At 65.4% G+C, this 56,694-nt stretch carries 54 protein-coding genes (1 of these 54 running past the window's edge); 17 read left to right on the top strand and 37 right to left on the bottom strand.

All coding sequences use genetic code 11. The features are described from left to right. The 3 genes from CEY08_RS10830 to CEY08_RS10820 form a co-directional block, all read left to right on the top strand. Positions 1-930: the 3' portion of an NCS2 family permease gene (locus CEY08_RS10830; protein WP_042793735.1), read on the top strand. 363 nt of this gene lie to the left of the window's left edge; the window shows 930 of its 1,293 coding nt (coding positions 364-1,293); its start codon lies off the left edge, out of view; it ends in the stop codon at positions 928-930. A 210-nt stretch (positions 931-1,140) separates the two neighbouring features. Next, positions 1,141-2,157, top strand: coding sequence for an LLM class flavin-dependent oxidoreductase (locus CEY08_RS10825; RefSeq protein ID WP_076813725.1), 1,017 nt, complete (start codon positions 1,141-1,143; stop codon positions 2,155-2,157). Between the two features lie 170 nt (positions 2,158-2,327). Next, the gene (locus CEY08_RS10820) at positions 2,328-2,702 is read left to right on the top strand and encodes a thioredoxin family protein (RefSeq protein WP_042793737.1); all 375 of its coding nucleotides are present in this window, start codon (positions 2,328-2,330) and stop codon (positions 2,700-2,702) included. Positions 2,703-2,814: 112 nt separating this feature from the next. Here CEY08_RS10820 and CEY08_RS10815 read toward each other — a convergent pair whose 3' ends face one another. From CEY08_RS10815 to CEY08_RS10785, 7 genes are all read right to left on the bottom strand, one after another. Beyond that, the gene (locus tag CEY08_RS10815; protein WP_042797085.1) at positions 2,815-3,402 is read right to left on the bottom strand and encodes an IMPACT family protein; all 588 of its coding nucleotides are present in this window, start codon (positions 3,400-3,402) and stop codon (positions 2,815-2,817) included. A gap of 19 nt (positions 3,403-3,421) precedes the next feature. Continuing rightward, positions 3,422-4,228, bottom strand: coding sequence for a transporter substrate-binding domain-containing protein (locus tag CEY08_RS10810; protein ID WP_076813727.1), 807 nt, complete (start codon positions 4,226-4,228; stop codon positions 3,422-3,424). An 18-nt stretch (positions 4,229-4,246) separates the two neighbouring features. Further along, the gene (locus CEY08_RS10805) at positions 4,247-5,020 is read right to left on the bottom strand and encodes an ABC transporter permease (protein ID WP_042793739.1); all 774 of its coding nucleotides are present in this window, start codon (positions 5,018-5,020) and stop codon (positions 4,247-4,249) included. Beyond that, the gene (locus CEY08_RS10800; protein WP_042793740.1) at positions 5,017-6,015 is read right to left on the bottom strand and encodes an ABC transporter substrate-binding protein; all 999 of its coding nucleotides are present in this window, start codon (positions 6,013-6,015) and stop codon (positions 5,017-5,019) included. Before CEY08_RS10800 ends, CEY08_RS10805 begins: the two co-directional genes overlap by 4 nt. A gap of 69 nt (positions 6,016-6,084) precedes the next feature. Next, complete coding sequence (locus CEY08_RS10795; protein ID WP_042793741.1) at positions 6,085-6,855, bottom strand: ABC transporter ATP-binding protein; 771 nt, start codon at positions 6,853-6,855, stop codon at positions 6,085-6,087. A gap of 104 nt (positions 6,856-6,959) precedes the next feature. After that, entirely contained in the window at positions 6,960-8,189 is a 1,230-nt protein-coding gene (locus tag CEY08_RS10790; protein WP_076813730.1) for an MFS transporter, read from the bottom strand. A 156-nt stretch (positions 8,190-8,345) separates the two neighbouring features. Beyond that, a complete protein-coding gene (locus CEY08_RS10785; RefSeq protein ID WP_042793743.1) occupies positions 8,346-9,950 on the bottom strand; it encodes an ABC-F family ATPase in 1,605 nt (534 codons plus the stop codon). A 211-nt stretch (positions 9,951-10,161) separates the two neighbouring features. Here CEY08_RS10785 and CEY08_RS10780 point away from each other — a divergent pair, with 211 nt between their 5' ends. The 3 genes from CEY08_RS10780 to CEY08_RS10770 are packed head-to-tail and all read left to right on the top strand — an operon-like array spanning position 10,162 to position 13,702. Beyond that, positions 10,162-11,763 (top strand): CHASE2 domain-containing protein, encoded by a 1,602-nt coding sequence (locus tag CEY08_RS10780; protein ID WP_076813733.1) that lies wholly within the window; start codon positions 10,162-10,164, stop codon positions 11,761-11,763. A gap of 6 nt (positions 11,764-11,769) precedes the next feature. Then, positions 11,770-12,126 carry a hypothetical protein gene (locus CEY08_RS10775; RefSeq protein WP_063640122.1) on the top strand — a complete coding sequence of 119 codons (357 nt, stop codon included), beginning with the start codon at positions 11,770-11,772 and terminating at the stop codon, positions 12,124-12,126. A gap of 7 nt (positions 12,127-12,133) precedes the next feature. Then, the gene (locus CEY08_RS10770; RefSeq protein ID WP_088607666.1) at positions 12,134-13,702 is read left to right on the top strand and encodes a M48 family metalloprotease; all 1,569 of its coding nucleotides are present in this window, start codon (positions 12,134-12,136) and stop codon (positions 13,700-13,702) included. A gap of 50 nt (positions 13,703-13,752) precedes the next feature. Here the strand turns inward: CEY08_RS10770 and CEY08_RS10765 are convergent, their stop codons facing one another. From CEY08_RS10765 to CEY08_RS10720, 10 genes are all read right to left on the bottom strand, one after another. Beyond that, on the bottom strand, positions 13,753-14,781 hold the full coding sequence (locus CEY08_RS10765) for an LD-carboxypeptidase (protein ID WP_076813738.1): 1,029 nt from the start codon (positions 14,779-14,781) through the stop codon (positions 13,753-13,755). Further along, a complete protein-coding gene (gene tadA, locus CEY08_RS10760) occupies positions 14,778-15,269 on the bottom strand; it encodes a tRNA adenosine(34) deaminase TadA (RefSeq protein WP_063640119.1) in 492 nt (163 codons plus the stop codon). The genes CEY08_RS10765 and tadA overlap by 4 nt, the downstream gene beginning before the upstream one ends. 10 nt (positions 15,270-15,279) lie before the next feature. Next, complete coding sequence (locus tag CEY08_RS10755; protein ID WP_042793748.1) at positions 15,280-16,128, bottom strand: HAD family hydrolase; 849 nt, start codon at positions 16,126-16,128, stop codon at positions 15,280-15,282. A gap of 126 nt (positions 16,129-16,254) precedes the next feature. Next, entirely contained in the window at positions 16,255-16,737 is a 483-nt protein-coding gene (locus CEY08_RS10750; RefSeq protein ID WP_082884542.1) for a hypothetical protein, read from the bottom strand. 128 nt (positions 16,738-16,865) lie between these two features. After that, the gene (mnhG, locus tag CEY08_RS10745) at positions 16,866-17,207 is read right to left on the bottom strand and encodes a monovalent cation/H(+) antiporter subunit G (RefSeq protein WP_042793750.1); all 342 of its coding nucleotides are present in this window, start codon (positions 17,205-17,207) and stop codon (positions 16,866-16,868) included. Continuing rightward, positions 17,204-17,485 (bottom strand): K+/H+ antiporter subunit F, encoded by a 282-nt coding sequence (locus CEY08_RS10740; RefSeq protein ID WP_042793751.1) that lies wholly within the window; start codon positions 17,483-17,485, stop codon positions 17,204-17,206. The genes mnhG and CEY08_RS10740 overlap by 4 nt, the downstream gene beginning before the upstream one ends. Further along, entirely contained in the window at positions 17,482-17,964 is a 483-nt protein-coding gene (locus CEY08_RS10735; protein ID WP_042793752.1) for a Na+/H+ antiporter subunit E, read from the bottom strand. The genes CEY08_RS10740 and CEY08_RS10735 overlap by 4 nt, the downstream gene beginning before the upstream one ends. Beyond that, positions 17,964-19,595, bottom strand: coding sequence for a monovalent cation/H+ antiporter subunit D (locus CEY08_RS10730; protein WP_076813741.1), 1,632 nt, complete (start codon positions 19,593-19,595; stop codon positions 17,964-17,966). The genes CEY08_RS10735 and CEY08_RS10730 overlap by 1 nt, the downstream gene beginning before the upstream one ends. Next, complete coding sequence (locus tag CEY08_RS10725; RefSeq protein ID WP_013394081.1) at positions 19,592-19,936, bottom strand: Na+/H+ antiporter subunit C; 345 nt, start codon at positions 19,934-19,936, stop codon at positions 19,592-19,594. The genes CEY08_RS10730 and CEY08_RS10725 overlap by 4 nt, the downstream gene beginning before the upstream one ends. Continuing rightward, entirely contained in the window at positions 19,936-22,851 is a 2,916-nt protein-coding gene (locus tag CEY08_RS10720; protein ID WP_076813743.1) for a monovalent cation/H+ antiporter subunit A, read from the bottom strand. Before CEY08_RS10720 ends, CEY08_RS10725 begins: the two co-directional genes overlap by 1 nt. A gap of 553 nt (positions 22,852-23,404) precedes the next feature. Here CEY08_RS10720 and CEY08_RS10715 point away from each other — a divergent pair. Beyond that, the gene (locus tag CEY08_RS10715; RefSeq protein WP_076813745.1) at positions 23,405-24,391 is read left to right on the top strand and encodes a Bug family tripartite tricarboxylate transporter substrate binding protein; all 987 of its coding nucleotides are present in this window, start codon (positions 23,405-23,407) and stop codon (positions 24,389-24,391) included. Positions 24,392-24,854: 463 nt separating this feature from the next. Beyond that, positions 24,855-25,736 carry a hypothetical protein gene (locus CEY08_RS10710; protein WP_076813747.1) on the top strand — a complete coding sequence of 294 codons (882 nt, stop codon included), beginning with the start codon at positions 24,855-24,857 and terminating at the stop codon, positions 25,734-25,736. Positions 25,737-25,755: 19 nt separating this feature from the next. On the opposite strand, the gene CEY08_RS10705 is transcribed toward CEY08_RS10710, so the two are convergent. From CEY08_RS10705 to CEY08_RS10690, 4 genes are all read right to left on the bottom strand, one after another. Next, a complete protein-coding gene (locus CEY08_RS10705) occupies positions 25,756-26,625 on the bottom strand; it encodes a DMT family transporter (RefSeq protein ID WP_076813749.1) in 870 nt (289 codons plus the stop codon). A gap of 370 nt (positions 26,626-26,995) precedes the next feature. After that, positions 26,996-29,620, bottom strand: a complete 2,625-nt coding sequence (locus CEY08_RS10700) for an AAA family ATPase (protein ID WP_076813751.1) — start codon at positions 29,618-29,620, stop codon at positions 26,996-26,998. Next, entirely contained in the window at positions 29,617-30,744 is a 1,128-nt protein-coding gene (locus CEY08_RS10695) for a metallophosphoesterase family protein (RefSeq protein ID WP_063640143.1), read from the bottom strand. Before CEY08_RS10695 ends, CEY08_RS10700 begins: the two co-directional genes overlap by 4 nt. Positions 30,745-30,823: 79 nt before the next feature. Further along, positions 30,824-32,125 (bottom strand): D-amino acid dehydrogenase, encoded by a 1,302-nt coding sequence (locus CEY08_RS10690; protein WP_076813753.1) that lies wholly within the window; start codon positions 32,123-32,125, stop codon positions 30,824-30,826. Between the two features lie 135 nt (positions 32,126-32,260). Between CEY08_RS10690 and CEY08_RS10685 the strand changes: the two genes are divergently transcribed. From CEY08_RS10685 to CEY08_RS10665, 5 genes are all read left to right on the top strand, one after another. Beyond that, positions 32,261-32,728: an Lrp/AsnC ligand binding domain-containing protein gene (locus CEY08_RS10685; protein WP_042793761.1), complete on the top strand. Its 468-nt coding sequence runs from the start codon at positions 32,261-32,263 to the stop codon at positions 32,726-32,728. Positions 32,729-32,850: 122 nt separating this feature from the next. Then, positions 32,851-33,516, top strand: coding sequence for a DUF502 domain-containing protein (locus CEY08_RS10680; protein ID WP_042797088.1), 666 nt, complete (start codon positions 32,851-32,853; stop codon positions 33,514-33,516). A 31-nt stretch (positions 33,517-33,547) separates the two neighbouring features. After that, a complete protein-coding gene (locus CEY08_RS10675; RefSeq protein ID WP_076813755.1) occupies positions 33,548-33,793 on the top strand; it encodes an RNA-binding S4 domain-containing protein in 246 nt (81 codons plus the stop codon). A gap of 33 nt (positions 33,794-33,826) precedes the next feature. Next, on the top strand, positions 33,827-34,402 hold the full coding sequence (locus CEY08_RS10670; protein ID WP_042793763.1) for a restriction endonuclease: 576 nt from the start codon (positions 33,827-33,829) through the stop codon (positions 34,400-34,402). Between the two features lie 13 nt (positions 34,403-34,415). Then, positions 34,416-34,787, top strand: coding sequence for a DUF2784 domain-containing protein (locus CEY08_RS10665; RefSeq protein ID WP_076813757.1), 372 nt, complete (start codon positions 34,416-34,418; stop codon positions 34,785-34,787). A 19-nt stretch (positions 34,788-34,806) separates the two neighbouring features. Here CEY08_RS10665 and CEY08_RS10660 read toward each other — a convergent pair whose 3' ends face one another. The 3 genes from CEY08_RS10660 to CEY08_RS10650 all read right to left on the bottom strand — a co-directional run bounded on the left by CEY08_RS10660 (position 34,807) and on the right by CEY08_RS10650 (position 38,736). Next, positions 34,807-35,934 carry an acyl-CoA dehydrogenase family protein gene (locus tag CEY08_RS10660; RefSeq protein ID WP_042793765.1) on the bottom strand — a complete coding sequence of 376 codons (1,128 nt, stop codon included), beginning with the start codon at positions 35,932-35,934 and terminating at the stop codon, positions 34,807-34,809. 145 nt (positions 35,935-36,079) lie between these two features. Beyond that, positions 36,080-37,897 (bottom strand): glycoside hydrolase family 15 protein, encoded by a 1,818-nt coding sequence (locus CEY08_RS10655; RefSeq protein WP_076813759.1) that lies wholly within the window; start codon positions 37,895-37,897, stop codon positions 36,080-36,082. Positions 37,898-37,914: 17 nt separating this feature from the next. Further along, complete coding sequence (locus CEY08_RS10650) at positions 37,915-38,736, bottom strand: glucose 1-dehydrogenase (RefSeq protein WP_076813761.1); 822 nt, start codon at positions 38,734-38,736, stop codon at positions 37,915-37,917. Positions 38,737-38,924: 188 nt separating this feature from the next. On the opposite strand from CEY08_RS10650, the gene CEY08_RS10645 reads away from it, so the two are divergent. Next, the gene (locus tag CEY08_RS10645; protein ID WP_084738669.1) at positions 38,925-39,989 is read left to right on the top strand and encodes a sensor domain-containing diguanylate cyclase; all 1,065 of its coding nucleotides are present in this window, start codon (positions 38,925-38,927) and stop codon (positions 39,987-39,989) included. Between the two features lie 19 nt (positions 39,990-40,008). Here CEY08_RS10645 and CEY08_RS10640 read toward each other — a convergent pair whose 3' ends face one another. The 5 genes from CEY08_RS10640 to CEY08_RS10620 are packed head-to-tail and all read right to left on the bottom strand — an operon-like array spanning position 40,009 to position 44,646. Beyond that, the gene (locus CEY08_RS10640) at positions 40,009-40,743 is read right to left on the bottom strand and encodes an ABC transporter substrate-binding protein (RefSeq protein ID WP_076813765.1); all 735 of its coding nucleotides are present in this window, start codon (positions 40,741-40,743) and stop codon (positions 40,009-40,011) included. 22 nt (positions 40,744-40,765) lie between these two features. Further along, a complete protein-coding gene (locus CEY08_RS10635; protein ID WP_076813768.1) occupies positions 40,766-41,536 on the bottom strand; it encodes an MBL fold metallo-hydrolase in 771 nt (256 codons plus the stop codon). 3 nt (positions 41,537-41,539) lie between these two features. Continuing rightward, complete coding sequence (locus tag CEY08_RS10630) at positions 41,540-42,520, bottom strand: Bug family tripartite tricarboxylate transporter substrate binding protein (protein WP_076813770.1); 981 nt, start codon at positions 42,518-42,520, stop codon at positions 41,540-41,542. Positions 42,521-42,552: 32 nt separating this feature from the next. After that, a complete protein-coding gene (locus CEY08_RS10625) occupies positions 42,553-43,605 on the bottom strand; it encodes an Ldh family oxidoreductase (RefSeq protein ID WP_076813772.1) in 1,053 nt (350 codons plus the stop codon). 42 nt (positions 43,606-43,647) lie between these two features. Then, the gene (locus tag CEY08_RS10620) at positions 43,648-44,646 is read right to left on the bottom strand and encodes a Bug family tripartite tricarboxylate transporter substrate binding protein (RefSeq protein ID WP_063640109.1); all 999 of its coding nucleotides are present in this window, start codon (positions 44,644-44,646) and stop codon (positions 43,648-43,650) included. A 108-nt stretch (positions 44,647-44,754) separates the two neighbouring features. Between CEY08_RS10620 and CEY08_RS10615 the strand changes: the two genes are divergently transcribed. After that, positions 44,755-45,657 carry a LysR family transcriptional regulator gene (locus CEY08_RS10615; protein ID WP_042793773.1) on the top strand — a complete coding sequence of 301 codons (903 nt, stop codon included), beginning with the start codon at positions 44,755-44,757 and terminating at the stop codon, positions 45,655-45,657. Positions 45,658-45,672: 15 nt separating this feature from the next. On the opposite strand, the gene CEY08_RS10610 is transcribed toward CEY08_RS10615, so the two are convergent. The 7 genes from CEY08_RS10610 to CEY08_RS10580 all read right to left on the bottom strand — a co-directional run bounded on the left by CEY08_RS10610 (position 45,673) and on the right by CEY08_RS10580 (position 53,434). Next, positions 45,673-47,310 carry an esterase/lipase family protein gene (locus tag CEY08_RS10610; RefSeq protein WP_126389611.1) on the bottom strand — a complete coding sequence of 546 codons (1,638 nt, stop codon included), beginning with the start codon at positions 47,308-47,310 and terminating at the stop codon, positions 45,673-45,675. 75 nt (positions 47,311-47,385) lie between these two features. Continuing rightward, positions 47,386-49,116 carry an ABC transporter substrate-binding protein gene (locus tag CEY08_RS10605; RefSeq protein ID WP_042793774.1) on the bottom strand — a complete coding sequence of 577 codons (1,731 nt, stop codon included), beginning with the start codon at positions 49,114-49,116 and terminating at the stop codon, positions 47,386-47,388. 116 nt (positions 49,117-49,232) lie between these two features. Beyond that, the gene (locus CEY08_RS10600) at positions 49,233-49,541 is read right to left on the bottom strand and encodes a DUF2160 domain-containing protein (protein WP_042793775.1); all 309 of its coding nucleotides are present in this window, start codon (positions 49,539-49,541) and stop codon (positions 49,233-49,235) included. Between the two features lie 27 nt (positions 49,542-49,568). Further along, positions 49,569-50,381 (bottom strand): carbohydrate ABC transporter permease, encoded by an 813-nt coding sequence (locus tag CEY08_RS10595; protein ID WP_042793776.1) that lies wholly within the window; start codon positions 50,379-50,381, stop codon positions 49,569-49,571. Further along, a complete protein-coding gene (locus CEY08_RS10590; protein ID WP_042793777.1) occupies positions 50,374-51,264 on the bottom strand; it encodes a carbohydrate ABC transporter permease in 891 nt (296 codons plus the stop codon). The genes CEY08_RS10595 and CEY08_RS10590 overlap by 8 nt, the downstream gene beginning before the upstream one ends. Further along, complete coding sequence (locus CEY08_RS10585; RefSeq protein ID WP_076813777.1) at positions 51,261-52,349, bottom strand: ABC transporter ATP-binding protein; 1,089 nt, start codon at positions 52,347-52,349, stop codon at positions 51,261-51,263. Before CEY08_RS10585 ends, CEY08_RS10590 begins: the two co-directional genes overlap by 4 nt. Further along, positions 52,349-53,434, bottom strand: a complete 1,086-nt coding sequence (locus CEY08_RS10580; protein ID WP_088607665.1) for an ABC transporter ATP-binding protein — start codon at positions 53,432-53,434, stop codon at positions 52,349-52,351. Before CEY08_RS10580 ends, CEY08_RS10585 begins: the two co-directional genes overlap by 1 nt. 210 nt (positions 53,435-53,644) lie before the next feature. Between CEY08_RS10580 and CEY08_RS10575 the strand changes: the two genes are divergently transcribed. Further along, complete coding sequence (locus tag CEY08_RS10575) at positions 53,645-54,436, top strand: DeoR/GlpR family DNA-binding transcription regulator (protein WP_042793780.1); 792 nt, start codon at positions 53,645-53,647, stop codon at positions 54,434-54,436. A gap of 5 nt (positions 54,437-54,441) precedes the next feature. Next, positions 54,442-56,040, top strand: a complete 1,599-nt coding sequence (locus tag CEY08_RS10570; protein WP_063640142.1) for a glycerol-3-phosphate dehydrogenase/oxidase — start codon at positions 54,442-54,444, stop codon at positions 56,038-56,040. Positions 56,041-56,046: 6 nt separating this feature from the next. Here the strand turns inward: CEY08_RS10570 and CEY08_RS10565 are convergent, their stop codons facing one another. Continuing rightward, on the bottom strand, positions 56,047-56,646 hold the full coding sequence (locus tag CEY08_RS10565; RefSeq protein WP_063640141.1) for an HD-GYP domain-containing protein: 600 nt from the start codon (positions 56,644-56,646) through the stop codon (positions 56,047-56,049). Positions 56,647-56,694: the final 48 nt, after the last annotated feature.

Genomic DNA, 56,694 nt, shown 5'->3' with positions numbered 1-56,694 from the left:
TGGCTGGTCAAAGGCATTCCGCATTCGCTGCGCAGCGCCATCGCCGCGGGCATCGGGCTGTTCCTTGCCATTATCGCGCTATCCAGCGCCAACATCGTGGTCGCTCATCCCGCCACCAAGGTCACCCTGGGCGACCTGACCCAGCCCGGTCCGTTGTTCGCCATCCTGGGCTTTTTCATTATTGCCGCCCTGGACGCCTTGCGCGTGCGCGGCGCGATCCTGATCGGCATCCTCGTGGTCACCGTGCTGTCCATGGCGCTCGGCTACAACGAATTCAAAGGCATCTTCGCCGCCCCGCCCAGCCTGGCGCCCACCCTGTTGAAATTGGACATCCTGGGCGCGCTGCATAGCGGCTTCGTCCACGTGATCCTTGTGTTCGTGCTGGTTGAAGTATTCGACGCCACCGGGACCCTGGTGGGCGTGGCCAAGCGCGCGGGCCTGATGCCTGAAAACCGCCCCAATCGCCTGGGCCGCGCGCTGTTCGCCGACAGCAGCGCCATCGTGGCGGGCTCCATGCTGGGTACCAGCAGCACGACCGCCTATGTGGAAAGCGCCTCGGGCGTGCAGGCCGGCGGCCGCACCGGCATGACCGCCCTGGTCGTGGCGCTGCTGTTCCTGGCTGCATTGTTCATCTCGCCGCTGGCCGGCGCCGTTCCTGCCTATGCCACCGCGCCCGCGCTGCTCTACGTGGCCGGCCTGATGATGCGCGAACTCATCGATATCGACTGGAACGACGTCTGCGAGGCGACGCCTGCCGCGCTGACCGCGCTGGTCATGCCCTTCACGTATTCCATCGCCAACGGTATCGCCTTCGGCTTCATCAGCTACGTGGTGCTGAAGACCGCCACCGGCAAGGTCCGCGACGTGCACCCGGCCACCTGGCTGGTCGCGGCGCTGTTCGTGATCCGTTACGCCTTCTTCCCCGGCTAGGACAAGAGGGCCGGCGCGCTCCGGGAGAGCGCGCCAATCGCGGGGATAGCGGAATTCAATCAACCCGCCAGGCCATAAGGTTGCTGGCGGTTCCGCTTGATTTCACCGATACACTCCCCATGTATAACGGTATATGGAGTCCGCCTTGCGCCTTGCCCGCTTTGTCCCCGCCCTGTCGTCCTGTTCCGCCTCGCGCACGGAGGTGCCCGCATGAGCAGCCTTGCCCGCATCCCCTTTTCCGTCCTGGACCTGGCCCCGATTGTTCAGGGTCGTGACGCGGCTGATGCCTTCCGCAACACGGTCGCGGTGGCGCAGCATGTGGAACGGCTGGGATACAAGCGATTCTGGCTGGCGGAACACCACAACATCAATGGCGTGGCCAGCAGCGCCACCGCCGTGCTGATCGGCCACGTGGCCTCGCAAACCAGCACCCTGCGCGTGGGTTCGGGTGGCATCATGCTGCCCAACCATGCGCCGCTGATCATTGCCGAGCAATTCGGCACGCTGGAAACGCTCTACCCCGGCCGTATCGACCTGGGCCTGGGACGCGCGCCTGGCAGTGATGGCGCCACGCAGCACGCACTGCGCCGCGGCCCCCGCAGCGGCCTGGAATTTCCCGCGCTGGTGGAAGAATTGCGCGGTTTCCTGGCGCCCTCGCGCCCAGGTCAACCCGTGCGCGCGATTCCCGGCGAAGGCCTGGACATTCCGATCTGGCTCTTGGGTTCGAGCGATTTCAGCGCAAGGCTCGCCGCAGAGCTGGGCCTGCCCTTCTCCTTCGCAGGCCACTTTTCGCCCGAGGGCATGGCGGCCATGCGCCTCTACCGCCACCTGTTCAAGCCCTCGGCAACGCTGGCGCGGCCCTACGCCATGATCGGCGTCCCGGTCGTCGCCGCCGACACCGATGAAGCCGCCCGCCGCCAAGCCACGACGCAGCAGTTGAAGTTCCTGTCGCTCGTGCGCGGCAACCGCCTGCAACTGCAGCCGCCCGTGGACAGCATGGACGGCCTGTGGAACGAATGGGAGCGCGAGGCGGTCAATCAAAGACTGGGCGCGGCCATCGTGGGCGGCCCGGATACCGTCCGGCGCGAACTGGAAGCACTGATCGCCGAAACCGAAGCCGATGAAGTGATGATCGTCTCGGATTTCTACGACATCGCGGACCGCCTGCGCTCCTTCGAGATCGTCGCGTCGCTGAAGAACGGCGCTACGGCAACCACCGCAGTCTGACCGCTGCCTACCGTGCCCTTGGGGCGCCAACCATTGCGACGCGGCCGCTACCCGCTCTACTATCGTTCATAACGCGCTGAACGCCGCCGCTTCGCCCCATTTGGTCCGGGACGGGAAAGCCCGGGCCTCTGACACCGCTGATTACGCCGCCCACGCGGCAAGGATTCAAAATGAGTATTGTTGAACTCACCAAAGACAGCTTCCAGGAAGCGATTACTCCCGACGGCACCCTGATCGTCGATTTCTGGGCGCCCTGGTGCGGCCCGTGCCGCGGGTTTGCGCCGGTTTTCGAGCAGGCTGCGACCGAGCATCCCGATGTCACTTTCGCCAAGGTCAACACCGATGTGGAACAGGAACTGGCCGGCGCGTTGGGCATCCGCTCTATCCCGACCCTGATGGTCTTCCGCGAGAAGGTCCTGCTGTTCTCGCAACCGGGCGCCTTGTCCGGCGGCCAGCTCAACGAGCTGCTGACCAAGATCAAGGAAGTGGATATGGAAAAGGTCCACCAGGAAATCGCCGCTGCCCAGAATGGGCAGGACGCCTGAGCGCGAATGCCCGATGACGGGCGGCGCGCGCTGAAGACCGGGCCTCGCCCGGCGACTCTCGCGCCGCCTCAGCCCGCCTGCGCCGCATATCCGAGCCGCGCGGCAGCGCGGATCAGGACTCCACTTCCCAGGCGGCGCGGCCGCGGGTAATGTTGGCCGCCGTCACTTCCAGGTCCGCCACCGCCGCGCGCGGCACCGTGAAGCGCAGCGCGACGCCCTCTTCGTTGAAATCTTCCTGCAGAATTGCCGCGCCCGCCTGAGCCAGGCGCGATTTCAAGAGCGCCAGCTCGCCAAAACCGCAAGCACACGCCACGGTCGCGAGATCCACGATTTCGGTCCGCTCTGCCAGCCGCAGACAATTCGCGGCGCAGCCGCCGTAGGCGCGCACTAGTCCGCCTGCGCCGAGCTTGATACCCCCGTACCAGCGCACCACCAGCACCGCCACCCGATCCATGTCCTGGCCTTCGATGGCTTGCAGGATGGGACGGCCCGCCGTGCCGCCGGGTTCGCCGTCGTCATTGAACCTGTATTCCTGGCCGATGCGATAGGCCCAGCAGTTGTGGGTCGCTTCCGGATCACTATGCTGGGCAAAGAAGCGCATGGCTTCATCCACGCTGGAGACCGGCGCCGCATGCGCGACGAAGCGGCTTTTCTTGATGTCTTCCTGGTATGTGCAAGGGGCGGTCAAGGTGTGGGTCATGACCGGCATTGTATGTGCCCTAGCCGTGGCAATCGGGCACTTCCTGATCCAGATAGACGTCGAAGGCCACGTCGCGTGCCCACTTCGCTGTCATCGCCTTCCAGGCGCCGGCACGATCCCAGGCGCGCATCTCCTGGCCCAGCCAGCTGCGGCTGGCAGAGTCGGCCGCGGGCAGCAGCCACACACGTTCACGCCGGGTGCCGTCGGCGGTCAGCGTTGAAGAGAATTTCTTCCATTCCGGAAAACGCACCAGCGGCTCCCATACCGCGTCGTCCACCAACCCGACGTCGCAGCTGCCTTCGCGCACGGCGACCAACGCGTCGGACGGCACGCGGTAGGTACGCACCACCGCGCCCCAGCTCTCGGCCAGGGCCTTGGAAGCCGTTGCGGCCTCGGCCATGCAGACGCTGCGCCCCCGCACGTCGGCGGGACGGCGCAGTTTGGTGTCGCTGCGAATCACGGCCTTGGGCCGCGCGCCGTAGCCAGTAGGCTGCGCCGCGACCGATTCCGGCTGCGGGCCAACCCCGTCTGCCAGCACCACGTCCACCTGGCCCGCCGCCAATGCGCTGGCGGCCTCTCCGGGGGACACCTGCCGCAAGCGCACCGGCAAGCCCAGGCTTTGTCCCAGCCTATCGCTCATGGCGGCATCCAGGCCGTCCGGCGTGCGGATCTTGGCGCCGGCCGCGGGCGGCGGCGCCAGGTAAGGCACGCCCACCACCAGCTCCCCGCGCTCGCGCGCCGCCGCAAAGGCGTCAGGCTGCGCCTGCGCCAAGCCCGCGGCCGCCAGGCAGGCGCCGAGGACGAAAAGACGAATGCGGCCGTTCATGCTGGACTCCGGAATTACTCAGACGTACTGATAGCGCAGCAGGCGGTGCTTGAGGTTTTCGAGCACGAACTGGTCGATCAGCGCAGCCAATACGGCGATGACCAGGATGTTGGTCATAACGCCGGTCATGTCGGCAATCTCGCCCGAATAGGCCAGCGAGCGGCCCAGGCCCTTGCCAAAGCCGATCAGCATTTCCGCCGAGATCAGCGCGCGCCAGGCATTGCCGAACGCCAGCTGCGCACCGGTGATGAGTTCGGGCATGACCGCCGGCAGATAGACCCGCTTGACCAGGCCCCAACGCGTGGCGCCCATGACGCGCGCCGCCGACACGTGCACGCGCTGCACGGATTCCGTAGCGTTCATCACGCTGAGCGCGGCCGGGAAGAACGCCGACAGGGCGACCACCACGATGATGGGCGTATTGCCAAAGCCCATCACGATCAAGAACAGCGGCACCCAGGCTATCGATGGGATCGATTGCAGGATGACAATGGCGCTGCGCAGGACTTCGCGGAAGAAGAACAGCACCGCCGCCACCAGCCCGAAGCCGATGCCGGCTGCCAGCGCCAGTCCGTAGCCCGCGCCCAGCCGCCCCAAGGTACCCAGCAGGCTTTGATGAAAGGACTGCTTGCCCAGGTCTTCGAGCAGCCGCTCGACCACGGCGGGCACGCCCGGCATCAGGAAGTCCGGCAAGGCCAGCGCCGCCAGTTGCCATAGCGCCAGGATGAACAACACGCCCAGAACGCCCGCGAAATGCTTGCGGGCGCCGGTGACTCGGGTAGATGCGCTCAAAGTTTGCGAGCCTCTTGCCAGGACAGGTCGACGATGCTGGAGACGTCATACGGCTTGCCGTCGCGCGTCTTCAGCGAACCCTGGGCCTGCAGGATGTCGGCGATTTCCTGCATGCGGCGGGTGTCTTTGTCGGTCAGCTTGGGAGTGAAGACCTGCGTGCCGATGGCTTCGGCAATGACGGTCTCGCGCGGCAGCTCGCCACGCGTCAGCGTCTTCAGCGTGGGCTCGGCGATGAAGTAGGACGCGATAAGTTTGGAGGCCTGCGCCGGTTCCTTCTGCAGCAGCTCGATGGCCTGGTTCTGCGCATCCAGCGCCTTCCAGACGTCGTCCTTGCGCTTGGCCAGCGTTTCACCGGAGGTAATCACCACCATGCACGGGAACGGCCAGGCCTGGCCCACTTCATAGATCTGCTTGACCGGCGCCACCAGTTGCGCAATGCGGTCGTAGGGTTCGAACAGGAAAGCCGCGTCCACGCGCTTGCCCACCAGCGACTGCACGGCCACGGCCGGGCTCACGCCCATGACGTTGACATCGTCGGCGCCCAGATTGCCCTGCTTGAGCACGACGCCCTTGAGCACCACGTCGGCAGTGCTGCCTTCGGCTTGCGAAGCCAAGGTCTTGCCCTTCAGGCCAGCGATGTCCTTGATGCCGGAATCGTCGCGCACGATCAGCGAGTGGTAGCCCTGCTGCGCGCCGCCCACCACTTTCAGGTCCGCGCCCTTGGAGGCCCAGGCCACGGCGTTGGTGAAGCCCAGCACTCCGATATCCAGCTGGCCGCCGACGATGGCCTTGATCAGGTCGGTGCCGGATTTGAACTCGATCAGCTCGGAATCCAGGCCCGCCTTTTTGTAGTAACCGCCCTCTTGCGCCACGATGGCTTGCGCGTCATCCATCACGCGCAGATAGCCCACGCGGAATTTCTCGGCGGCCATGGCGGGGGCCGCCGCCAGCAGCGCCGCGGCCAGCGGCAGGGACAGCCATTGCTTCAATTTCATGGGAAGTGCTCCAGGGGTATGCAGGACTGGCCGGCGCGCATGCGCCGCCAGCAAGAATCCAGATCGGTTTCAGGCCGCCAGGGCCAGGTCGGCGTGTTCGCCCGAACCATCCACCGCGATGCCCAACAGGCGCAGGATCTCGCGCTTTTCGTCGGCCAGGCTGGAGAGGTCGTGGGTCTTCTCGCGGTGCGCCAGGTTGAACTCGCGCAGCACGCGAGCCGGGCGCGGGCTGAAGACGATGATGCGGTCGGCCAGGAACAGGGCTTCGTCCACGTCGTGGGTCACGAGCAGGACAGTGGGTTTTTCCTGGGCGATCAGTTGGCGCAGCACATCCTGCAGGCTCAGGCGAGTCAGGGCGTCCAGCGCGCCGAACGGCTCGTCCATCAGCATGGTCTGGGGTTGCGCGATGAAGGCACGCGCCAGCGCGGCGCGCTGCCGCATGCCGCCCGAGACCTGATGGGGGTAATAGTGCTCGAAGCCGGCCAGGCTGACGCGCGCCAGCCACTGGCGAGCAGCTTCGCGCGCACGAGGCTTGGGCGTGTTCTGGAACTCCAGCGCCAGCGCCACGTTGTCCTCCAGCGTCAGCCAGGGATACAGCGCATGTTCCTGGAACACCAGCGTGCGGCTGGGATGGGGGCCTGCGACCGCCTTGCCATCGGCCAGCACGCTACCCTGCGTGGGCTTTTCCAGGCCGGCGGCCAGATGCAGCAACGTGGACTTGCCGCAACCCGACGGCCCGACCAGGGCGACCAGTTCGCCGGTCTTGATTTCGCTGGTAAAGCCGTCCACCACGGGCAGTTCGCCGAAGTGCTTGTGGACATGGTCGAAGGTAAGGTTCATGGGACGAATCGTGGCGGGCCGAAAGTGAGCCTCAAATCTAACAATTCGTTATATGAATCCAAACTATCAATATTGAATGTCTTAACTTCTTTTCGTAATAAAGCTCAATCCTGCGGCGCGCTTGCCGCGGCCTGGCGCACGGCATGGCGCTGCAGCCCGAAAGCAATCGCGCCCCCGACCAGTACCGACATGGCCGCGGCCAGGAAGATCGCGGGGTAGCCGAAACCACCCGAGATATAGCCGGCGATGGGTCCGGTAACGCCCAGCGCCAGGTCCAGGAAGGCAGAATACGCCCCGAGCGCGGCCCCACGGCTGCCCGCCGGCACACGGGCCACGGCCTCGACCCCGATAGCCGGAAATACCAGCGCGAAACCGCAGCCCGTGAGCGCGGCGCCCAGCAAGGCGGCGCCGGGGTTTGGCGCCAGCCACAGCAACAGCAATCCGGCGGCTTCGACGAGGAAAGAAACCTGCGCCACCCGGAACCCGCCGTAGCGGGTGATCGTACCCGCGAACAGCAGGCGCACGCCGATGAAGGCGCAGCCGAATGCGCTGAGCGCATGCGCCGCCCCCTCCCAGGAGGAACTGGCGTAATACAGCGCCACGAACGCCGCCAGCGTGCCGAACCCCACCGATCCCAGGCCCAAGGCCATGCCATGGGGAAACACTCGCAGCACCACGCTCTTGAACGCCATCCGGTGACCGCCAACAATGGCTACCGCCGCACGCCACGCCGCCAACCCCAGGCCAGCCAGCCCCAGCAACAGGACTGCCCCGCCCAGTGCGCCCATGCTCCATTCGGTCTCCAGGTACACCCCGAGCGGAGCGCCCAATGCCAGCCCGCCGTAGGTGCAGATGCCGTTCCAGGAAATCACCCGCGCCGTGTGCAGCGGCCCCACCCTTGCAATGGCCCACGTCGCCGACCCCGTGCCCACCCAGCTTTCGCCAAATCCCAAGGCAAGTCGGCTGACGATGATGGCGCCCAGACTCAACCAGGCGCTGCGCTCGAACGCATAGGCCAGCAGCAGAAACACCCCGCTTGCCGCGCAGGCCGCCATGCCGATCACGACCGTCTGCTTCGGCCCCACGGTATCGGCCATGCGTCCCGCATGCGAGCGGCTGAGCAGCGTGGCGGCGTACTGCACGCTGATCGCCAAGCCCGCCAGCACGGAGCCATAGCCCAGTTTGTCGTGTACATAACCGGGTAGGACGGCCAGAGGCAGGCCTATGGCCAGATAGCAGATGAAGGTGAAGAAGGCGATGGATACGATCCGGAACGTCAGCGTGAACGTGCCGATGCGCGCGCCATCGGGCGCGGTATGCGATGTGGGGGACATGGGAAGCGGAATAGATGCCCGGCCGGACTGAAACCAGGGTTTACCCGGATAATAGCGCGGCAAGATTGCAGTGGGCTGAACGCGGCCACCTGCCCGCGCCAACGCGCCAAAAAAAGGCGCACCCATGGGTGCGCCGTTCTTGGGAACCGGGCAGCCTCAGCCGTCGATGCCGCGCGAGGTCAGGTAGTCTTCGTAGCCGCCGCGGTAGTCGACGATCTCGCCCGAAGGCAGGATCTCGATCACGCGCGTGGCCAGGCCGGACACGAACTCGCGGTCGTGCGATACGAACACCAGCGTGCCTTCGTACTTTTCCAGCGCGAACTGCAGCGATTCGATCGATTCCATGTCCAGGTGGTTGGTGGGCTCGTCGAGCAGCATGACGTTGTGCCGGCCCAGCATCAGGCGGCCGAAGGTCATGCGGTTCTTTTCGCCGCCGGACAGCACCTTGGGCGCCTTGGGCAGGTCGTCCGCCGAGAACAGCAGGCGGCCCAGCACCGAGCGGATGGATTGATCGTCATCGCCCGGCTGGCGATGCTCGCCCATCCAGTCCAGCAGATTGATGTCGGTCTGCAGGAACTGGTCCGACACGTCCTGGGCCATGTAGCCCAGGTCGGCGTTTTCGGACCATTTCACTTCGCCCGAATCCGGTTGCAGGTCGGTGGCCAGCAGGCGCAGCAACGTCGTCTTACCCACACCATTGGCGCCGATGATGGCGATTTTCTCGCCGGCGTCGACCATGGCCGAGAATTTGCGGATGACGGGCGCGTCGTAGGCCTTGGACAGGTTCTCGACGGTGACCGCCAGGCGGTGCATGACCTTGTTTTGCTCGAAGCGGATGTACGGGTTCTGGCGCGACGAGGGCTTGACCACGACCTGGTCGGCCTTGATGCGGTCGATCTGCTTCAGGCGCGAGGTGGCCTGGCGAGACTTGGACTTGTTGGCGGCAAAGCGGCGCACGAAGTCCTGCAGTTCGGCGACGCGTTCCTTGGCTTTGGCGTTGTTGGCGACCAGGCGTTCACGCGCCTGGGTGGAGGCCAGCATGTAGTCGTCGTAGTTGCCCGGGTAGATACGGATCTCACCGTAATCCACGTCCGCCATGTGCGTGCACACCTGGTTCAGGAAGTGACGGTCGTGGCTGATGATGATCATCGTGCTCTGGTAGCTGTTGAGCACGTTTTCCAGCCAGCGGATGGTGTTGATGTCCAGGTTGTTGGTCGGTTCGTCCAGCAACAGCACGTCAGGATTCGAGAACAGGGCTTGCGCCAGCAGCACGCGCAGCTTCCAGCCCGGCGCCACTTCGCGCATGGGCAGGTTGTGCTGGTCGACCGCGATTTCCAGGCCCAGCAGCAGTTCGCCGGCCCGCGCCTCGGCGGTGTAGCCGTCGTACTCGGCAAACTTGGCTTCCAGGTCGGCCGCGCGCATGTAGTCGTCTTCGGTCGCTTCCGGGTTCGCGTAGATGGCGTCGCGCTCGGACATGGCGGCCCACATCTCGGTATGGCCCATCATGACCACGTCCAGCACGCGCTTGTCCTCGAATGCGAATTGGTCCTGGCGCAGTTTGCCCAGGCGCACGCCCGGCTCCAGCGACACGTTGCCCGCGGAGGGCTCCAGGTCGCCGCCGATGATCTTCATGAAAGTCGACTTGCCGGAACCGTTGGCCCCGATCAGCCCGTAGCGGTTGCCTTCCCCGAACTTGACGCTGACGTTCTCGAAAAGGGGTTTCGGGCCGAACTGGATGGTGAGATTGGCAGTGGAGATCACGGTATGTTTGAGTCTTTGGGCGTCCGGGGACGCATGCGGAGAAACCCGATAGTGTACCAAGCATCCATGTTTCCCATCCAATCGAGGCCCAATGGCGGCTGAAGCATCTGGAAATACGAAATGGCATTTAATGTCAGAACGTAAATATTTGTATTAATTGGGGTACTATTGCGGCTACTCAGCGCCTCTGTCCGCCAAGCCGGCAAGGCGGTTGCAATCCACTATCCCCCGCTTCGTGGCAGACGCGAACCATTCCTCCGAAAAAGTCGAGCTTTCCTACGGCCGCTCCCTGATCGTGGCGGCCATCGTGGCGATCGTGATGCTGTGGGCCACGCCCAGGCTCACGCCCAGCTCCGACCTGCTGACCTACGCCGCGGCCCGGCTCCAGGCCCGCCTCGTCGGCGGCCACTACGACATCGCCCATCGCAATGACACCACCGTCGTCCTGATCGACGACGATTCACTGGACCAGCAGAAAGGTGCCTGGCCGGTGCCCTACAGGACGCACGCGCGCTGGCTGCGCAATATTGGCCTGATCCATAGGCCCAAGGCCATCTTCCTGGACATTACCTTTGGCCGCGAGCGCGACGATCCGACACTGCCGGAGCTGACCGCCGCCCTTTGCGAACTGCGCGATGCCGACATTCCCGTATTCCTGGCCGCGCTGCCCGACATTGTGGGGGATCTGCGCCTGCGTTCCGGCCTGGAATCGCCAGCCGGGGAAGCGCCCTGCTTCACCATGGTCGATGTGCGCTACACCCCCAGCAAGGTCGACCGGCTGGTATGGAGCTATCCGCTCTGGACCGGAGAACACGCGCGCAGCGCGGCGCTTGCAATCGCCCAGGATGCGGCCGGTGTATCGATCGCGCGCACCGACGAAGCCATGGCCTTGACCTGGGGCGTCGACAACCTCGATCAACGCCGATTCAGCATGGAGTGCCGGCAGGCCCGCGGCGGCTACATGGAAATGCTGCCGTCCTATCTTCGCTCCCTGTTGGGCGACCCTGACGCCGCGCAACCCATCTGCCCATACACCCGGGCGCTCACACTGTCCGAACTGCGCGCCCCGGATGCCGACAGCACCCGCCTTGCCGACATGCTCACCGGCCGCTACGTCATGATCGGCGCCGCCCTGAGCGGCTTCAACGATACGGTGCTGTCGCCGGTACATGACTCGATCCCCGGTGTGTTCATGCATGCCATGGCACTGGACAACCTGTTGACCTACCAGAACGACTACAAGCGCGCCCTCGAATGGGAAATCTGGCCACCCAACGTCCTTTGGCTGCTCGGGATTCCCGTTGTCATGCTGGCCCATTTCCTGCACTGGCTGGCGCAATGGTTGCGCGGCAATACCAGATGGGGCGGCCGCCTGCTCTCCCCGCCCTCGGACTGGCGGCTCTTTTCGGACGCTCCTTCCCTGCCGCTGCCCCCAAGCGCGGACGCCGAAGGCGGTTGGAAAGCCAAGGCCGCCCGGCTGCCCGCCCTGCTGCGTGATCGTGCCGCCCGCTTGTGGCTGGCACGCTGGCTAGGTTCCAAGTTGTGCATCGCTGCGCTTCTGCTGTTGCGCAAGGCCGCGGCCATCGTCCTGTCTTCATTGATCGTGCTGTACATCGTGCTGCTTGCGCAGCGCTGGCTGAACGTAGGCACGCTGCCCATCGTCGACCTGGCCATCATGGCCCTGGCCGCCCACTGGCTCGGCTGGACCAACCGCGCCACGGCATTTCTTTTTGGCAAACCGGATGCCGGTCCTGCGCCCGCATCTCCGACACCTCCGCGGGAATCGCCTGCCTCCCGCTCACAACAGGAGTAGAAACGCATGCATAAGCCCTCCTCCCTGCTCATCGCGCTGGCCGCGGCCACGCTAACGCTGGCCAGCGCCGGCGCCGCCGCGGCCGACGCCATCGTCGGCCTCAACATCAAGCCATTGCCACTGTATGCCAAGCCCGACGGCGGGACGCCCGCGATTCGGTCCGAAGGCCAGGGCATGCCGTGGCCCGTGCTGGAAGAGGCCAGCGAGTTCTACCGCGTGAACGTCGACGGAAAGGATTACTGGGTCGACAGCATGCACGTGCGCGTCGCGCGGGGCTCCGCCGCGCAGTGCGGGACCGTCATCAAGGGCGTGCCGCCGCCCACGGGTTCGACCGCAGGCGCGGGCGAGAACGTCTGCCGCTGAGCTGCCGATGAAATCCGTCCATCTCCTGCGCACGGCCGCCGTGTCCGCCGCCCTGTTGCTTAGCGCCTGCTCCACCCTCCCCGGAGGCAAGGGTTTTTCGGTAACGACCGGGCAACTACCACCTCCCCCCACCGACCGCCAATGGCCCGACGCCAGCCAGGACGCGCGCAATCAGCGCGCGCAAGGCATGGGCCTGGTCGCGATGCCGGAAATGGAGGACTACCTCAATGGCCTGCTCGCCAAGATCAAAAGCGCCGCGGGCGTTCCCGAGTGGCCGGGCGCGGTCCATGTGACCTCGTCTTCGGCGCTGGAAGCCTATAGCACCGGCGCGGGCAATATCTATCTGTCCATGGGCTGGCTCTCCTCCGCAGAGTCCGAAGACGAGATCGTCGCCATTCTTTCGCATGAATTCGGCCACGTGTACCTGGATTACCACCAGATGGAGTCGGTCAATACCGCGACCGACCAGGTGGCGACGCTGGCGGCGGTGGGCGTAGCGCTGGCCCGCAAGGCCGGCAGCGCCACAGGCTGGAGCCCCGTGGACAGCGTCATCGCCTCATACACGCTGGGCAAGAATGTACTGGTACCCGCGTGGGGCCGCCAGCAGGAAGAAAACGCCGACCGCTTCGGCGCCACCGTCAGCCTGGCGCTCGGCTACTCGTACACGCAGGGGTTCAAGGCGTTCCTCGAGCGTCAAGCCACCTGGGAAGCCGAAAACGCCAAGATCCAGGCCGAAGCGCGCCAGCGCATGCTCGAACAGATCAAACAGGCCGCGGCCGACAACACGCGCAAGCAGGAAGCCGCCAAGGGCAACAACATTGCCCCGTTGACCGAATTGCAGGCGTCGCTGAATTCCGGAGTCGCCGGCGCCAGCGTAGGCTTGCGCAATGGCCTGGACGACATCTGGAAGAAACTCACCGTCAGTCACCCCGACACCGGTGCGCGCCTGGCTTCGCTGACCGAGCAAGTCATGCCTTTGATGGCGGGCAAGCCGCGACCGCCGGCCGCGACCGCGCCCTGGAACAAGGCCCGCTCGCAACGCCGCAGCGCTGCGCTGCTGAAAAACTACAAGACTGCGGGCGAGGCCCAGCAAGCCTTGCAGGCCCAGGACTACCCGCGGGCGCGCAAACTCGCCGCCCAGGCCGCGTCCGGACCCAGCGCCACCCATGCGCTGCCGCTGCTTACCTTGAGCATGGCGCAGGCGGAGTCGGGCGCACGCGGTTCCTCCCCGTTGGACCGCAATCTGGCGTCCGCGAACGATCGTGCCTGGCAGGTGTATGTGCTGCGGGCCAACAACCTGCTGGGCGCCGGTCAGTCTGGCCCAGCCACCAAGCTGATGGCCCAGGGCTTCGAGTACTTCCGGAGTTCGGCGCTGGCTTGGCCGGAAGCCATACGCTTTTATGGCCAGACCCAGGGCTGGGAGCAGGCGCGCAAGCTGGCGCAGGAATGCGCCTCGCGCTTTGCAAGCTATGCCTCGGAATGCCGCAAGGCGGCCGAATCCCCCGCCGAGCAGGCCGAGGCAAAACGACGCAGCGAACAGAAGGCGCAGTCGCTGGTCGACAAACTGTTCAAGTAGATCCGCGAGTCATAGGGCGGCGCGGGCGGACAGCCCGCCGCCCTGTCGCCTTAGTGCGTGTGCTCGTCGAGCACCAGGTGCGCCATGCCCTTTTCCGTGGCGATACCCACTTTTTGCCCGATCGGCAACGTGGCCTTGGTCGCGACGTGACCATAGGGCAAGCCCGTCACGACGGGCACCTTGACCGTCTTGCGCAGCCACGCCACCACTTCGTGGAGGTCGTAGCCGTTGTCGTGCGCGGCCAGCTTATAGTCCGAGAAGCGCCCCAGCACGATCGCCTTTTGCTTGCCCAGGATACCGGCCTGCGCCAGCTGGATCAGCATGCGTTCGACGCGATAGGGATGCTCTGCCACGTCTTCCAGGAACAGGATGCCGCCGCGCACCTTGGGCATGTATGGAGTGCCGAGCAAAGACGTCAGCATGGCGAGATTGCCGCCCCATAGGATGCCGCGGCAGTCCACCGCATCGGCGTCCTGGGTCTCGAAGCTGAGGATTTCCAGCTCGCCGCGCATGATTTCGCCAAACAGGGCCTCGGTCAGGTCATCGACCTTCTTGCCGCCAAAGTCGTAGATTGCCGTGGCCCCGGTATAGCTGACCGCGCCGGTCTGCGCCAACAGGCCCAGGTTGAAGGCGGTGAAGTCGCTCATGCCCACGAAACGCTTGCCGCTGTCGGCCATGGCCTTCCAGTCGATGGACGGCAACAGTCGCCCCATGCCGTAGCCGCCGCGCGTCACCATCACAATGGGCAGCTTCTGCTTGGCGGCCCGCGTCAGGCTGGCCAGGCGCTGGGCGTCGGTGCCGGCGAAACGCTGGTGTTGCGCGAGCGCCGTGCGGTCCAGTGCGGTCTTGAAACCCTGCTGCTGCAGCCGTTCGCGGGCCAGATCCACCGTGGCCGGATCGCGCACCGCGGAAGACGGCGAGATCAGGTAGATGCCGCGCGCATCCGGCAGCACGTGGGCGTGGCTGTGATCATGGCCGCAGTCCTCGCCGCATTCGTGGTCGTGATGATCGTGGTCGTGGTCGTGATCGTGGACGGCGGCTTTCGCGCCGCGCGGCTTGGCGCCTTGGGATTTGCTCATGCTGCGGATTCCTTGCTGCGGCGTTCGCGGAAGAACCGGCGCAGCAGGTCGCCGCAAGGTTCGGCCAGCACGCCGCCAGTGACTGAGGTGTGATGATTGAGTTTGGGGACCGACCCGATGTCCAGCACGCTGCCGCAGGCGCCGGTCTTGGGATCGTAGGCGCCGAACACCACGCGCGCGAGCCGCGCGTGCAGCATGGCGCCGATGCACATGACGCAGGGCTCCAGCGTGACGTACACGGTGATGCCTGGCAGGCGGTAGTTTTCAAGCGCGCGCGCGGCGCTGCGCAAGGCAACGATCTCGGCGTGCGCGGTGGGGTCGTGGTCGATGATGGTGCGGTTAAAGCCGCGACCCAGGATGTCGCCCTGGGCCGACACCACCAGCGCGCCTACAGGAACCTCGCCGATGTCGTAGGCCGCCCGGGCTTGTTCCAGGGCCCGTTCCATGAAGCTGACATCTTGCGCGGTCCAGGGCTGAACCGCGGCCATGGGCAAGGCTTCAACCACGGTACACCCGGGACTTCAGCGCGATGCGGCCAGCCAGGCTGGTCACGGCCTCTTCCAGCCATTGGTAGAGCTCGGCCTGCTCGTCGTAGCGGGCCTGGTTGAGGTTCGACACCCGGCCCTCCTCGATGAAGCCCCAGGCCCGGCTGCGCTTGTCGCGATGCTTGGGATCCCAGACGCCAAAGGCGAATCCGCCGGCGCGGCGGATCAGCGAAAAACAAGGGATATCGGTGTAGCCGTCGCCGACGAACACCATCTGGTCGAAGGGAACCCGGAGACGGTCTTCGGGCACCTTGCGGTTGACCTCGAACGGCTTGTTGCGAAAGTCCCGGCCGATGATGCCTTTCTGGATGTGGAACAGGTAGCGGGTCTTGTCCGTAAAGCTGACGATACGGCGCGGAAAGGCAATGCCTCCGTCCTCGCCGTAAATGAATTCGGAAGCCCAGATCTCGGTGAACTCATGCGCGATGGGCGTGGAACGCACAACATCGCCGATGCCGCTGGAAATCAGGTAGAACTCCAGCTGCACCTGCGGCTGTTCGGCGCGCACCGCCGCGCGCAACCGCTGGAACAGCGTGGGCACTCCGTCATGCAGCTCAAGGCGGGCGCCCCAGTCCTTCAGACGCTGCTGGGTGATCAAGCCATGCTTGCCCGACTGCGAGAGCTGGATCATCTGGTACAGGTAGGCGGGCACGGGGTCCCAATCCTGTTGCGACAACAGGGGATCGACCTGATCCTTCCAGAAGGACGCCGTGTCCACGCCTATGCTTTCCAGGAAACCGGACGTGCTGTCCGAGGCCAGCGTGTCGTCGAAGTCGAAAATCAGGGCAATGACGTCGGACATGTATGTGCGTGAAAAAGGGGCGACAGCCGCCATTTTGCCTGAATGTGGCGGCGGTTGCGCCCCTTGGGGCCCGAGGGCGAAGTTCTCGCCCCCTGCCCGGAAGATTGCTTTTCTTTACTGACTGCTTTACTGACGGACCGGCGCGGTCATGGGCGTCGACGCGGGCGCGGGTGCCATGCCAGGCGCGCCAGCCGCGGGAGGCACGCTGTCAGCCGGTACCTGGATCACCGTTTCGCGCAACACACCCCCGCCCTGCACGCTACCGCGCACGTTGGTGGGCGAGGTCATCTGCGTGACGCAATCCTGGCGCGATGCGGCGGGCAGGCGGTTGCAGCGGTCAAGCATGTTCTGCTGAAGCTGATCGGTGCTGCCGTCCCTGAGGTTGTTGCGGCCCGACTCCTGGCGCGCCGCGCCCGCCTCCCGCATGCAGGCGGCCGGATCCTGGCCAGTGGCGCCGCTCTTGCAGGCGGCGATGTCCTGCTGGTACTGGGACTGAGCTGAGCCGCGGCCGGTCGCATCTGCCGCGTGGACCGCTCCCGCAGCCAGCATCAAGCCTGCAGCGCAAAGCGTCGCCGCGAGGCGTTTGGTGTGCATGGGTCGTGTAGTCATGGCCAGCTCCTTGAAGTTGATTGAACCGTCCCCCTACTATCCCACGATGACGCTTCCGCTACATGTCCAGCGACTTGAAATCGTAAGCCGACGTTTCAATTGACGCGGCGCAACATGCGCACCGTGGTTCAGCTGGCGTCGCGGTCCGCGTCAGTCTTGCTCAAGCGATTGCGGTAGGTGGCGGCGCGCATCAGCAGCATGGCGGTCACGGGCGACGACACGATCAGCAGCAGAGTGATGATGACTTCGTGAAACACCGGCCGGGCCGACAGCGCCGAAAACACCAGGATCGAAGCTCCCAGCACGCAGCCGCACCCCATGGTGTTGCCCAGGGTGGGCGCATGAATGCGCGCATAGAAGGTGCGAAAACGCAGCAAGCCGGCCGAGCCGGTGAGCGCCAGCAGGCCGCCAAGCACCAGCAGGATGCTGGCGGGTATGCCCGCCCACAACGGGATCTGTGCGTCGATCATGGCTCGATCACCTCGCCGCGCAGCAGGAAACGCGCCATCGCGGTGGAGCCGACAAAGCCGAACAATGCGATCAGCAGCGCAATATCGAAATACACGGACGTGCCGGAGCGGATGCCGAACACCAGCATGGTCAGCATGCCGTTGATGTAAAGCGTATCGAGAGCCAGCACGCGGTCCTGGGCGGTGGGACCGCGCAGCAGCCGGATGGCGGCGAAGACCATGCCCAGCGCGAAGCAGAGCAAGGCGAAGGAGGCGGCCCAGAAAAGTATGTTGTTCATTCGAAAATCTCCATCAGCGGGCGCTCGTAGCGTTCCTGAACCAGCTTGACCCAGTCGCCTTCGTTCTGCAGGTCGAGCACGTGCAGCTTGAGGCGGTGGTCGTCGGTCAGGTCCACCCAGACGGTGCCCGGCGTGTACGTGACGATGCATGCCAGCATCGCCAGGCCGTGCGGGTCGCGCATGGTCAGCGGGATCATGATGAACCCGGGCGAAAAATCATTGCGGCGCGGATTCAGGATCAGCCGCGCCACGGCGATATTGGATTTGATGATGTCGGCCGTCACGTGCAGGAACAGCGGCACGGCTTTCCACAGCCGGCGCGGCCGCGCGCGCAGCGGACGCAGGCGGGAGGCCGCCCAGGTGAACCAGAGCGCCAGCGCGATGCCCAGCGCAACCTGTCCGGCGGAGGCGCTCTCGTTGAGCACCAGCCAGAGGACAAACAGGTAGACGGGCAAGAACAGGAAGTAGAGGCGGCGCATCAGCTTCCTCCCTTGAGGCCGCGCACGGTCTGCGCGGACATGACGGCGTCGATATAGGACTTGGGCTGGTCCAGCGAGCGGGCCGCATCGTCCAGGTAGGCCGAGACGGGCCCCGCGCCGGCCGCCAGCCCCACGCAAAGCAGCAACAGCACCGCGACCGGCCCGGCTTCGATCAGACGCAGGCGCGGCGTGCTGCGGTCATCGCTGGCCCAGAACACCCGGATGCCGGTACGACCCAGCCCGATAAGGCCGGCAAACCCGGAAAGCAGCACGGCGGCCACCAGAATCCAGGCATCCATCGGCACGACCGACTCGTTGGCAGCCGATACCGCGGCGGACAGCAGCGACAGCTTCGCGACAAAGCCCGACAGGGGCGGCAGGCCTGTCACCAGCAAGGCGCAGGAAATAAAGGCCAGGCCCAGGAATGCCATGGCCGCGGGAATGGCTACGCCGACCACGTCGTCGGACCGGTTGACCGAGGCTGGATCGTCCAGGTCAAACGCGTCCAGGGTCACGGCCAGCACGTTGGCGCCAAAGCTGCGAGTCCGCTCGATCAACTCGGCCAGCAGGAAGAACGCGCCGGTCGTCAGCACCGAACTGATCAGGTAGAACAGCGCCGGACCGGTCAGCGTCACGCCCGGCATGCCCAGCGCCGTCAGAAGCGTGCCCGCAGACACGATCACGCAATAACCCACCATTTTTTCCAGCTGCTGGGTCGCCAGCAGGCCCAAGCCGCCAAACAGCAGCGTGGCCAGTCCGGCCGCGAACATCCAGTCCAGGCTGAACGCCGCCGGCGCGCCCGTGGGCAGCAGCAATGAGCCGATGCGCAGCAGCGCATAGATGCCCACCTTGGTCATGATGGAGAACATGGCTGCAATCGGCGCGCCGGCCGAGCCGTAACCCTTGACCAGCCAGAAGTTCAACGGCCAGGCGCCCGCCTTCACCAGGAAGGCCACGCCCAGGATGGCCGCGCCTGCCTCGAACAGCATGCGCTCCGCGCCCGTCAACTGTCCGGCGCGCACCGCCAGGTCCGCCATGTTCAGCGTGCCGGTCACGCCATAGATCAGCGCAATGCTGATCAGCAACAGGAAGGAGGCCACCAGGTTGACGGCGATGTACTGCAGGCCGGCGCTGACGCGCGCCACGCCGGAACCATGCAGCAGCAACCCATACGATGCCGCCAGCAGGACTTCGAAGAAGACAAAGAGGTTGAACAGATCGCCCGTGAGGAACGCGCCGCTCAGGCCCATCAGCAGGAACTGGAACAGCGAATGGAAATGGACGCCGGAGCGATCCCAGCGCGCCAGCGCATAAATGAGTGTTGCCAGGCCGAGTGTCGCGGTCAGGGTCAACATCACCGCAGCCAGGCGGTCGACCACCAGCACGATGCCGAATGGCGCGGGCCAGTCGCCCACGAGATAGACCCCTACCCCGTCGGGCCAGACGCCCGGCACCCCGCCGCCCGCAACCACCAGCAAGGCGATGGCGGCGGCCAGTTGGCCCAGGGTCGAGGCTAGCGCAATGGCGCCACGGGTGTAGCGGCGGGTATCAGCCAGCAGGAGCATCGCCGCGCCGGCTGCCAGCGGCGTGACGATGGGCAAGACAGGTAGGTGTTGCAGCCAGAAACTCAAGATTGGGACTCCCGTCCATCAACGTGGTCGGTACCCGTGAGGCCACGCGAGGCCAGCAGCACAACCAGGAACAACGCGGTGGTGGCGAAGCCGATCACGATGGCCGTCAGCACCAGCGCCTGCGGCAGCGGATCCGCATACCAGGAAGGATCATGAGCCACCGCGGGATCCACAACGGGCGGACGCCCCGAGGTCAGCCGGCCCATGCCGAAAATGAACAGGTTTACCGCATAGGAAACCAGTGACAGGCCCATGATGAACTGGAACGTCCGGGGCCGCAGCAGCAGCCAGACGCCCGAGCCCGCCAAGACACCGATAGCGATGGCGTATATCAATTCCATCAGGCTTCCCCTGTTTGTGCGGCGGCCGCCTGGATTTCGGCGGCTGCCTTGCGTTGCGCGCGCAGCGATTGGTGAGCCAGCGCCACCAGCACCAGCACGGTCGATCCCACGACCAGCATGTAGACACCCAGGTCGAAGAGCAGCACGCTGGACAGATGCACATGGCCGACCAGCGGCAGCGCGATGTCCCACGACAGCGCCGCCAGGAAAGGCTTGTAGGCCAGCCACGCGATCACCGCGGCGGAGCCCGCGAAAAGCAGGCCGATGCCGATCCAGTTCTGCGGGTTGAGGCGGCTGCGCGACTCCACCCAGTAGACCCCGCCGACCATGTATTGCAGGATGACCGCGGTGGCAAATATCAGCCCGCCCACGAAACCGCCGCCAGGTTGGTTGTGGCCGCGCAGCAGGAAATACACGGAGATCAAGGCCGCGGTGGGCAGCAGCAGGCGCACCAGCACGGTGGGCACCATCATCGAACCGGCAGGCACCAGCGACTTGATGTCCGGCGCGGCGGGCACGCCCCCGTCCTGGTCGATCTGCTGGCGCGGCAGGTCCGCGCTCTCCGCGGCCGGACGGAAGCGGCGCAGCAGCGCATAGACCGTCAGGGCCACGATACCCAATACCGTAATCTCGCCGAATGTATCGAAGCCGCGGAAATCCACCAGGATGACGTTCACGACATTGGTGCCGCCGCCATCGGGCAGCGCGCGGTCCACGAAATACGAGGAAATGGTGTCGCCTTGCGGGCGCACCAGCACTGCGTAGGCCAGCGCGGCCATGCCCGTGCCGGCGGCGCCAGCCATCAGCAGGTCGCGCAGGCGGCGACCACGCGCGCGCAGCGTGACCTTCAGGCTTTCGTCCTCGTCCTGCGCGATGCGACGCGGCAGCCAGCGCAGGCCCAGCAGCAACAGCACCAGCGTCACCACCTCGACCGACAGCTGGGTCAACGCCAGGTCGGGTGCCGAGAACCAGACGAAGGTCAGGCAGGTGATCAGCCCCGCCCCCCCGGCCAGCGCCAGCGATGCCAGGCGGTGGTACTTCGCCTGGTAGGCCGCGGCCAGCGCACAACCCGCTCCCACCAACCACAGCAAGGCGAACGCCGGATCTATCGGAGTCATGCGGCCGGTGCCTTCGAGCCAGCCGCCCGCACGCAGCGGCAGCCAGGCCACGAACAGCGTCCCCAGCACGATCAGCAGCATCTGCACTTGCAAACGCGAAGACGCGAGCCAGCGCAGCAGCCAGGCGGCGGCAACACTGGAGCCGTCCAGCAGCGCTTCGAAAGTGCGGCGGCCATCCAGCCGGTAGATGAACGGCACCCTGCCCGGCTTGGCGCGCTGATGCGCGCGCAAGGCCAGATACAGCAGGATGCCGGCCATGGTGGCGACCAGGCTCATGACCAGCGGCAGGTTCAGCCCGTGCCAGACGGCCAGGCTGTACTCGGGCATGTCCTGGCCCAGAATGCTCTGGGCTGCGGTCGCGAGGAAGGGACCGACCGTCAGGCCGGGCACCACGCCCACCAGCAGACAGATGGCGACGAGCAGCGCGCTGGGAAACAGCATCCAGCGCGGCGGCTCATGCGGCGCGCGCGGCAGGTCGGTCGCTGGCGGGCCGAAGAACACCTGCAGGATGAAACGCAGCGAATAGGCCACGCTGAACGCCCCGGCGATCGTCGCCAGCAGCGGCAGGCCGATCTCGGTAAGGCGATCGCCGCTGACGAAAGTCGTTTCGGCAAAGAACATTTCCTTGGACAGGAAGCCGTTTAGCAGCGGCACGCCGGCCATGGATGCGGCCGCCACCATCGCCAGCGTGGCGGTGATGGGCATCGCCTTGTACAGCCCCGACAACCGGCTCAGGTCGCGCGTGCCGGTTTCGTGGTCCACAATGCCGGCCGCCATGAACAAGGAGGCCTTGAACGTGGCGTGGTTGATCATGTGGAAAATGGCCGCGACCAGCGCCAGCGGGCTATTCAGGCCCAGCAACAGCGTAATCAGTCCCAGGTGGCTGATAGTGGAATACGCCAGCACGCCCTTCATGTCCTGCTGGAAGATCGCGGCATAGGCTCCCAGCACCAGTGTGATCAAGCCTGCCCCGCCGATGATCCAGAACCACTCGTCCGTGCCGGCGAGCACTGGCCAGAAACGCGCCAGCAGGAACACACCCGCTTTCACCATCGTGGCCGAGTGCAGGTAAGCCGACACCGGCGTGGGCGCGGCCATGGCGTTGGGCAGCCAGAAATGAAAGGGAAACTGTGCGCTCTTGGTCAATGCGCCCAGCGCCACCAGGATCAGCACGGCCGGATACCAGGGATCGGCGCGCACCAGGTCGCCCGCCGCCAACACGCGGTCCATGTCGTAGCTGCCAACAATATGGCCGAGGATGAGCACGCCGGCCAGCAGGCACAGCCCGCCCCCGCCCGTGACCGTCAGCGCCATGCGCGCGCCACGGCGGGCGTCCAGGCGGTGGTGCCAATAGGCGATCAGCATGAAGGACGCCAGGCTGGTCATTTCCCAGAACATGACCAGTTGGATCAGGTTGCCCGATAGCACCACGCCCAGCATGGCGGCCATGAAGGCCTGGAAAAAAGAAAAAAAGCGCGGGACCGGATCCTCCGGCGACATGTAGTAGCGGGCGTACAGCACCACCAGCGCGCCCATGGCGGACACGATCAGGGCGAACAGCCAGGCGTAGCCGTCCATGCGCAGGGTGAACTGCAGGCCCAGGGCGGGCGCCCAGGGCATGTCGAAGCGGACCACTCCGCCATTGGCGACTTCGGGATAGAGGCTGGCGACCAGAACCACACAGACCAGGGCGATGAGGCCTGCCAACCACGCCTCGGCATTGCGGGCGTTGGATGGCAGCAGCGCGGCGCACAGGCTGCCGGCAAACGGCAGAGCGAGGATCAGGATCAGCGACATGGCGTTCCGAGAGTGTCCGGGCCCCCTCCCGCCAGCGCAAGGCAGCGAAAGACGAACAGACCGGGGATTGAAAAACGGACGGAACCCTGGCCCGGTGCGTCGCTGCACTACACGTTGCCCCGCGGGGGACATCAACCAACGCCATTGAACGGCGCAGACAGAAACAAACGCAATAGCTTTCTTGCAAGACCGGCCAAGAATCTCATACGAAAAATATCAGATTCTTGTAAGTTATGCAGAGATTTATGTGTTTACCACGTGGATGACGGCAAGATAGATGCGCAATCCTTGCGCAATTGAAATATTCCAGAAGCCATTCATGTCTTTGTCAGCATTGGATTTTTTCGTCTACTCCATGCTTCTTCCGACAACAACGCCACAAAAAAATAACCCTGGGCAACCCGGGGTCTCTCCGGGTTGACCACCGAATATTTACTGTGTGGAATGGCGCCCATGAAGCATCGACCGCGCCAGCATCCCGGCCGGACAGGCTTCACCGACGCCGGCCCAAGAAGCCGGCCGGGTCGGAAATTCAATAATATGGAGAAGACTCTTGACCGTGCTGTCCCAAGCAAAGGCCATCCTGGCCGCCGCAATCGCGGGCGTCTGCCTTAGCACCGCCGCGCAGGCCGCCGACCCCTATCCCAACAAGCCCATCCGCCTTATCGTCCCCTTCGCGGCCGGCGGCACGACCGACATCGTGGCGCGCATCGTCGCCGAAGGCCTGGGCCGAGAACTCGGCCAGGCCGTCGTCGTCGAGAACCGTGGCGGCGGCGGCGGCTCGATCGGCGCCGATGCCCTGGCCCGCTCCACGCCCGACGGCTACACCCTGGGCGTGGCCACCGTCAGCACCATGGCCACCAACCCGGCCACCAATCCCAAGAACCCGTACGACCCGCTCAAGGACTTCTCCCCCATCACCAATATGGTGAACGTCCCCAACGTGCTGACGGTCAACCCGGCGGTGCCGGCCAAGAACCTGGCCGAATTCATCGCCCTGCTGAAGGCCAACCCCGGCAAGTACGCCTACGCGTCCTCGGGCGCGGGCGGCATCGGCCACCTGGACGGCGAACTGTTCAAATCGCTGACCAAGACCGACATGGTGCACGTGCCGTACCGCGGCTCGGGCCCGGCGCTCAACGACGTGATTGCCGGCCAGGTCAACGCCCAGTTCGACAACCTGCCCTCCTCCATGCCCCACATCCAGGCCGGCAAGCTGCGCGCCCTGGCCGTGGCCGCGCCCAAGCGCCTGCCCGCGCTGCCGGACGTCCCCACCTTCTCCGAAGGCGGCCTGCCGGAAATGGACAACATGGCCTGGTACGGCCTGGTCGCGCCCGCGGGCACGCCGCAGGCCGTGATCGACCGCATCCATGACGCCGCCGTCAAGGCGCTCAAGGATCCGAAGATCGTTCAACGCCTGGCCGACGGCGGCTCGCTGGTGGACGGCAACACGCCCGCCGAGTATGCCGCCCAGATCAAGCGCGAGCTGGAACTGCGCCAGCGCATCGCCAAGGAACGCAACATCCAGTCGACGAACTGACCGCCCATCGACCGCGCGCCGGCCCAGCCCGGCGCCCGCCCCCAAAGCCGGCCTGTTTCCCAGGCCGGTTTTTTTCATCACCGTCCTGCGCCGCCGCCATTCCGAGGCCCCCGCTTGACTGCAATCGCCCCGGTGGTAGCATGTGCGACCGTGCGATCCCATCTTTTCTCCCCTCCCTGCGCCGCCTGTGCGCTTTGCGCCCTGCGCTCGACCCTGTTGAGCTCGCAGGAAGTCGCCGCGCGCTCCGCCTACGCGCGATCCAAGCCCGGCTAATCGCCCGCTTTTCCCCTTTCTGATTCTTGTACCGGCCCGCCGCCGGCTGCCTGCGCACATCCGCGCATTGCGCAGCCTTGCTGCCGGCCGGCGGACGCCCTGCCGCGTGGCCGGGCTATCCGTCTCGTCCCTCTGTCGCACGCCGTCGCCGGCTTGCCGCCAGGCCACGCACCGACCTATTCCAAGCGCCATGCAACTCACCAAGAACTTCGTCAAAGCCAAGAACCCCTGCGCGGGCGGCTACAAATGGTTCATCCGCGACCACAACGGCCAGGGAGACTACCAAGCCGTGCTTGACGCCTTGGTCGCCGACGGACGCGTCAGCGACGCCTGCTGGCTGCTGGACCAGTTCGGTCCCACCGACGCCGTGCTGCGGCTGGATTCCGTCGACGCCAACGCGATCGTCTTTGCCGGCACGCTCGAAGTGCGCATGGGCATCAACGTGGACAGCGTGGTGCGCGCCGGGCGCAGCATCGTCACGGGCGGCGGCATCCGGGCCGGCGAAACCATCCAGGCCGGCGAGAACATCACCGCCGGGGCCAACATCGCCAGCGGCGGCAACCTGCGCGCGGGCGGCGACGTCACCGCCGACTGGGGCATCGAGACGGCCACGCGCCTCGATTGCAGCGGCAACGTGCGCGCCAAATGGGACATCTGCGCCGGGCAGGACCTGGCAGTCACCGGCCACTTGCATGCCGGACAAGATGTGCAGACGCAAGGCGCCATCAAGTGCGGCCAGGGCATCAAAGCCGGCGGCGACGTGCGCGCCGAAAAGGAAATTGACGCGGCCTGCGGCATCCAGGCCGGCGGCTCCATCCACTGCGGCGACCACCTCGCCTCCGGCTGGGGCCTGATCGCCGGCATGGACATCCGCGCCGAGGGCTCGATCCGCGCTGGCGAAGGCGTGCAAGCCGAAGGCGTGATCGAGGCTGGCGCCGGCCACGGCATCTACGCCGGCCTGAGCGTCCGCCTGGACGCCTGGTCCGCCTGCGCCCGGGTGGTGGCGCAGAGCCGGCCCCAACAGTTGGTCAGCGGACACTGGGACGGCCAGGACAGCGCGGCCTACGCATGACGGCGGGTCACTGGCGCCCTTATGCACTCCTTGCTGCCGGGCTGCGCAACACCAGCATCAGTCCCAGCAGGATCGCCCCCAACCCGCCCAGGCTCAGCACCGATAGGCGGTTGCCGAGGATCAGGTAGTCGAGGACGGCCGTGCCGGCGGGAACCAGATAGAACAGGCTTGTGACGTTGACGAGGTTGCCCGCCTGGATCATGCGGTAGAACAGCAAGGTCGCGCCTACCGAAATCACCAGGCCCATCCAGATCAACGGAATGACAAAACCCGCCACCCACTCCACCTGGATCGGCTGGAACGGGACAAACAGCAAGCACAGGGCCAGGCTGACCGCATACTGCAATGGCATGACGTCCATCGGTGCCTGGCGTACCCGCTTCTGAAGAATGGCCCCGACCGTCATGCAAAGCAGCGCCGCGAGTGCGCTGACCATGCCCGCCACTGAAAAGCGCGCCATGCCTATGCTTTGCGAAACCACCATCACCAGCCCACACAAGGCCAGCAACAGGCCGGCCAGGCGCGGCGGTGAGTAGCGCCGTTCCATGACGGCAAGCGTCAGGATGGGCTGCGCGCCCAGCAACGTTGCCAGCACCCCTGGCGTGATGCCATGGTCCAGCGCCAGCAAGTAGCAGATGGAATAGCCCCCAATGAGCAGCAAGCCAGTGGCCGCCACGGTGAGGCGTGTGCCGGGTTCGGGCAGCCAGCGCCGCCGCCACGCGCAGACCAGCAGCAGCACGGCAAGGGCCAAGGTGAAGCGCAGCAGCAAAAAGCCGAAGGCGGAGGCGTGAAACAGCCCCCATTTGGCGAAAATCGCGCCGCCGCTCCACAGCAGCACGAACAAGGAAGTGGATCCGTAAGCGGTCCACGCGTTTCTATCGGAAGACATGAGGTTTCTACCTGTCGGTGTATTAACAGGCTCCGGCCCCGTCCGCGCAGGCGGACGCAAACGCGCAAGACGGACGCAATCGCGTCAAGACGTCTGGCGAATCGCTTCAGGAAGGGGCTGGAGTCGGGTCGCGGACGGCGTCAGCCGACGACGGCCGCGGAAGGCGGATATGCGCCCGAGACCACGCCGCAAGGCGGCGCGACCGGCGGCGATACCACCGTGGACACGACAGGAGAAAAACCGGGGGAAACAGCAGAGTGCCGGGACGCCTCGCGCGCGCGATCACCCGCTGCAACGGCAGCGGCGGCGAAGTCGGCGTGAGGCGTGTGGGAAGGCATGGGGCGTAGCCTACCGGCTGCGCGCAATGCGGTCAAGCGATGCGCCGCTGCTCCACCCCCATATCGCGCCATGCTTCGCCGTGGCACGTGAACATCAGGATCTGATGCCGGGTGGCGGCGTCGAACAGCGCGCGCTTCATGAAGTCGCGCCGCGCATCGTCCGTGTGGACGAGCGCGTCGTCCAGCAGCAGCAATGTCGGCCGCCCGGCTTCGCGCAACAGGTCCGCGTAGGCGAAGCGGGCCAGGATCCCCAGCTGTTCCCGGGTGCCAAAGCTGAGGGCGGACAACAAGTCCTCGCCGCCACCGCGGCGCAGCGCCGTGGGTAGCAAGGCATCGTCCAGCCTCAGGTCTGCCTCGGGAAACAGCAGTGCCAGATAATGGTTCAGCCTGCTCGCCAATGGCGCCTGCAGGCGCTGCGTGGCGGCCGCGCGCTTATCCGCCAACAATTTCTGCAAGAGTTCGAGGGCGGCTGCGCGGCGGGAAAAATCTGCCCGACGGCGTTCCAGGCGTTCGCAGGCGGCCTCGGACTCTGACAGGCGTTCGCCCAGGCCTTGTGCGCCCGCCTGATCGAGTTTGCCCTGCAATTGCAGGATGTCGCCGTGGCGCTTGTGTTGCGCATCGCGCTCAATGGCGGCGGACTTCTCGTAGCGCAGCACGTCCTGTTCGGCGAGTTCGGGACGATGGCCGGCCAAGGCGGCCTGCGCCGCATTCACTCGGCGCTCCAGCTCGTCGTGGCTGCTGCGCGCTTCCGCGAGACGGCCTGCGCGGGCCTGCCGTTGGGCCTCGCGCTCGGACGAGCGCAGATCCGCACTGCGGGCGGCGGCCTGGCCTTCCAGCAATTGGGCTCGTGCACTGTCGGCATCCAAGGCGCGCTGCGCCGCGGCCAGCGCGCTCTCGGCCTGCGCGGATACGGTCTCGGCCTGGCGCAGGGTCTGCAGCGCCGCGGGCAGATCGCCGCCGTCCGTGTCCGCCAAGGGCGGCAGTTTGTCCAGGCGTTCTTGCAGCTGCGCGCGCCGCGCGAGCGCATCGTCGCGTTGGCCGCGCAGGACGTCCACGCCTTTGGGCGCATGAATGCCCAGCGTCTTGCGCATGCCGTCCAGCTCGCGCAGCAAGGCGCCGTGGCGGGCATGGCGTTGCTCCGCCTGTGCCAGCGATTCGACACCCAGTCGATTGAGCAAGGCCGAGCAGGCCTGCCCTGCCGCGTCGATTTCGCGCTTCAGGGCGGGCAGGTCCTTGCCGCCAGGTTCGATGCGAAAACGTCCGACGCCCGGCAAATTAAGCTCGGCCGCCGCGGTCAGCAACACTTCATCCGCCCCGCTCAGGACCCGGCCGTCCAACCGCGCCTGGCCGCCGGCTTCCAGTTGATAGGAAAGGCGCGTGGCGCTGGCCTGCTGTTGCAACTGCAGATTGGCCAGCTCGCGTTCGCATTTGCGCAACGCCTCGATGTCGGCATCGGCGATCTCGATCCGCATGGTCTCCGCCTTCAGCGCGGAACCTTGCTCGATCAGCGCGGTGACTTCTTTCAACGCGCCATCCAGGCGGTCGATCTCCGTGCTGAGCTGGACCCATTGATGTTCCAGGTCGCGCCGGTCGGCCACGGCCTGCAGGGCTGTGACGCGCTGGCGCGCCGCGTCCACCGCGGCTGCATGCGCCTGCCGCTGGTGTTGCGCGCGCGCCAGGGGTTCGCGGGCGGCATCAACGCGGGCGCGAGCGGTGCGAGCCTCTTCGGCCAACGCCTGAAGTTCGGCCTCGTCCTGCTGGTCGCGCCGGACCTGATCCTGCAACAGCGCCAGCGTCTGCGCCGCTTGCGCCTGTTCGCGGCGCAAGCCTTCGAAGGCCTCGCGCTCCTTGGCCAGAGCCGCCAGACGCGCACGCGCCTCGGCCGCCTTGGCCTCGAAATCCTTCCAGGGCTCTTCGAGCTGGGCGCGCTCATGGTCGCGCCGCAACTCGGCCAAGCGGTCCACGTCCGCATTCAGTTGCGTCATGGCCCGCGCGCATTCGTCTCGTTCCGCGGCGGCGCGCGCAAGCGCGTCCTCGACTTCCTTGTACGCGCCCTTGGGGCGGCCGTTGCGCGCGTCCAGCAGCGCGCCGCGCTCGGCGGCCACGCGTTCATACAAGCGGTCCCCATCACCGGAAGCGAGTTCGCCGGACAACTGGGTCAATGCATCGCGCAGATGCGCGCCCGCATAACCGGCCGCTTCCTGCAGGTTTTGGCCATCGCCCTGCTGAATCCACAACAGGCCTGGTATGCCCGCCAGATCCGGCTTGCTCTGGCCGCGCCCGGGCAACTCGAAGCCCAGCAGTGCGGCCAACGCGTTCTCAGCCTCTTCGCCGTCCAGACGCTGCGCGCCGCCGTCGATCAGCAGTTCGCAACGGGCGCGGGACAGGAACTGCTTTTTCAGCACGTAACTGTGCCCGGCGTGCGTGAATTCCAGTTCCACGCTGGGCCGCGCGCCGGATTCGCCATGCGGCGCCAGGTCGGCGACTTTGCTGGTGCTGTAGCGTTCAAGAAAGGCGGAACGGATCGCCGCGGCGACGGTACTTTTGCCGGCCTCGTTGGGCCCCACGAACAGGTTCAGGCCGCCCTGCAGCCCATCCAGCACCATGGGCTGGCGGAATTTGCGGAACTCTTCCAGGGCGATGCGCGCAAGCTTCATTTGACGGCTCCCGACGCCGCGCTTTCCCTCTGGAAACGAAGCAGTAGCCGCAAGGCCTCGCCGGCTACCGCGGCTTGGTCCGGATCCGTCTGCAACGCCTGCAATTGCGCCGCCACCTCGCCCACGTAGCCGCTGGCGCGGAGTTCCGCGAGATCGGCCTCGTCGGGCTCCAGCAGCAAGCCCGAGAGGTCCGGCAGCAACGCCCGCACCTGGGCGGCCGCCTGGTCCACGGCGCCCTGCAAAGCTTCCCAGGTTTCCATGTTGACGTGCCCTTGCACATCCAGGCGCAACACGTCCTCGGCGCGCAGTTCTGCCAGGCGCGCGGCCAGCGCCTGCGCGTCCGAAGGCAGGCTCAGCGTTTCGGACCACGCCAACCAGCGGTACTTGCCCGTCGGAACCCGCTCGACGAGGGGCACGGCTCCTGGCCCGTCGATACGCACATGGAGGGCATAACCGGGTTCGTTGCCCCGAAAGCGATCCTGTTCCGGCGTGCCGGCATACCAAGTGTGTTCATCGATGGCAAGGCAGCCATGCCAGTCGCCCAGCGCCAGGTAGTCCAGGCGCGCGCGCGATGCGCGGTCGGCAGCGATGGGGTTGGTGGCATCTATGGTGTCTGGCAGGCGGCCGGCCACGCTGCCGTGCGCCAGGCCAACGCGGATGCGGCCGGTCTGCGTTTCCATCGCGTCGAAGGCCTGCGTCACGTCGTCATAGGTATGGCGTTGCGTCAATGGCGCGGCCAGCACGGCGAGGTTGGCGCTGTCCAGATCCACCACGCCGCTGCGCAGCGGCACATGCACGTTGGATGGAATGCAGCCCAGCTGCGCCGCCCTGCTCCACACGCTCTCGGCGAGCGCCGCATCATGGTTGCCGGCGATCATGACCCACGGCCCGGCGTATGCCGCCATGGCGCCGAACAAGCGGCGTATCGTCCGGTCCGAGACGCCCTGGGTATCGAAAACGTCGCCCGCCACCAGCACGGCGTCCACGCCGCGCTCGGCGGCCAGCGTCGCGATGCGGGCGACGACATCGAAGCGGGCCTCGGCCAGTATGGCGGCGTCTTCGGTTTCAAACTGGCCGTACTGTCGGCCGATCTGCCAGTCGGCGGTGTGCAGGAAATGGGTCATGCGGGCCATTGTAGATGGCCCGTGCGCGGGATCGGCGGCGGAATCGGGAAGAATCGCCGCCGGCTTGCCGCAAGCAGGATCAGGCGCTCTTGCCGTCCAGCACCAGCGATTGATTGGACGCCGCCTTGCGGTCATAGCGGGACAAACCCAGACCGTCCGTGCGGATGGCGGGGCGCTGACCCATGACCAGATCGGCCACCAGCTTGCCGGAACCGCAGGCCATGGTCCAGCCTAGCGTGCCATGGCCGGTGTTCAGGTACAGATTGCCGTAGCGGGTCGCCCCCACCACCGGCGTGCTGTCCGGCGTCATGGGACGCAGGCCGGTCCAGAATTCGGCTTGGGCCACGTTGCCGCTGCCCGGGAACAGATCGTTGACGACCAGTTCCAGCGTCTTGCGGCGCGCTTCCTTCAGGCGCAGGTCGAAGCCGGACAGCTCGGCCATGCCGCCCACGCGGATGCGCTTGTCGAACCGCGTCACGGCGATCTTGTAGGTTTCGTCCAGAATGGTCGAGACCGGCGCGGCGGACTCGTCCGTCATGGGAATGGTGAGGGAGTAGCCCTTGACCGGGTATACCGGCAAGTCCAGGCCCAGCGGTTCCAGGAAGCCGCGCGTGTAACTGCCAAAGGCGGCGACATAGCGATCCGCGGTCAGCACTTCGTTGCCCACGCGCACGCCGGTAATCTGGCCGCCGGCCGTGTTCAGGCCCGACACCGCCTGGCCGAAGCGGAACTCCACGCCCAAGCTCTTGGCCATTTCGGCCAGGCGCGTCGTGAACAGTTGGCAATCGCCGGTTTCATCGTTGGGCAGACGCAGGCCGCCCGACAGCTTGTGCAGCGAACGCGCCAGCGCCGGCTCGGCCGTCACCAAGCGGTTGCGGTCCAGCAGTTCGTAAGGCACGCCCACTTCTTCCAGCACGGCGATATCGCGGCGGGCGGCTTCCAGCTGGGCCTCGGTGCGGAACAGCTGCAGGGTGCCGCGCGCGCGCTCTTCATAATGGATGCCGGTGGATTGGCGCAATTCGCGCAGGCAGTCGCGGCTGTACTCCGACAGGCGCAGCATGCGCTCTTTGTTCACCGAGTAGCGTTCCGCCGAACAATTGGCCAGCATGGCCGCCATCCACTTCAGCTGGTACACGCTGCCGTCCAGGCGAATGGCCAGCGGCGCGTGCTTCTGGAACAGCCATTTGATGGCCTTCAGCGGAATGCCTGGCGCGGCCCAAGGCGTGGAATAGCCCGGAGAAACCTGGCCGGCGTTCGCGTAGCTGGTCTCCTGCGCCGCCGACGGCTGGCGGTCCACCACCGTGACTTTGGCGCCCTGGCGGGCCAGATAATAAGCGGTGGTGGTGCCGATGACGCCGCTGCCGAGGACGATGACGTGCATGATTCTTTCCGATGATTGGTTTTGTTCAGGAATTTCGGTAGTCTATGAGCCTCTCAGCAGTGAAAAGCACTGAAGATTTTTCTTTGACAGTGCTTTTTCTCGGGACCATCCCGTTTTTCCACCGCCAAAAGTGAAATGCGCGAGCTAGACCGTATCGACCTGAAAATCCTGGATATCCTGCAGCGGGAAGGCCGCATTTCCGTCACCGAACTGGCCGACCGGATCAGCCTTTCCGCCACCCCCTGCTCCGACCGCATCAAGCGCATGGAGCGGGAAGGCGTCATCACGGGTTACCATGCGCGCGTCAACCCGGCGGCGCTGGGCAAGAACCTGCTCGTCTTCCTGGAGATCAAGCTGTCGGCCAAATCGGGCGACGTCTTCGACAAGGTCAAGAAAGAGCTGCTGTATGTGCCCGAAGTCATGGAATGCCACCTGGTGTCCGGCGACTTCGATTACCTGGTCAAGGCCCGCCTGACTGAAATGAATGAATACCGCCGTCTCCTCGGCGAAATCCTCAAGCGCCTGCCCGCGTCCGCCGAATCCCGCAGCTACGTGGTCATGGAGGAAATCAAGGAGACCCTGTACCTCCCCGTGGACCGCTAGCGCCGCCGCAGCGGGCCGCACGCCGTTTGTTACCGGCCGATCCGGCGCTGGCTGCTATGCTGGCGACCCCTCGGCGCGTGCCATTGCCGCGTAATCCGACCCTAATTTATTTGCCTATGTCCATGACTCGCCTCTACAAGTACTTCTTCCGCGGATTGATCACCGTCCTGCCGCTGGCGCTGACGATCTACCTGCTCTATATCTTCCTGGCCTGGACCGAAGCCGTGGCGCTGACGTTCCTGCGGCCCTTCATCGGCGGGTTCTATGTGCCCGGCATGGGCCTGGCGCTAGGCATATTGGGCATTCTCGCCATCGGCTACCTGGTGTCCAAAGAGCGCGTGCAACGCGTGCTGGTGCTGCTGGAAATGCCGTTCACCAACCTGCCGGTGGTCAAGAGCATCTACTCTTCGCTGAAGAGCTTCGCGGATTATTTCTCGCCCAGCTCCAAGAACACCGCCCAGCAGGTCGTGATCCTGCGCGTGCCGGGCCAGCAGATGGAACTGGTGGGCCTGGTCACGCGCCGCAACATGGAAGGCCTGCCTGAAGGATTCACCCAGGGCGAACGCGTGGCCGTGTACCTGCCCATGGGTTACATGATTGGCGGCTACACGGTGTTCGTGCCGCAAGAATGGGTGCAGCCCATCCAGATGTCCGTGGAAGAAGCCATGCGCTCCTCCCTGATCGCCTGGATGGCGCGCGCCGAAACCCCCAACAACACCAGCCGCCCGCCCGCTCAGGAACCTCCGGCCGATGCGCCGGGCGGCGCCCCGGGCGGCAGCCAGCCCTGAACGTCCCCTCTCCCCCTACGACAGACACGATATGCCCATCATTGAATTCACGCTGGCCGAAGGCAGCCCCTATATAGAAGTCAACCAGCTGCTCAAGGCCACGGGCGTATGCGACAGCGGTGGCGCGGGCAAGATGCTCGTGGCCGAAGGCCACGTCAGCGTGGGCGGCGTGGTGGAAAGCCGCAAGACGGCAAAGATCCGCGCCGGGCAGATTGTCACCTGCGGCGACGTGCGCATCGTCGTGCGCGCTTCTGGCTCCGGCGGCCAGGACGCCTGAAACCCTTTCACCACAGCAACCCCGCGAGCCGCCATGAAATTCAAGATGTCCCAGAACTCCATCTTTGCCGTGCTGCTGCGCTCGCCGTGGTGGATGAGCGCCGGCGTCGCCGTGTTGCTGTCGGCGGCGGGCTTCGCGGCGCTGCCCTTGGAGTACGCGGCGATGGGCGTATTCGCGGCGGTGCCGTTCGCCGTCATCGCCATCATGGCGGCCTACAAGCAGCTGCGCTCGCCCTCGAACGCGCGGGTGCAAGCGGTGGCCGAGGCCGCGGCCGGCATGTCGTGGGCGGATTTTTCGCGCACGGTTGAAGCCGGATTCCGCCGCGATGGCTGCGAAGTGCAGCGCCTGCAGCTGCCCGGCGCCGACTTCGCGCTGAGCAAGGACGGCCACGTCGCCCTGGTCAGCGCCAAGCGGTGGAAAGCGGCCCGCGTCGGCGTCGAGCCCCTGCGCGAGCTGCAGGCCACACGCGAAAAACGCGGCGCGCGCGAAGCCATCTACATAGCGCTGGGCGAAGTCTCGGACAATGCGCTGCAGTACGCCCGGTCGCAGGGCGTGTCGCTGATGACCGCGCCGGAACTGGCCAAGCTGCTGCGGGACCTCAAACCGTAAGCCGAGCACGGCCATGAGCTACCGCCTGCTCGCCGACCTCGTGCTCATGGTGCACGGCCTCTTCGTTGCCTTCGTGGTGTTCGGCGGCTTGCTGGCGCTGTGGAAGCGTTGGATCGCCTATCTGCATTGGCCGGCGCTGGCCTGGGGCGCGCTGGTGATAGGCATGGGCTGGATCTGCCCGCTGACGCCGCTGGAGATTTCCCTGCGGCAGCAGGCCGGCCAGCAAGGCTATGCCGGCGGCTTCATCGAACACTATCTGCTGGGGCTCATCTACCCCGAAGGCATCACTCGCAAAACGCAGATCGTGCTTGCCGCGCTGCTGATCGTGGGCAATATCGTCATCTACACGCTGTGGGCCAGGCGCGGCCGGCGCCGGCCGGCCTAGGGGCCTGGCGCCACCGTCCCTACAGACTACGGGCGATGACCAGGCGCTGGATGTCGCTCGTGCCTTCATAGATCTGGCACACGCGCACGTCGCGGTAAATGCGTTCCACCGGAAAATCCTTCAGGTAACCGTAGCCGCCCAAGGTCTGGATGGCGGCGGAACATACCTTCTCGGCCATTTCGGAAGCAAACAGCTTGGCCATGGACGCTTCGGTCAGCGCCGGCCTGCCGGCTTCGCGCAGCGCCGCCGCGTGCAGCACCATCTGGCGCGCCGCGTGTATCTGCGTTGCCATGTCGGCCAGGCGGAAGGAAACCGCCTGATGCTCCATGATGGGTTTGCCGAAGGCCTGCCGGTCGCGCGCGTAGTCTCGCGCGCATTCGAATGCCGCGCGCGCCATGCCGACGGATTGGGAGGCGATGCCGATGCGCCCGCCCTCCAGGTTGGACAGGGCGATCTTGTAGCCCTCGCCTTCCGCGCCCAGCCGGTAGGCGGCCGGGATACGCATGTCCTCGAACGCGATCTGGCAGGTGTCCGAAGCATGCTGGCCCAGCTTGTCCTCCACCCGCAGGACTTTGTAGCCCGGAGTATCGGTAGGCACAATGAACGCGGAAATGCCGCGCTTGCCTGCTTCGGGGTCGGTAACCGCGAACACGATCACGACCTGGCCGCTACGCCCGGAGGTGATGAACTGTTTGGCACCGTTCAGTATGTAGTCGTCGCCGTCGCGGCGCGCCCGGGTATGCAGGCTGCTGGCATCCGACCCCGCCTGGGGCTCGGTGAGCGCAAAGGCGCCAATGTGCTCGCCGGTCGCGAGCGGCCGCAGGAACTGCTCTTTTTGCGCGTCGGTGCCGAACTTCAGGATGGGCATGCAGGCGACCGAGTTATGCACGCTCATGATGGTGGAGCAGGCCCCGTTGCCGGCCGCGATCTCCTCCAGCGCGACCGCATACGAGATATAGCCGCTGTCATTGCCGTCCCACGCCTCGGGCACCAGCATGCCGAAGAAGCCCAGCTGCGCCATTTCGGCGATGGCGTCGGCGGGATAGTGATGTTCGTGGTCCCAGCGCTCCGAGTTGGGCGCCAAGCGCTCCTGCGCAAAACGGCGCGCCATTTCCTGAACGCTTTGCTGTTCTTCCGTCAAAAGCATGCCTGTCTCTCCTGGGTACGGTGGCGGCCGTTGCTCGGCCTGCTCTGTTCTGCGAGGTCGGGCCCGGCCCGCGGGCGCCGCATGAACGCCAGGATACACCGCGGCAGGCCCGGCCAGCACGCGCTGGACGCCACCGTGGGCGGGCCTACTCACGCGGCGCGTCCTGCTCGGAACGCTGACGCGCGGGACCGCTGGCGCGGCTCAGGTTGTACGCCGTGTTCACCAACCCGATATGGGAGAAGCCTTGCGGGAAGTTACCCACCAGGCGACGCCGGCCGACGTCGTATTCCTCCGCCAGCAGGCCCAGGTCATTGCGCAGGGCCAGCAACCGTTCGAACAGGCGTTCGGCGTCCTCGATCCGGCCCTGCATGACGTAGGCGTCGGCCAGCCAGAAGCTGCAGGCCAGGAACACCCCTTCGTCTCCGGGCAGGCCGTCACTCGCATGCTGAGTGGAATAGCGCAACAACAGGCCGTCGCGCAGCAGCTCGCGCTCGATGGCGCGCACCGTGCCAGTCACGCGGGGATCGTCGGCGGGCAGGAAACCCACTTGGGGAATGAGCAACAGGCTGGCATCCAGCTCGTCCGATCCATAGCTTTGTACGAAGCTGCCGCGAGCCGGGTTGTAGCCGTGTTTGCAGATGTCCGCGTGGATGCGGTCGGCAAGGCGCTGCCACTCGTCCTGCGGCCCGCGCAGCCCGAAGCGCACGCAGGACTGCACCGCGCGGTCGAACGCCACCCAGCACATCAGCCGCGAATGCGTAAAGGCGCGACGTTCTCCCCGCACCTCCCAGATGCCATGATCCAGTTCCTTCCAACGGTCCCGCAAAGGCTCCAGCAGCACATTCTGGAGCCGCCATGCTTCGGCCAGCGGCGCAAGGTCGGCCGCCCGCGCGGCATAGAGGGTTTCGATGAGTTCTCCGTAGACATCCAACTGGCTCTGGCCAGCGGCGCCGTTGCCGCGGCGCACCGGCAGGCTGCCCTCGTAGCCCGGCAACCACGGGATCTCCAGTTCGGGCAGCCAGCGCTCGCCTGCAATGCCGTACATGATCTGCAGTTGATCGGGGTGGCCGGCCACGGCCCGCAACAGCCATTGGCGCCAGGCCTCGGCCTCCTCCCGGTAACCGGCATTGAGCAATGCATACAGGGTCAGCGCCGAATCGCGCAGCCAGCAATGCCGGTAATCCCAGTTACGGGTGCCGCCCAGCGCCTCGGGCAGCGAGGTCGTAGGCGCGGCGATGATGCCGCCGGTGGGATGGAAGGTCAGCAGCTTGAGGGTGATCAGCGACCGCACCACGGCGTCGCGCCGTTCGTCGCCCCCCTCCCAGCGGCAGCGTTTGGCCCATTCCTGCCACCAGGAGATTGTGCGGTCCATGCTTTCCACGCGGTCAGGCACGAAGTGCGGCGTGCGGTGCGACCGGTGATAAGAGAGCGTGAACGGCACCACCCGGCCCGGATGCACGGTGAAGCGCGCCGTGGTAGTCAGTTCGTGTCCGGCAAGATCCACCGGCGTGTGCAGTTCCACCGCGTCCGGGCCGGCGATGGCACTCAGGCCGTAGTCGCGCCGGCGCACCCAGGGCACGGCCTGCCCGTAGTTAAAGCGCAGCACCATCTCCATGTCCATCTGCACGTGCCCGGATTCGCCGCGCACGATGCGCACCACGTCGGCGCGCTCGTCGTCGTCGCTCAAGGGCATGAAGTCGTACAGCAGCGCCGTGCCCGAACTGGTTTCGTAGCGCGTTTCCAGCACCGCCGTGTCGGGCACGTAGCGGCGCGACACCGTGCAGTTGCGCGCATGCGGCGCGATGCGCCAATGTCCGTGCCGCTCGTCTCCCAACAGCGCGGCAAAGCATGCGGGGGAATCAAAGTGAGGCAGACACAGCCAGTCGATGGATCCGTCGCGCGCCACCAACGCGGCCGACAGCATGTTGCCGATCAATCCGTAGTCTTCCAGCGGCTTGGACATGGCTTTGCACGCGGGCCCTAGCCCGCCCCCCGGAATTCGGGATACAGGGTCATGCCGCCGTCGACGAACAAGGTCGTGCCGGTAACGTAGTCCGAAGCGTCGCTCGCCAGCCATACCGCCGCGCGCGCCACATCTTCCGGCTCGCCGATGCGGCCATAGGGAATCAGCTTCAGCAGCTTGGCGAGGCTTTCGGGTGTATCCCACGCCGGCTGGTTGATGGCGGTGCGTATGGCGCCTGGCGCGATGGAATTGACGCGTATCCTGGCGGGCGCCAACTCCTGGGCCAGGGATTTCATCAGCATGGAAACGCCGCCTTTGGACGCCGCGTAATTCACCTGGAAAGCCCAGGGAATGACTTCGTGAACGGAACTGATGAAGAGGATATTGCCCAGGGCCACCCCCTGGCGCGCCGGGTCCGGCGGCTGCGACTGGAACACCCTGGCCGCGGCGCGGGCGCAGAGGAAATGCCCCGTGAGGTTCACGTCGATGACGCGCTGCCAATCGGCCAGCGCCATGTCCGCTATGGGTGATGCGTGCTCGATGCCCGCATTGTTGACCAGGATGTCGAGCCGGCCGTAGTGCTGAAGCGCCTGCGCAAACAGGTGATCCACCTCGGCCTCCTTGGCGATGTCGGCGGCCGCGGTGACGGCGGTCCCGCCCTGGCGTTGTATTGCCTCGGCGACCGCCGCCGCGCGCCCCTGGGAATCGCCACCCGCGCGATGATTGATCACCACTTGCGCGCCAGCCGCCGCCAGCGCGATCGCGGTGGCCCGGCCGATGCCGGAGGATGCCCCTGTCACCACGGCCACCCGGCCGCGCAGTTCCGTCGCGTGCTGCATGCCTGCCTCCCTGGCGACCGCTACGCATCGAGGCCGGCCGCCGCGTGTAGAAAGTCCAGGGTAGTACCGCGGACGGGTTCCATGCAACCCATCGCCCTGCGTGCATAATGAAGGGCATGCCGGCCCGCGCTCCGTCTTGGAAGAATGGGCTTCGACTCCCTACGCCCACCCATCCCGGAGACACCGTGCTGGATCCGATACTTGCCGAACTCTCGACCGCCCTGCCGCAGGCCAAATCAGTCGAACAACTGACGCGTCCGCTGCTGGACATGCTGGGCGCAGTGACCGGCCTGGAATCCACCTATCTCACTTCCATCGACCTGAAGGCGGATCTTCAGCACATCCGTTACGCGCGCAATGCGGGACAACTCCAGATTCCCGAAGGCCTGTCCGTGCCCTGGGACGACACGCTATGCAAGCGCGCACTGGACGAAGGACGCATGTGCACCAGCGATGTCTCCAGCTGCTGGCCGGATTCCGACGCGGCGCGGCAACTGGGCATACAAACCTACCTGAGCGCGCCGGTGCGCTCGGACGACGGCGTCCTGTTCGGCACGCTGTGCGCCGCCAGCGCCGGACGGCACCAGATCGAACCGCAGGCGGAATCCGTGCTGAAACTGTTCTCCAGCGTCATCGCCGGCTTCCTGGAACGCGAAATGCTGATGGAGCAACTGCATGCGGCCAATGTCCAGCTCATGTCCTATGCGCTGACCGACGCGCTGACCAGCCTGCCTAACCGCCGCGCTATCTATGAAGCGCTGGATCGGCTGCAGGCACGCGCCATCCGCGAAGGCGGCAGCGTGCTGGTGGGCGTCATCGACCTCGACGGCTTCAAGGGCATCAATGACGTGTACGGCCACCAGCACGGCGACCTGTTCCTGCAGGAAGTGTCGCGCCGCATCGCCGCAGCCCTGCGCGGCTCGGACATGCTGGGACGGCTAGGCGGCGACGAATTCGTGCTGATCGGCCCGGGCCCGGCCCTGGCCTTGGGCGACGGGCCGCATGGCGGCCACGGCGCCGCCGCCCAACGCGGCGATGCGGAAGAAGCCGCGCGCTCCCTGGAAGAGCGCGCCACCGCGGCCACGGTCGGGCGCTACCAGCTTGGCGAACATGTCGTGCCCTACGAAGGCGCCAGCGTCGGCGTCGTCGCATTGGACCCCAACGGCCTGGACGCCGAGGCCGCTGTCCGCCTGGCCGACGCCCGCATGTACGAAGTCAAGCGTGCGCGCAAGACGGCGCGCGTCATTCACTAGCGGCCGAATGCGGCACTCCTCAGGCTGCGGCGGGCGCCACCGCGGCGCCTTGTATGCCATGGCGGCGCAAGGCGTTTCCGACAAAACCGCTGGCCTTCATCTCTTCAACAAAATCCGCCAGCGCCTTCATGGCCTGCGCACCGCGGCTCTTGGGCGCACCCATGGCCTGGCGTATGGTCATGAAGCTGCCGGGCAACAGCCTCAATCCCGGGAGCCGCCTGGCATCCGCCTCCAACTGCTGCAGGACGCCCGCTGCCACGTCTGTGCCCTCGGCGAGAAACGTGTCGACCACGGCAGGCGAGGTAGGTGCGCGCGTGATGGTCGCCCGCTTCAGTTCACGGGTCAGATACAGGTCGTATGCGCTGCCCTGCCCGACAGTGACGCGATGCCCTCCGCGATCGACCTCGTCCAGTGTGCGCAAGGGAGAATCCTCGCGCACCAGGTAGGCGCCCTGGATCAGGACATAGGCGTCGGTAAACGCAATGCCGGTGGCGCGCAAGGGATCGATGGCGAAAAAGCCGATGTCGGCGTCTTCCCCCGTCACGGTCTCCACGGAAGCCCCGGCGCTGTCCAGCACGACCAGGTCCAGGGGGACGTCGAGCCGTTGCGCGAAGGCGCGCGCCAGATCCACGGAAACGCCCGCTGGCGCGCCTGACGCGTCGCGCCCCGCGAGGATGGGATTGCCCAGGTTGATGGAGGCTCTCAGCCGGCCGGTCGGCGCAAAGGTCGAGACTAACTTCGGGTTCAGATGCATGGGTGTGTACACAGGTTGGAGATCATGAGTTGCGTCGGTTCAGGATGCCGCCGCAGCAGAGGTCAATGCGCGTCGGCTCCAGCGTGTCGCCAAACCAGGCGTTGAGCGCCGCGTGGCGTTCGCCGACGTAGACGGGCCGCCCCTCCGGGTCGAGCTTCATGCCCAGATCATGGCCCGGGACCAGCAGCGTTCCGGGGGCTTGGCGCCACAGTGCCCAGATGCGAGCCAACGTGGCGCGGCTCGCGTCCATGTCGGCGGTATCGTTGACGGTGCCCGAAAGCAGTTCGGCCCGGTTCTTTGCAGCATCGCCGGTGAACAGAACGGTTTGCCGGCCATCGTCGACATAAAACAGCAAGTGGCCCGGCGTATGCCCGGGCGACGCTATCGCCCGCAGGTGCGGCAGGAATTCATCCCCATCGCGGATGCGCCGGACACGTTCCGATGAGGCCAATTCGCGCACGTACAGCTCGGGCAGCGGATTGAACCCGGCGGGCTGGGCTGCGGCCCAGGCGAGTTCGAGTTCGCCGATCCAGACGGTGGCATTGGGAAACAGCGTGAAGTTGACCGCGTGGTCGTAATGCGCATGCGTCAGCACCACGTCGGTGACATCTGCAGCGCCGACCCCGCAGCGGCTCAGGTGCTGGCCCAGCAGATGGCGCACCCCGAAGGCGCCGACGTCGACCAGGATGTGGCGGCCGCCGCCCCGCAACAGCGTGGTGGTGCTCCAGCCCAATCCGCCATGGCACAACGAGCGTCCCGGATAGCCTTGTATCAATACCTCGATGTCGTACATGGCCTACTCCGCCTGGACATGGGCATCCGCGATCAGCTTGCGGTAGCGCTGCAGGTCTTCCTGGATGAGTCGCGCGAACTCCTGAGGTGTGCCGGCGACGATTTCATTGCCGCCTTCCGTCTGGAGCTTCTGGATCACGTCTGGCTGCCGGGCGGCCTTTACCACTTCCTCGTGCAGGCGCGACAGGATGGCGGGATCGGTGCCGGCCGGCGCCAACAAACCCTGGAACTGCGTGACCACGAAATCCTTGTAGCCCAGTTCCTCCATCGTCGGGATGTCCGGCAGCCCTGGCGCGCGTCGCGGGCCGGTTACCGCGTAGCCGCGCAGCTTGCCGGAACGCAGATGCGGCGTCGCGGTCACCACCGTATCGAACGTAAAGCTCAATTGGCCGCCTAGCACGTCGGTCAGCGCCTGCGCATTGCCCTTGTAGGGAATATGCGCAAGCTGGGTCTGCGTCGTCACCGCGAGCAGCTCGCCCGCCAGATGCCCACCCGCCCCCACGCCCGCCGAGCCATAACTCACCTGCCCCGGCTTGGCGCGCGCCGCGGCAATCAGGTCGTCGACGCTGCGTATCGGCGATTGCTGTGGCACAACCAAGACGTACTGGTAGCTGGTGATCTGGCTGATCGGCGCGAGATCCGCGACGGGATCGTAGGGCGTCTTCTTGTAGAGCGAGGGATTCACCACCAACGGCCCGCTCGCATCCAGCAGCAGGGTATAGCCGTCAGGCGCCGCCTTCGCGACAAAATCGGTGCCTATCATGCCGTTGGCGCCCGGCTTGTTCTCCACGACAAAGGTTGCGCCCATGCTGACCGACAGCTTTTGCGCGATCACGCGGGCGGTAATGTCCGCCGCGCCGCCCGCGACATAAGGCACGATCACGCGCACCGGCTTGCTGGGGTAGCCCGACGCCAACACTGCGCCCCCGGCCGCCATGCCCAGCACTCCCGCCATCATGGCCGTGACTACGGCTCTGTATTTCATGTCTGTCTCCGAAATGCTGCCACCCGCCCGTATCAGGCCGGCAGGGAATCCGCATGGCGGCGCAACAACGCCAGGACCTCGGCGTCCAGCGCGATGCCCTGCTCCTTCTGGCGCGCCATCTTCGCCAGTTCAATTTCGCCGGGCTGGATGACCGGGCGCGCGGGATCCGCCGGCGCGCTGCCATGCAGGATCTGCGCGAAGTCGGCCATGCGCCGAGCCAGCCATTGCGTCGAACCCAGCTTGCGGGTATCGATCAGCAGGAAAAAGTGGCCGAGGTTCTGCGGCTGATCGGGCGCGTCCACCCACGACTTCACATGCGTCAGATATGCCGCGTTCGACAGCAAGCCGGCGAACAGGTCGACCATCAAGGCCAGGCCGTAGCCCTTGTGCCCGCCGATGGGAAGCAGAAAGCCGTCGAGCGCATCTTTAGGACTGGTTGTCGGCTGGCCCGCCGCGTCCGTGGCCCAGGAGTCCGGAATCTGTTGCCCGGCTTTCAGGGCATTGCGGATCTTGGCGCGAGCCACCACGCTCATGGCCATGTCCAGCAGAAAGTGCGTTCCCTCCGGGTTGGGCACGCCAAAGCCGATAGGGCTGTTGCCCACGCGGGCATCGGTCCCGCCCCAGGGCGCAATGGTGGTGGTGGCATTGCTGCCGATGATGCTGGCGTAACCTGCTTGCGCCGCAATCAAGCCATAGGGAGAGATGGGGCCGAAATGGTTGCTCTGCCGGGCGAACGCCATGCCGACCCCGCACTCGCTGGCGGCCAGCATGGCGGCGCGCAGCGCGTGCATGCCGACCAGGGGCCCGACGCCGTTGTCGCCATCGACCAGGCACAGGCCGGGCGCGGGGCGCTGCACCTGAATGCGGGCGCGAGGATTGATGCCGCCCACCTGCAGGCGCTCGCCGTACGATTCGATCCGGCTCAGGCCATGGGTGGACAGGCCGAACAGGTCCGCCAGCACCAACACCTGGACGACGTCGGCGGCGTCCTGGGCAGGCAGCCCCAGGCTTTCGAACGCGCGTATGCCAAGCTGGGTCAGCTCCTCTTCGGGGATAAGGATCGGGTCTTGCTTTTGGCTACTCATGGCAGTGCATCTCGGATGGGAATGGGAATACGTGGAAAGGGATCATTCGGCGGACAGGCGGGCGCTGCGCACCACCTGCCCCCAGCGCTTCTCTTCGGTGTCGATGAAGGCGGCAAATTCGGCCGGTCCGGCGCCGGACGCCTCGCTCGCGTCGTGCGCCAGGCGTTCGCGCACGGAATCGGTCTGCAGTGCCTTGAGCGCGGCCTGGTGCAGACGCTCGATGACGGGGGCCGGCGTGCCCGCAGGCGCCAGCAGGCCGAACCACTGCGAGCTTTCGAAACCTGGATAGCCCTGCTCCGCCACCGTGGGCACATCGGGGAGCACGGACAGGCGCCGTGCCGACCCCACCGCCACGATGCGGATCTTGCCCGCCTGGGCGTGCGGCAGCAGTCCAGGCGTGCCGGCCGCTGCGGCGTCGATATTGCCCGCCAGCAGATCGGTCACCTGCGCGCCCGTGCCTTTGTAGGGCACGTGCACGACATCGATCCCCGTCGCCGTCTTGAGCATCTCGAACGCCAGATGGCCCGCGCTGCCGTTGCCGGCGGACCCGTAGTTCAAGGCCCCTGGCCGGGTGCGAGCCAACGCCACGAATTCAGGCAATGTGGACGCCTGCACCTTGCCGCCCACCGCGAACACCATGGGCAGCTTCGCCAACAGGACGATAGGGGCAAAGTCGCGGCGCGGGTCATAGGGCAATTTGGACACCATGGAGGGGTTGACCGCCAGCGTTCCCACATGGCCCAGGATGAGGGTGTAGCCGTCGGGCGCGGCCCGCGCCGCTTCGACCGTGGCAATCATCCCCTGCCCGCCTCCCTTGTTTTCGACGATGACCTGCTTGCCGAGATCCCGCGACATCTCCACGGCCACGGCGCGCGCCACCACATCCGAACTGCCGCCGGGACCGTAAGGCACCAGCAGGCGGATCGGGCGCTGGGGCCAGTCTCCGCCCTGCGCCCGGGAGGCCGGCGCCGAAAGCGCCATCAATGACGCGCAGGCAAGCGCGAAGGCAAATTGCCGGCGTGGACGGCGGACCCGAATCATGAGTTTGTCTCCTGTATGTGCCGCGCTCAAGGCGGCTTGGGAGACATGATGCGCAGCGCGCACAATAGAGTAAAGTGCAAAAATTAGATCAATTTTTGACGAAAACGCATGAAATTCGATTTGGCGGATTTGCGCGCCTTTCTTGCCGTTGCCGATCTCGGCAGTTTCCGCGCCGCGTCGGAAGCCCTGCATCTATCGCAGTCCGCCCTGTCCCGCCGCGCCGACAAGCTGGAAGCCGCGCTGGGTGTACAACTTTTGACACGCACCACCCGCAAAGTCGAACTGACGACCATAGGCCGCGGCTTCGTGCCGCGCGCACGCAATGTGCTCAATGAACTGGAAAGCGCCTTGGTCGGCATACAGGACGTCGCGGAGCGCCTGTCCGGCCTGGTCACCATCGCGTGCGTACCATCCGCGGTGGCCTATTTCCTGCCCGGCGTGATCCGCAGCTATCACGAGCAGTACCCTCGCATCCGCATCCGGATCATTGATGAATCCTCATCCCAGATCCTGACTGCGGTCGCCCGCGGGGACGCCGATTTCGGGCTCACTTATATTGGCGCCAACGATGCCGACATCGAATTCAAACCCTTGCTGGAAGAGCCGTTCGTGGCGGCTGTCAGCCGCCAGCATCCGTTCGCTGCCAGGGATTCGGTGACCTGGGCGGATCTGGACGCCTATCCGTATATCAGCCTGGCTCAGGGCAGCGGCAACCGCTTCCTGATAGACCAGGCGCTGGCGCACACCGGCGTGCGGCCCCGCCATTTCTGCGAAGTCCAGCACGTGCCGGCGCTGGTCAGCATGGTCGAGGCGGGCCTGGGAGTGGGCGTGGTGCCGAGGCTGGCCATGCCCGCCGGCGAACACGCCGACCTGGTGAGCGTGCCGCTGCGCGAGCCCGCCATTACCCGGACCATAGGATTGATCCATTGCCGGGGCAAGGAAATCAACCCCGTGGCCAAGCTGTTCTACGACCTGCTGGCGGCTCGGGTCGGAGAGCGCCAGGATGCTTGAGCGGTGATTCCCTGATTAGGGCCCGCATGATCCAGACGTCGGTGCCAAACCGAGCGCGTCCAATACCGCCTTTGCCATCGTTGCATCTTCAATCGCTTTCGAATGCCGGCCATTCATCAAGGATCGCCTGCCATCTCGCAGGGTCCAACGCCCATTAGGCATGTCGACTCTGCGCTGTTCGCAACCGGGCCCGTGACTAGCTTCGATGCTCGCGCCGTGAACCAGCAGTTCATAGCTGCTGAGGCCGGCGATCCGCGCGACCATTTTTCGGCGATTGAATCGGAGCAGCGCAGCATAATCCACCAAGCCGAGCAGATCGCGCATCAAAGCATGAACATCCAGAGCCGTCTTGCTGATGCTCCTTGCGCATGCGAGCAGGATGACGAAAGCGGTAACGTAGAAAAAACCGCGCAAAACTGCGCCCAGCCCATAGAGCATGACCGATTCCACCCAAAGGGCCTTTCCTTTGGTTGTTGCGGCTAGCCAAATTAGTTCCAAAACAACACACCAAACATATAGAGGCAAAGACCACTTCCTGAACTGCTCCCTGCGCAGCGACTCTTGTTTCACAAAAGCCAAGCTGCTTCCGGGTTCGACAGCTGCATTAGCGGAAGCGTCCAGCATCTCGTCCAAGATTTCATCTTCGTCCACCCGCAAAGCTATCACCCTGCGCGCGGCAGGCAGCTCGTCCGCTATGAGCCGCCACCGTGACCAAGCCCCCACAATGCCGGCAACCGTGCGGGCGAAATCAAGAACCGCAACACCGACAGCGATCGTCACTGATTCCCATGTACTCCAGGAAATGGTTGGCCACAGCGCGTCCAAACCCGTATACGGCGCGCTGGCCAATAAACCAAAGAACACAACTATCAACAGAACGAACCGACTAAATACCGCCATCCCTCCAGAGCCGATTTCTTCAATCGTCAACTTCCTCAACGAGACGAATGGCGCAGCAATCGTGACCGCCCGTTCAACTGCGGGATGATTGGCCGCCATTGCCGCCACTAGGCCGCCATACGAATGGCCGATAAGCGCCACCGTATTCAATGGAAACTTGGCCTCATGAAGCCACTTTCTGATGTTCCCCGCAGCGACGCTTCGCGATAGCTGCTTGTTTCCGGACTCCCAGCACAGGCCGTACACCGTCAAGCCAGCGGACTCAAGGCGCTTTCGGCATTGATCCCACCGCCCCCAGTCGTACTTGGGCCCGCTCCAAGTGCCGGGAATAATGAGGGCTGTCCGAAGTCGGTCATGACTTTGGAGAGACTGGCCGCAGGGCGTCTCACTCAATAGACGGATGCTTGCCTCCGCCATTTCCTGCCCCGTGCGCCGATACGCAAAATTTCGAAATTGGCTACCAACGGAAAACAGGATGGCGCGGCGATGCTTGAACGCGTAAATGAACTGATCCGGGATCGAAAAAAGCGCACTCAGCAAAAGCTTCACGCTCCAGATCAAGAAAACGCCGCCACCCGTCGCCAGGAATCCGCCCATCAAGGCCAGTGGAACGGCAAGGAGAGCAGCTAGCGCCGGAGAACTCTGCAAAGGTACGGTTGATTCCATCTGTGCCTGAAGGCCAAAGTAACTAATAGAAAGAAAATCTATCAAATCAGATCGTTCGCCACAAGCCGCCTTGAGAGTCCGCTTCACTCACGATGGCCGCAACATTCCAGGCCAAAAAAAGCGCCGCATTCCAGCGGCGCTTTTCCCGTAAGGTGCCCTGCCTTACCTCACCTTCCCCTGCTTCCAGGCGTCCAGCAGCTTCTCGTAGGCGATGGTTTCGCCCTTGGGCTTTTCGTTGGCCAGCTTCTTCCATGGCGCATGCTGGTCCGACAGCCACTTGCTGGGATCGCTCTTGGGATTGAGCTTGGGCGCGCACTGCGCCATCCCTGCCCGTTCCAGGCGCGCCATGACCTGATCCATCTCATTGGCCAGGTTGTCCATGGCGGCCTGCGGGGTCTTTTCGCCCGTGACGGCGGTGGCGACGTTCTTCCACCACAGCTGCGCGAGCTTGGGATAGTCCGGGACGTTGTTGCCAGTGGGCGTCCAGGCCACGCGCGCCGGGCTGCGGTAGAACTCGATCAGGCCGCCGTAGTTCGCCGCGTTCTTGGTGAAGAACTCGCTATTGATGTCGCTGTCGCGGATGAACGTCAGGCCGGTGATGGACTTCTTCAGCGACACCGACTTGGACGTGACGAACTGCGCATACAGCCAGGCTGCTGCGAGCTTGTCGGGATTGGTGGACTTGAAGAAGGTCCACGAACCCACGTCCTGGTAGCCGTTTTGCATGCCGTCCTTCCAGTACGGGCCGTAGGGCGACGGGGCCATGCGCCACTTCGGAGTGCCGTCGTCATTGACGACCGGCAGGCCCTTCTTGGTCATGTCGGCGGTAAAGGCCGTGTACCAGAAGATCTGCTGGGCGATCTGGCCCTGGGCGGGTACGGGGCCGGATTCCGAAAAGGTCATGCCCATGGCCTGCTGCGGGGCGTACTTCTTCATCCAGTCTACGTACTTGGTCAGGGCATAAACGGCGGCCGGGCTGTTGGTGGCACCGCCGCGCGCCACCGAGGCGCCCACCGGCGTGCACTTGTCGTCGGCCACGCGTATTCCCCACTCGTCCACCGGCATCCCGTTGGGCAGCCCCTTGTCGGCGGCGCCGGCCATGGACAGCCACGCGTCGGTAAAGCGCCAGCCCAGGGACGGGTCCTTCTTGCCGTAGTCCATGTGGCCGTAGACCTTCTTGCCGTCCAGTTCCTTGACGTCGTTGGAGAAGAAGTCGGCGATGTCCTCGTAGGCGGACCAGTTGGTGGGCACGCCCAATTCGTAGCCGTACTTGGCCTTGAATTTGTCCTTCAGGTCCTGGCGGGCGAACCAGTCGGCCCGGAACCAGTACACGTTGGCGAACTGCTGGTCGGGCAGCTGGTAGAGCTTGCCGTCAGGCGCCGTGGTGAACTTGGTGCCGATGAAGTCCTTGAGGTCCAGGTTGGGATTGGTCCATTCCTTGCCCGCGCCGGCCATGTAGTCCGACAGCGGCAGGATGGCGCCGTAGCGGTAGTGCGTGCCGATCAGGTCGGAATCGGAAATCCAGCCGTCGTAGATGGACTTGCCGGACTGCATGGAAGTCTGCAGCTTCTCGACCACGTCGCCTTCCTGGATCAGGTCGTGGTTGACCTTGATGCCCGTGATCTCGGAAAAGGCCTTGGCGAGCGTCTTGGACTCGTACTCGTGCGTGGTGATGGTTTCGGACACCACGCTGATTTCGTTCACCCCTTTAGCCTTGAGCTTGGCGGCGGCGTCGATGAACCATTTCATCTCGGCCATCTGCTGGTCCTTGGACAGCGATGAAGGCTGGAACTCCGAATCGACCCACTTCTTCGCTTCCGGCTCGCCGGCCCAGGCCGCCGTAGTCCCGATCAGGGCGATAGCGGCCGCCATGGCGTGCATGCGCAATTTCATGACCTGTCTCCTCGATAAATCTTCCCCATCATGTGCTGCGGACCGCTGGCCGGGGAAGACGCTGGCCGATAGTCCTTACCAACCGCTTGAATATGCAAGGGGTCTTGCGCCCCTCTTCAGCCCTTCCTCATGATGAGCGCCAGCAGCAGCATGGAAGCAATAAAGCTGATCCACACCGATGGCGGCTCGTCCAGTGAAAACCATTCCGTCGCCTTCTGCCCGAATCCCAGGAATGCCAGGTTGAGCCAGGCCGCGGCCATCAGGCCGATGAAGAGGCGGTCGCCGCGGGTGGTGCGCAGAGGCAAAAAGCCCTTGCGCTCGGCCGTGGGCGATTTCAGTTCCCACACCGTCATGCCCACCAGCATCAGGACGATGCAGGAGAAGAACACGGCGACTGGCGTAGTCCATACCATCCAGCTGAACATGATCGCGCTCTCCCGGAATCCCTTGCCCTACACGCGGCCCATCGCGAAGCCCTTCGCGATGTAGTGCCGCACGAACCAGATCACGATGCCGCCCGGCACGATGGTCAGCACGCCCGCCGCCGCCAGCACGCCCCAGTCCATGCCCGAGGCCGACACCGTGCGGGTCATGGTGGCGACGATGGGTTTGGCATTGACAGAGGTGAGCGTGCGCGCCAGCAGCAGTTCCACCCAACTGAACATGAAGCAGAAAAATGCCGCCACCCCGACCCCTGACTTGATCAGCGGCAGGAAGATGGTCAGGAAAAAGCGCGGAAAGGAATAGCCGTCGACGTAGGCGGTCTCGTCGATTTCGCGCGGCACGCCAGACATGAAGCCTTCCAGGATCCACACCGCCAGCGGCACGTTGAATACCAGGTGCGCTAGCGCGACCGCCAGATGGGTGTCCATCAGGCCGAAGGAGCTGTAGAGCTGGAAAAACGGCAGCAGGAACACCGCGGGCGGCGTCATGCGGTTGGTAAGCAGCCAGAAGAACACATGCTTGTCGCCGATGAAGCGGTAGCGCGAGAACGCATAGGCAGCGGGCAAGGCCACGGCCAGCGAGATCACGGTATTGATGACCACGTAGATCAGCGAATTGATGTAGCCGGAGTACCAGGCCGGATCGGTAAAGATCGTGCGGTAATGCTCGAAGGTGAAGTCGCGCGGCCATAGCGTCAGGGTGCTGACGATCTCGGTGTTGGTCTTGAACGACATGTTCAGCATCCAGTACAGCGGCAGGATGGCAAAGACCAGGTACAGAGTCAGGAAAACGCCGCGCCACCACGAATTTTTTTCACGCATTTGCGCGCTCCTCGTCGAAGCCGCCGGTGGTGCCGGCGCGCTGCATCCAGTTGTAGAGGATGAAGCACAAGAGCAGGATGATCAGGAAATAAATGATGGAGAAGGCGGCGGCGGGCCCCAGGTCGAACTGGCCGACCGCCTTCTGCGTCAGGTACTGCGACAGGAAGGTCGTGGCGTTGCCGGGTCCGCCGCCCGTCAGCACGAAAGGCTCGGTATAGATCATGAAGCTGTCCATGAAGCGCAGCAGTACCGCGATCATGAGCACGCCGCGCATCTTGGGCAACTGGATATAACGGAACACCGCCAGGCGCGACGCGCCGTCGATGCGCGCCGCCTGGTAATAGGCATCGGGAATGGCCCGCAGCCCCGCATAGCAAAGCAGCGCCACCAGCGGCGTCCAGTGCCAGACGTCCATGATCAGTACCGTGACCCAGGCGTCGACGTCGTTGCCGGTGTAGTTGTAGTCCACCCCCATCCAGGACAACGCCGCGCCCAGCAGGCCGATATCGGTGCGCCCGAAGACCTGCCATATGGTGCCGACCACGTTCCAGGGGATCAGCAGCGACAGCGCAATGATCACCAGCACCGCGGACGCGCGCCAGCCGCTGGCGGGCATCGACAGCGCCAACAGGATGCCCAGCGGGATCTCGATGGCCAGGACCGCCAGCGAAAAACCGATCTGGCGCAGCAAGGCGCCGTGCAGTTCCTCGTCCTGCAGCACGGCCGCGTACCACTCGGTGCCGACGAAGACGCGGCGCTCGGGAGAAATGATGTCCTGCACCGAGTAGTTGACGATGGTCATCAGCGGCAGGATGGCCGAGAACGCCACGCACAGCACCACGGGCAGGACCAGGAACCAGGCCCGGTGATCTATGGGTTTCATCGGATCAGCTCCTCGTCGCGATAGAAGCACGTGTGCGGATTCAATACCGACAGCCAGACCGTGCCGCCGACCGCGGCCGGCACGACGTTGCTGCCCAGCCGGGCCCGTACCGGCGTGCCCTCGAAATCCGCGACCAGCAATGTGTACGTGCCCACGTCCTGCACCCGCTCCACGCGCATGGCCAGGGCGCCGGGCGCGCCCGGCTCGGCGATGCGCAGGTATTCCGGGCGCACGCCCAGCTTCACGGGGCCCGCACCAGACAGCGTGGCCGCAACCGTTTCCGGCAAACCGCCGATACGGCTCCTGCCGACCTCCAGCCCGCCGTCGCGCCATTGCGCCGGCAGGAAATTCATGCCGGGCGAGCCTATGAAATGGCCAACGAATGTGTGCGCCGGCCTCTGGAACAGATCATCCGCCGTCCCGACCTGCACGGCCCTGCCCCGCGCCATCACCATGACCTCGTCCGCGAAAGTCAGCGCCTCGGTCTGGTCGTGCGTGACGTAGATCAGCGTCAGTTTGAACTCATGGTGGATTTCCTTGAGCTTGCGGCGCAGCTCCCACTTGAGCTGCGGATCGATAACGGTCAGCGGTTCGTCAAAGAGGATGGCCGACACGTCGCTGCGCACCAATCCGCGCCCCAGCGAGATCTTCTGCTTGGCGTCGGCCGTGAGCCCGCTGGCGCGCCGGTCCAGCACCTGGGACATTTCCAGCATTTCAGCGATGCGGCCGACGCGCTCGCGGATGAGCTTGGGCGCCATGCCGCGATTGCGCAGCGGAAACGCCAGGTTCTCGGCCACCGTCATGGTGTCGTACACCACGGGAAACTGGAACACCTGGGCGATGTTGCGCGCCTGCGGCGTCTTATCCGTCACGTCCTGGCCGTCGAACAGGATCCGGCCGTGCGACGGCCGCAACAAGCCCGATACGCAATTGAGCAAAGTGGTCTTGCCGCAACCGGATGGTCCCAGCAAGGCGTAAGCCCCGCCGTCCCTGAAAGTGAAGGCCAGCGGCAGCAGCGCATAATCCTCGTCGGTTTTGGGGTCCGCGACATAGGAATGCGACAGGTCCAGCTCGATCTGCGCCATCAGGCCGCCTCCCCCGCGCCCGCCGGCTGCCGCGGCGCAGCCAGCAGTGCGCCGTCAGAGCCGAAGGCATAGGTCTGCGCCGGATCGAAGTACAGCTGCACGCGCTGGTCCAGCGTATATCGGTGCACACCGGGCAGTTGCGCCACCACATCGCCCGCCGCGGTCTGCGCGTGCACGAAAGTGTCGGACCCGGATATCTCGGCCAGCTTCACGATTCCGGGCAGGACGAGGTGGCCCGGCCGTGGCTCCACGTCCAGGGCGCCGGCGCGCAGGCCGGCCGTGATTTCCGTAGCGGCGCCCTGCGGCAGCGCGCGTGTCACGGCCAGGTCGCCTTGCAGCACGAAGCCCGAATCGGTGCGCCGGGCACCGAACAGATTCATGGGCGGATCGCTGAAGGCACGGGCCACGCGTATGGAATTGGGCCGGTGAAAAACCTCGGCCGTGGGCCCGTATTGCAGCAGCTCGCCGGCATCCAGTACCGCCGTGTGGCCCCCAAGCAACAAGGCTTCGCCCGGTTCGGTGGTGGCGTAAACAACCGTGGAGCGCCCTTCGGCGAACAATTCGGACAGTTCGTCGCGCAATTCCTCGCGCAGCTTGTAGTCCAGGTTGACCAGGGGTTCGTCCAGCAGGATGAGCGGCGCGTCCTTTGCCAGCGCCCGGGCCAGCGCCACCCGCTGCTGCTGCCCGCCAGACAGCTCGGAGGGGTAGCGATCCAGCAGATGGTCGATGTGCAGCCGCGCCGCCATGGCGCGCACTTTTTCACCGATGTCCGCGGCCCCGCGCAGCTTGAGCGGCGAAGCGATGTTGTCGTAGACCGACATGGACGGGTAATTGATGAACTGCTGGTAGACCATGGCGACGTTGCGTTGCCGTACCGGCACACCGGTCACGTCGGCGCCATCGGCTATGACCCGGCCTTCGGTGGGTCGGTCCAGCCCGGCCATGATGCGCATCAGCGAGGTCTTGCCCGCCAGGGTGGCCCCCAGCAATACCGTCATGGCGCCCTCGACCGGGGCCAGGCTCATGGGATACAGGTGGATCTGCGAGCCTGCCCGCAAACCTATCCCGTCCAAGTTCAGCTGCATCTGGTCTCCTCTACCTACTTATACGTCCCTGTTTCTTACGGCGGACTTCGGTATTCGGTACAGCGGCTCGGCCTGCATTCATGCGAACAACAGGATGAGCATACTCTTTCAGATAGCTTTCGTTTTTTGTGCGTTTTACTCAAGAAGCGAACAAAAAACAATCTTGCAGCGCGTCATTATTTTTCGCTTTTGTTGTTTTATCATACGAACATGACACTGAACCCCAGACAGAGCGCGCTGATCGAAATGGTTCGGGCCCAAGGCTCGGCCACGATCGAAGAACTCGCCAAACGCTTTGACGTCACGCTGCAGACCGTGCGGCGCGACGTCAATATCCTTTCCGAAGCGGGATTGCTGTCGCGCTTCCATGGTGGGGTGCGCATCGAAGCGTCCACCATCGAAAACATCGCCTATCGCAAGCGCCAGGGCCTGCATGCCGCAGGCAAGCAGCGCATTGCCGAGGCCGTAGCCCGCGCCGTGCCCGACGGCTGTTCGCTGATTCTGAATATCGGCACCACCACCGAGGCCATCGCGCGCGCCCTGCTGCGCCACCGCGGCCTGCGCGTCATCACCAATAACCTGCACGTCGCGGACATCCTGTCGGACAACCCGGACTGCGAGGTCATCGTGGCCGGCGGCGTGGTGCGTTCGCGCGATCGCGGCATCGTCGGTGAAGCCACCATGGACTTCATCCGCCAGTTCAAGGTGGACATCGGCCTGATCGGCATTTCCGGCATCGAGGCCGACGGCACCCTGCGCGACTACGACTTCCGCGAAGTGCGGGTGGCCCGCACCATCATCGAACAGTCCCGCGAAGTCTGGCTCGCCGCCGACAGCAGCAAATTCAAGCGCCAGGCCATGGTGGAGCTGGCGCACATCTCGCAAATCGACCGATTCTTCACCGATGCGCATCCGCAAGAGCCGCTGGCCCAGGTCCTGTTGGACGCCGGCGTGCGCTGCGATGTCGCGGCCGCCCCGAATACCTTGAAGCAAACACCTTGAATCCCATGAACCAACCGTTAGCCTCCGTCGCCCCGCCCGACCGCAACCGCCTCCTGAACACGCTGGACAACACGCACTCCTGGGACGTGATTGTCATCGGCGGCGGCGCAACCGGCCTGGGCACCGCCGTCGATGCCGCTTCGCGCGGCTATCGCACCCTGCTGATCGAAGGCGCGGACTTTGCCAAGGGCACTTCCAGCAAGGCCACCAAGCTGGTGCATGGCGGCGTGCGCTATCTGGCGCAAGGCAACGTCAGCCTGGTGCGCGAAGCGCTGCATGAACGCGGCCTGCTCAACCGCAATGCGCCGCACCTGGTGTGGCCGCTGGGTTTTGTGGTGCCCGCCTACAACCTGTTCGACCAGCCCTTCTATGGCATCGGCCTGAAGATGTACGACATGCTGGCCGGCAAGCTGAACCTGTCGCCCAGCCGGTGGCTGTCGCGCCGCGACACGCTGGCCAACGCGCCCACCCTGGCCGAGAACGTGCAGGGCAAGAACCTCAAGGGCGGCGTGCTGTATTACGACGGCCAGTTCGACGATGCGCGCCTGGCGGTCAGCCTGATGCGCACGCTATTCGACCTGGGCGGAACGGCGGTGAACTACATGCGCGCCACCGGCCTGACCATGACGGGCGGCAAGGTCGATGGCGTGACGGCCCAGGACGCGATAGGCGGCGCCAGCTTCACGCTGCGCGCGCGCTGCGTGGTCAATGCCACCGGCGTGTGGGTGGACGCGGTGCGGCGCATGGAAGACAAGAACGCGCAAACCATGGTCGCGCCCAGTCAAGGCGTGCACCTGACACTGCCGCAGGATTTCCTGCCGGGCAAGCGCGCCATCCTGATCCCCAAGACGGACGATGGCCGCGTATTGTTCGTGGTGCCCTGGAATGGCCATACCATCGTCGGCACCACCGATACGCCGCGCGGCGACCTCCCGCTGGATCCGGAAGCCGGCGCCCAGGACGTGGATTTCATCCTGAGCACCGCGGCGCGCTATCTCAGCCGCAAGCCCACGCGCAGCGACGTCACGAGTGTCTGGGCCGGGCTGCGACCGCTGGTCAAGGCGACAGGCGAGGCCTCCACCAAATCCTTGTCGCGCGAACACACCATCCTGGTGTCCAAGGCCGGTCTGGTGACCGTGACCGGAGGCAAGTGGACCACCTACCGCCGCATGGCGCAGGACGTGGTCGACACCGCTATCCAACATCAGTTACTGACGCAGGCCGCCTGCCGCACGGAATCGCTGCCGCTGCACGGCGCGGCAGGCCTGGCGCCCTCGCAGGAACACGCCGGCACCCCGGACAGCTACTACGGCAGCGACCTGGCCGCCTTGAAGGCGCTGCCTGGCGCCGACCGCATGCTGGTCCGAAGCAGCGGCCTGTCCGAAGCGCACGTGCGTTTCGCCGCGCGTTTCGAACTGGCGCGCAGCGCCGAGGACGTGCTGGCGCGCCGCAACCGCGCCCTCTTCCTGGACAGTGAGGCCGCCATGCTGGCCGCGCCCGAAGTCGCGCGCATCCTGGCGGAAGAACTGGGGCACGATGCAGCCTGGCAGCAACGCACCTTGCAGGAACTGGAAGTCGTCGCGGCCAACTATCGGCTGAAGTAGCCTGCCCTACGGGACCCTGAGCCGGCTTTTCTGGATCATGGCCTCGAAGGTGCGCAGGAGGTCCGGATCGCATTTGGAGCCGGCCTCCTGATTCAGGATGCGCATGATCTCCGCGTGTGTGCGCGCGGGGTGATAGGGCCGAGCGTCGCCCAGGGCGTCATACGAATCGGCCAGCGAAATAATGCGCGAGTGCAGCGGAATATCCGCGCCGCACAGGCCTGCGGGATAGCCCGAACCGTCGAAATGCTCATGATGGTGGCGCACTGCCAGCGCGATCAGTTCGCGCTGTGGAATGTCGCTGTGCATGATGATGTCGGCGCCAACGGCCGCGTGGGCCTTCATGATTTCCCAGTCGTCCTTGTCCAGGCGCTTGGGGGAATACAACACCCGGTCCGGCGTGCCGATCTTGCCGATGTCGTGCAGGCGGGCGGCGACGGCGACCGCCTCCTGCTCGGCTTGCGGCAAGCCGCAGGCCTGGGCCAGCGCCACGCTCAACGCAACAACTCTTTCGGAATGGCGGCCGGTGGCCGGGTCGCGCGCCCGCATGGCGGCGGATAAGGCCGCCACGCAGGAGCCGGCTGGATATTCGGGTACGTCTGGAGGCATCGGTATCGCGCGCAAGGCGGCCATGCCGCATCGCGCTGTAGCAAAAGG

The organism is Achromobacter insolitus (genome assembly GCF_002209555.1).
In the GTDB taxonomy this organism is placed as follows: domain Bacteria; phylum Pseudomonadota; class Gammaproteobacteria; order Burkholderiales; family Burkholderiaceae_B; genus Achromobacter; species Achromobacter insolitus.
Note: the sequence above shows the minus strand (reverse complement) of the source record. Positions and strands in the feature narration are given on the sequence as shown.

Coding starts and splice junctions, on each gene's coding strand:
- CEY08_RS10820 (WP_042793737.1), top strand. CDS start 2,328: ATGAGTATTGTTGAACTCACCAAAGACAGCTTCCAGGAAGCGATTACT.
- CEY08_RS10775 (WP_063640122.1), top strand. CDS start 11,770: ATGCATAAGCCCTCCTCCCTGCTCATCGCGCTGGCCGCGGCCACGCTA.
- mnhG (WP_042793750.1), bottom strand. CDS start 17,207: ATGATCGACGCACAGATCCCGTTGTGGGCGGGCATACCCGCCAGCATC.
- CEY08_RS10665 (WP_076813757.1), top strand. CDS start 34,416: ATGAGCTACCGCCTGCTCGCCGACCTCGTGCTCATGGTGCACGGCCTC.
- CEY08_RS10825 (WP_076813725.1), top strand. CDS start 1,141: ATGAGCAGCCTTGCCCGCATCCCCTTTTCCGTCCTGGACCTGGCCCCG.
- CEY08_RS10700 (WP_076813751.1), bottom strand. CDS start 29,620: ATGAAGCTTGCGCGCATCGCCCTGGAAGAGTTCCGCAAATTCCGCCAG.
- CEY08_RS10640 (WP_076813765.1), bottom strand. CDS start 40,743: ATGCATCTGAACCCGAAGTTAGTCTCGACCTTTGCGCCGACCGGCCGG.
- CEY08_RS10740 (WP_042793751.1), bottom strand. CDS start 17,485: ATGAACAACATACTTTTCTGGGCCGCCTCCTTCGCCTTGCTCTGCTTC.
- CEY08_RS10620 (WP_063640109.1), bottom strand. CDS start 44,646: ATGATTCGGGTCCGCCGTCCACGCCGGCAATTTGCCTTCGCGCTTGCC.
- CEY08_RS10800 (WP_042793740.1), bottom strand. CDS start 6,015: ATGAAATTGAAGCAATGGCTGTCCCTGCCGCTGGCCGCGGCGCTGCTG.
- CEY08_RS10690 (WP_076813753.1), bottom strand. CDS start 32,125: ATGCACGTCATCGTCCTCGGCAGCGGCGTCATCGGCACCACCACCGCT.
- CEY08_RS10710 (WP_076813747.1), top strand. CDS start 24,855: ATGCAACTCACCAAGAACTTCGTCAAAGCCAAGAACCCCTGCGCGGGC.
- CEY08_RS10615 (WP_042793773.1), top strand. CDS start 44,755: ATGAAATTCGATTTGGCGGATTTGCGCGCCTTTCTTGCCGTTGCCGAT.
- CEY08_RS10590 (WP_042793777.1), bottom strand. CDS start 51,264: ATGAAACCCATAGATCACCGGGCCTGGTTCCTGGTCCTGCCCGTGGTG.
- CEY08_RS10600 (WP_042793775.1), bottom strand. CDS start 49,541: ATGTTCAGCTGGATGGTATGGACTACGCCAGTCGCCGTGTTCTTCTCC.
- CEY08_RS10625 (WP_076813772.1), bottom strand. CDS start 43,605: ATGAGTAGCCAAAAGCAAGACCCGATCCTTATCCCCGAAGAGGAGCTG.
- CEY08_RS10580 (WP_088607665.1), bottom strand. CDS start 53,434: ATGCAGCTGAACTTGGACGGGATAGGTTTGCGGGCAGGCTCGCAGATC.
- CEY08_RS10570 (WP_063640142.1), top strand. CDS start 54,442: ATGAACCAACCGTTAGCCTCCGTCGCCCCGCCCGACCGCAACCGCCTC.
- CEY08_RS10705 (WP_076813749.1), bottom strand. CDS start 26,625: ATGTCTTCCGATAGAAACGCGTGGACCGCTTACGGATCCACTTCCTTG.
- CEY08_RS10685 (WP_042793761.1), top strand. CDS start 32,261: ATGCGCGAGCTAGACCGTATCGACCTGAAAATCCTGGATATCCTGCAG.
- CEY08_RS10635 (WP_076813768.1), bottom strand. CDS start 41,536: ATGTACGACATCGAGGTATTGATACAAGGCTATCCGGGACGCTCGTTG.
- CEY08_RS10755 (WP_042793748.1), bottom strand. CDS start 16,128: ATGTCCGACGTCATTGCCCTGATTTTCGACTTCGACGACACGCTGGCC.
- CEY08_RS10585 (WP_076813777.1), bottom strand. CDS start 52,349: ATGGCGCAGATCGAGCTGGACCTGTCGCATTCCTATGTCGCGGACCCC.
- CEY08_RS10605 (WP_042793774.1), bottom strand. CDS start 49,116: ATGAAATTGCGCATGCACGCCATGGCGGCCGCTATCGCCCTGATCGGG.
- CEY08_RS10655 (WP_076813759.1), bottom strand. CDS start 37,897: ATGTCCAAGCCGCTGGAAGACTACGGATTGATCGGCAACATGCTGTCG.
- CEY08_RS10650 (WP_076813761.1), bottom strand. CDS start 38,736: ATGCAGCACGCGACGGAACTGCGCGGCCGGGTGGCCGTGGTGACAGGG.
- CEY08_RS10575 (WP_042793780.1), top strand. CDS start 53,645: ATGACACTGAACCCCAGACAGAGCGCGCTGATCGAAATGGTTCGGGCC.
- CEY08_RS10815 (WP_042797085.1), bottom strand. CDS start 3,402: ATGACCCACACCTTGACCGCCCCTTGCACATACCAGGAAGACATCAAG.
- CEY08_RS10630 (WP_076813770.1), bottom strand. CDS start 42,520: ATGAAATACAGAGCCGTAGTCACGGCCATGATGGCGGGAGTGCTGGGC.
- CEY08_RS10810 (WP_076813727.1), bottom strand. CDS start 4,228: ATGAACGGCCGCATTCGTCTTTTCGTCCTCGGCGCCTGCCTGGCGGCC.
- CEY08_RS10565 (WP_063640141.1), bottom strand. CDS start 56,646: ATGCCTCCAGACGTACCCGAATATCCAGCCGGCTCCTGCGTGGCGGCC.
- CEY08_RS10720 (WP_076813743.1), bottom strand. CDS start 22,851: ATGTCGCTGATCCTGATCCTCGCTCTGCCGTTTGCCGGCAGCCTGTGC.
- CEY08_RS10770 (WP_088607666.1), top strand. CDS start 12,134: ATGAAATCCGTCCATCTCCTGCGCACGGCCGCCGTGTCCGCCGCCCTG.
- CEY08_RS10795 (WP_042793741.1), bottom strand. CDS start 6,855: ATGAACCTTACCTTCGACCATGTCCACAAGCACTTCGGCGAACTGCCC.
- CEY08_RS10735 (WP_042793752.1), bottom strand. CDS start 17,964: ATGCGCCGCCTCTACTTCCTGTTCTTGCCCGTCTACCTGTTTGTCCTC.
- CEY08_RS10595 (WP_042793776.1), bottom strand. CDS start 50,381: ATGCGTGAAAAAAATTCGTGGTGGCGCGGCGTTTTCCTGACTCTGTAC.
- CEY08_RS10680 (WP_042797088.1), top strand. CDS start 32,851: ATGACTCGCCTCTACAAGTACTTCTTCCGCGGATTGATCACCGTCCTG.
- CEY08_RS10675 (WP_076813755.1), top strand. CDS start 33,548: ATGCCCATCATTGAATTCACGCTGGCCGAAGGCAGCCCCTATATAGAA.
- tadA (WP_063640119.1), bottom strand. CDS start 15,269: ATGGCCGCGGTTCAGCCCTGGACCGCGCAAGATGTCAGCTTCATGGAA.
- CEY08_RS10660 (WP_042793765.1), bottom strand. CDS start 35,934: ATGCTTTTGACGGAAGAACAGCAAAGCGTTCAGGAAATGGCGCGCCGT.
- CEY08_RS10725 (WP_013394081.1), bottom strand. CDS start 19,936: ATGGAATTGATATACGCCATCGCTATCGGTGTCTTGGCGGGCTCGGGC.
- CEY08_RS10695 (WP_063640143.1), bottom strand. CDS start 30,744: ATGACCCATTTCCTGCACACCGCCGACTGGCAGATCGGCCGACAGTAC.
- CEY08_RS10670 (WP_042793763.1), top strand. CDS start 33,827: ATGAAATTCAAGATGTCCCAGAACTCCATCTTTGCCGTGCTGCTGCGC.
- CEY08_RS10790 (WP_076813730.1), bottom strand. CDS start 8,189: ATGTCCCCCACATCGCATACCGCGCCCGATGGCGCGCGCATCGGCACG.
- CEY08_RS10765 (WP_076813738.1), bottom strand. CDS start 14,781: ATGAGCAAATCCCAAGGCGCCAAGCCGCGCGGCGCGAAAGCCGCCGTC.
- CEY08_RS10750 (WP_082884542.1), bottom strand. CDS start 16,737: ATGACTACACGACCCATGCACACCAAACGCCTCGCGGCGACGCTTTGC.